This window comes from Acidovorax sp. SRI_002 (assembly GCF_057586455.1).
The window spans coordinates 56,188-110,736 of record NZ_JBYCZW010000003.1; the positions used below are offsets into that span (position 1 = coordinate 56,188).

The 54,549-nt window shown below is 66.9% G+C and carries 54 protein-coding genes (2 of these 54 cut by a window edge); 21 read left to right on the forward strand and 33 right to left on the reverse strand.

Annotated elements, in window-relative coordinates:
• On the reverse strand, positions 1 to 364 hold the 5' portion of the coding sequence (locus AC2YJX_RS08420; RefSeq protein WP_121507849.1) for a DUF4124 domain-containing protein. It extends 347 nt beyond the left edge of the window; only the first 364 of its 711 coding nucleotides appear in the window; the start codon lies at positions 362 to 364; its stop codon lies off the left edge, out of view.
• Positions 365 to 369: 5 nt separating this feature from the next.
• On the reverse strand, positions 370 to 1,068 hold the full coding sequence (gene pyrE / locus AC2YJX_RS08425; protein WP_055394401.1) for an orotate phosphoribosyltransferase: 699 nt from the start codon (positions 1,066 to 1,068) through the stop codon (positions 370 to 372).
• 10 nt (positions 1,069 to 1,078) lie between these two features.
• Between pyrE and AC2YJX_RS08430 the strand changes: the two genes are divergently transcribed.
• A complete protein-coding gene (locus AC2YJX_RS08430) occupies positions 1,079 to 1,882 on the forward strand; it encodes an exodeoxyribonuclease III (RefSeq protein WP_487255782.1) in 804 nt (267 codons plus the stop codon).
• Between the two features lie 22 nt (positions 1,883 to 1,904).
• Positions 1,905 to 3,809, forward strand: coding sequence for a GspE/PulE family protein (locus tag AC2YJX_RS08435; RefSeq protein ID WP_487255783.1), 1,905 nt, complete (start codon positions 1,905 to 1,907; stop codon positions 3,807 to 3,809).
• A gap of 144 nt (positions 3,810 to 3,953) precedes the next feature.
• Here AC2YJX_RS08435 and AC2YJX_RS08440 read toward each other — a convergent pair whose 3' ends face one another.
• From AC2YJX_RS08440 to gstA, 3 genes are read right to left on the reverse strand one after another with little or no spacing between them, the layout of a single operon-like run.
• Positions 3,954 to 4,331 carry a nuclear transport factor 2 family protein gene (locus AC2YJX_RS08440; protein ID WP_057271025.1) on the reverse strand — a complete coding sequence of 126 codons (378 nt, stop codon included), beginning with the start codon at positions 4,329 to 4,331 and terminating at the stop codon, positions 3,954 to 3,956.
• Positions 4,328 to 4,555 (reverse strand): tautomerase family protein, encoded by a 228-nt coding sequence (locus AC2YJX_RS08445; RefSeq protein WP_121421962.1) that lies wholly within the window; start codon positions 4,553 to 4,555, stop codon positions 4,328 to 4,330. The genes AC2YJX_RS08440 and AC2YJX_RS08445 overlap by 4 nt, the downstream gene beginning before the upstream one ends.
• Before the next feature lie 32 nt (positions 4,556 to 4,587).
• Positions 4,588 to 5,196, reverse strand: coding sequence for a glutathione transferase GstA (gene gstA, locus AC2YJX_RS08450; protein WP_487255784.1), 609 nt, complete (start codon positions 5,194 to 5,196; stop codon positions 4,588 to 4,590).
• 111 nt (positions 5,197 to 5,307) lie between these two features.
• Between gstA and AC2YJX_RS08455 the strand changes: the two genes are divergently transcribed.
• The 3 genes from AC2YJX_RS08455 to AC2YJX_RS08465 all read left to right on the forward strand — a co-directional run bounded on the left by AC2YJX_RS08455 (position 5,308) and on the right by AC2YJX_RS08465 (position 8,287).
• Positions 5,308 to 6,225: a LysR substrate-binding domain-containing protein gene (locus AC2YJX_RS08455; RefSeq protein ID WP_487255785.1), complete on the forward strand. Its 918-nt coding sequence runs from the start codon at positions 5,308 to 5,310 to the stop codon at positions 6,223 to 6,225.
• Positions 6,226 to 6,284: 59 nt separating this feature from the next.
• Positions 6,285 to 6,923, forward strand: coding sequence for an MBL fold metallo-hydrolase (locus AC2YJX_RS08460; RefSeq protein ID WP_487255786.1), 639 nt, complete (start codon positions 6,285 to 6,287; stop codon positions 6,921 to 6,923).
• Positions 6,924 to 7,222: 299 nt separating this feature from the next.
• Positions 7,223 to 8,287 carry a GGDEF domain-containing protein gene (locus AC2YJX_RS08465; RefSeq protein WP_487255787.1) on the forward strand — a complete coding sequence of 355 codons (1,065 nt, stop codon included), beginning with the start codon at positions 7,223 to 7,225 and terminating at the stop codon, positions 8,285 to 8,287.
• 138 nt (positions 8,288 to 8,425) lie between these two features.
• Here AC2YJX_RS08465 and AC2YJX_RS08470 read toward each other — a convergent pair whose 3' ends face one another.
• Positions 8,426 to 9,277 (reverse strand): M48 family metallopeptidase, encoded by an 852-nt coding sequence (locus AC2YJX_RS08470; protein WP_055401567.1) that lies wholly within the window; start codon positions 9,275 to 9,277, stop codon positions 8,426 to 8,428.
• 130 nt (positions 9,278 to 9,407) lie between these two features.
• Between AC2YJX_RS08470 and AC2YJX_RS08475 the strand changes: the two genes are divergently transcribed.
• Positions 9,408 to 10,826, forward strand: coding sequence for an AmpG family muropeptide MFS transporter (locus AC2YJX_RS08475; protein WP_436131531.1), 1,419 nt, complete (start codon positions 9,408 to 9,410; stop codon positions 10,824 to 10,826).
• Here AC2YJX_RS08475 and AC2YJX_RS08480 read toward each other — a convergent pair.
• Positions 10,708 to 12,339 carry a sensor histidine kinase gene (locus tag AC2YJX_RS08480; protein ID WP_487255788.1) on the reverse strand — a complete coding sequence of 544 codons (1,632 nt, stop codon included), beginning with the start codon at positions 12,337 to 12,339 and terminating at the stop codon, positions 10,708 to 10,710. The genes AC2YJX_RS08475 and AC2YJX_RS08480 overlap by 119 nt on opposite strands.
• Before the next feature lie 298 nt (positions 12,340 to 12,637).
• Entirely contained in the window at positions 12,638 to 13,318 is a 681-nt protein-coding gene (locus AC2YJX_RS08485; RefSeq protein ID WP_487255789.1) for a response regulator, read from the reverse strand.
• Between the two features lie 280 nt (positions 13,319 to 13,598).
• Here AC2YJX_RS08485 and AC2YJX_RS08490 point away from each other — a divergent pair, with 280 nt between their 5' ends.
• Entirely contained in the window at positions 13,599 to 14,321 is a 723-nt protein-coding gene (locus tag AC2YJX_RS08490) for a response regulator (RefSeq protein WP_487255790.1), read from the forward strand.
• Positions 14,322 to 14,368: 47 nt separating this feature from the next.
• Positions 14,369 to 15,607, forward strand: coding sequence for a HAMP domain-containing sensor histidine kinase (locus AC2YJX_RS08495; protein ID WP_176887909.1), 1,239 nt, complete (start codon positions 14,369 to 14,371; stop codon positions 15,605 to 15,607).
• Positions 15,608 to 15,669: 62 nt separating this feature from the next.
• Here AC2YJX_RS08495 and AC2YJX_RS08500 read toward each other — a convergent pair whose 3' ends face one another.
• Entirely contained in the window at positions 15,670 to 16,848 is a 1,179-nt protein-coding gene (locus AC2YJX_RS08500; RefSeq protein WP_487256094.1) for a YbfB/YjiJ family MFS transporter, read from the reverse strand.
• A 198-nt stretch (positions 16,849 to 17,046) separates the two neighbouring features.
• On the opposite strand from AC2YJX_RS08500, the gene AC2YJX_RS08505 reads away from it, so the two are divergent.
• Together AC2YJX_RS08505 and AC2YJX_RS08510 are read left to right on the forward strand one after the other, a co-directional pair.
• The gene (locus tag AC2YJX_RS08505) at positions 17,047 to 17,916 is read left to right on the forward strand and encodes a LysR substrate-binding domain-containing protein (protein WP_431151553.1); all 870 of its coding nucleotides are present in this window, start codon (positions 17,047 to 17,049) and stop codon (positions 17,914 to 17,916) included.
• Positions 17,917 to 17,959: 43 nt separating this feature from the next.
• Positions 17,960 to 19,117 carry an NAD(P)H-dependent flavin oxidoreductase gene (locus AC2YJX_RS08510; RefSeq protein WP_487255791.1) on the forward strand — a complete coding sequence of 386 codons (1,158 nt, stop codon included), beginning with the start codon at positions 17,960 to 17,962 and terminating at the stop codon, positions 19,115 to 19,117.
• Between the two features lie 341 nt (positions 19,118 to 19,458).
• On the opposite strand, the gene AC2YJX_RS08515 is transcribed toward AC2YJX_RS08510, so the two are convergent.
• The 7 genes from AC2YJX_RS08515 to radA form a co-directional block, all read right to left on the reverse strand.
• Positions 19,459 to 20,433 carry a glycosyltransferase gene (locus AC2YJX_RS08515; RefSeq protein ID WP_487255792.1) on the reverse strand — a complete coding sequence of 325 codons (975 nt, stop codon included), beginning with the start codon at positions 20,431 to 20,433 and terminating at the stop codon, positions 19,459 to 19,461.
• A 176-nt stretch (positions 20,434 to 20,609) separates the two neighbouring features.
• The gene (locus AC2YJX_RS08520; protein ID WP_055399862.1) at positions 20,610 to 21,875 is read right to left on the reverse strand and encodes an O-antigen ligase family protein; all 1,266 of its coding nucleotides are present in this window, start codon (positions 21,873 to 21,875) and stop codon (positions 20,610 to 20,612) included.
• On the reverse strand, positions 21,875 to 22,690 hold the full coding sequence (locus tag AC2YJX_RS08525) for a glycosyltransferase family 2 protein (protein WP_121423001.1): 816 nt from the start codon (positions 22,688 to 22,690) through the stop codon (positions 21,875 to 21,877). Before AC2YJX_RS08525 ends, AC2YJX_RS08520 begins: the two co-directional genes overlap by 1 nt.
• 3 nt (positions 22,691 to 22,693) lie before the next feature.
• Positions 22,694 to 22,900 carry a zinc-finger domain-containing protein gene (locus AC2YJX_RS08530; RefSeq protein ID WP_487255793.1) on the reverse strand — a complete coding sequence of 69 codons (207 nt, stop codon included), beginning with the start codon at positions 22,898 to 22,900 and terminating at the stop codon, positions 22,694 to 22,696.
• A gap of 5 nt (positions 22,901 to 22,905) precedes the next feature.
• Positions 22,906 to 23,844, reverse strand: coding sequence for a branched-chain amino acid transaminase (locus AC2YJX_RS08535; RefSeq protein WP_121421947.1), 939 nt, complete (start codon positions 23,842 to 23,844; stop codon positions 22,906 to 22,908).
• Positions 23,845 to 23,971: 127 nt separating this feature from the next.
• A complete protein-coding gene (locus AC2YJX_RS08540) occupies positions 23,972 to 24,391 on the reverse strand; it encodes a glycerate kinase (protein ID WP_487255794.1) in 420 nt (139 codons plus the stop codon).
• Between the two features lie 49 nt (positions 24,392 to 24,440).
• The gene (radA, locus tag AC2YJX_RS08545) at positions 24,441 to 25,817 is read right to left on the reverse strand and encodes a DNA repair protein RadA (RefSeq protein WP_121421946.1); all 1,377 of its coding nucleotides are present in this window, start codon (positions 25,815 to 25,817) and stop codon (positions 24,441 to 24,443) included.
• Between the two features lie 115 nt (positions 25,818 to 25,932).
• Between radA and hpaI the strand changes: the two genes are divergently transcribed.
• The 3 genes from hpaI to AC2YJX_RS08560 all read left to right on the forward strand — a co-directional run bounded on the left by hpaI (position 25,933) and on the right by AC2YJX_RS08560 (position 28,505).
• Positions 25,933 to 26,763 (forward strand): 4-hydroxy-2-oxoheptanedioate aldolase, encoded by an 831-nt coding sequence (gene hpaI / locus AC2YJX_RS08550; protein ID WP_436131569.1) that lies wholly within the window; start codon positions 25,933 to 25,935, stop codon positions 26,761 to 26,763.
• A 64-nt stretch (positions 26,764 to 26,827) separates the two neighbouring features.
• A complete protein-coding gene (locus AC2YJX_RS08555; RefSeq protein ID WP_487255795.1) occupies positions 26,828 to 27,805 on the forward strand; it encodes a 2-dehydropantoate 2-reductase in 978 nt (325 codons plus the stop codon).
• A 76-nt stretch (positions 27,806 to 27,881) separates the two neighbouring features.
• Positions 27,882 to 28,505 carry a glutathione S-transferase family protein gene (locus AC2YJX_RS08560; protein ID WP_121507867.1) on the forward strand — a complete coding sequence of 208 codons (624 nt, stop codon included), beginning with the start codon at positions 27,882 to 27,884 and terminating at the stop codon, positions 28,503 to 28,505.
• Positions 28,506 to 28,684: 179 nt separating this feature from the next.
• Here AC2YJX_RS08560 and AC2YJX_RS08565 read toward each other — a convergent pair whose 3' ends face one another.
• Complete coding sequence (locus AC2YJX_RS08565) at positions 28,685 to 30,265, reverse strand: ABC transporter substrate-binding protein (protein ID WP_487255796.1); 1,581 nt, start codon at positions 30,263 to 30,265, stop codon at positions 28,685 to 28,687.
• Positions 30,266 to 30,339: 74 nt separating this feature from the next.
• On the reverse strand, positions 30,340 to 30,948 hold the full coding sequence (locus tag AC2YJX_RS08570; protein ID WP_176887897.1) for a LysE/ArgO family amino acid transporter: 609 nt from the start codon (positions 30,946 to 30,948) through the stop codon (positions 30,340 to 30,342).
• A 77-nt stretch (positions 30,949 to 31,025) separates the two neighbouring features.
• Between AC2YJX_RS08570 and AC2YJX_RS08575 the strand changes: the two genes are divergently transcribed.
• Positions 31,026 to 31,913 (forward strand): LysR family transcriptional regulator ArgP, encoded by an 888-nt coding sequence (locus AC2YJX_RS08575; RefSeq protein WP_121507870.1) that lies wholly within the window; start codon positions 31,026 to 31,028, stop codon positions 31,911 to 31,913.
• Positions 31,914 to 32,172: 259 nt separating this feature from the next.
• Here AC2YJX_RS08575 and AC2YJX_RS08580 read toward each other — a convergent pair whose 3' ends face one another.
• On the reverse strand, positions 32,173 to 32,985 hold the full coding sequence (locus AC2YJX_RS08580; RefSeq protein WP_487255797.1) for a siderophore-interacting protein: 813 nt from the start codon (positions 32,983 to 32,985) through the stop codon (positions 32,173 to 32,175).
• Positions 32,986 to 33,053: 68 nt separating this feature from the next.
• Between AC2YJX_RS08580 and AC2YJX_RS08585 the strand changes: the two genes are divergently transcribed.
• Positions 33,054 to 33,527: a MarR family winged helix-turn-helix transcriptional regulator gene (locus AC2YJX_RS08585; protein WP_055399835.1), complete on the forward strand. Its 474-nt coding sequence runs from the start codon at positions 33,054 to 33,056 to the stop codon at positions 33,525 to 33,527.
• A 125-nt stretch (positions 33,528 to 33,652) separates the two neighbouring features.
• Here AC2YJX_RS08585 and AC2YJX_RS08590 read toward each other — a convergent pair whose 3' ends face one another.
• Positions 33,653 to 34,525, reverse strand: coding sequence for a hypothetical protein (locus AC2YJX_RS08590; protein ID WP_487255798.1), 873 nt, complete (start codon positions 34,523 to 34,525; stop codon positions 33,653 to 33,655).
• 128 nt (positions 34,526 to 34,653) lie between these two features.
• The gene (gene alr, locus AC2YJX_RS08595) at positions 34,654 to 35,769 is read right to left on the reverse strand and encodes an alanine racemase (RefSeq protein WP_218301259.1); all 1,116 of its coding nucleotides are present in this window, start codon (positions 35,767 to 35,769) and stop codon (positions 34,654 to 34,656) included.
• 135 nt (positions 35,770 to 35,904) lie between these two features.
• Between alr and lplT the strand changes: the two genes are divergently transcribed.
• The 3 genes from lplT to AC2YJX_RS08610 all read left to right on the forward strand — a co-directional run bounded on the left by lplT (position 35,905) and on the right by AC2YJX_RS08610 (position 38,860).
• Positions 35,905 to 37,209: a lysophospholipid transporter LplT gene (gene lplT, locus AC2YJX_RS08600; protein ID WP_055399829.1), complete on the forward strand. Its 1,305-nt coding sequence runs from the start codon at positions 35,905 to 35,907 to the stop codon at positions 37,207 to 37,209.
• Between the two features lie 192 nt (positions 37,210 to 37,401).
• Positions 37,402 to 38,298: a DMT family transporter gene (locus AC2YJX_RS08605; RefSeq protein ID WP_487255799.1), complete on the forward strand. Its 897-nt coding sequence runs from the start codon at positions 37,402 to 37,404 to the stop codon at positions 38,296 to 38,298.
• 73 nt (positions 38,299 to 38,371) lie between these two features.
• A complete protein-coding gene (locus tag AC2YJX_RS08610) occupies positions 38,372 to 38,860 on the forward strand; it encodes a glutathione peroxidase (protein WP_055399822.1) in 489 nt (162 codons plus the stop codon).
• Positions 38,861 to 38,918: 58 nt separating this feature from the next.
• On the opposite strand, the gene AC2YJX_RS08615 is transcribed toward AC2YJX_RS08610, so the two are convergent.
• Positions 38,919 to 40,124, reverse strand: coding sequence for an acyltransferase family protein (locus tag AC2YJX_RS08615; RefSeq protein WP_487255800.1), 1,206 nt, complete (start codon positions 40,122 to 40,124; stop codon positions 38,919 to 38,921).
• 180 nt (positions 40,125 to 40,304) lie between these two features.
• Here AC2YJX_RS08615 and AC2YJX_RS08620 point away from each other — a divergent pair, with 180 nt between their 5' ends.
• Entirely contained in the window at positions 40,305 to 41,249 is a 945-nt protein-coding gene (locus AC2YJX_RS08620) for a LytTR family DNA-binding domain-containing protein (RefSeq protein ID WP_218301262.1), read from the forward strand.
• A 271-nt stretch (positions 41,250 to 41,520) separates the two neighbouring features.
• Here the strand turns inward: AC2YJX_RS08620 and AC2YJX_RS08625 are convergent, their stop codons facing one another.
• The 10 genes from AC2YJX_RS08625 to AC2YJX_RS08670 form a co-directional block, all read right to left on the reverse strand.
• Positions 41,521 to 42,255 (reverse strand): helix-turn-helix transcriptional regulator, encoded by a 735-nt coding sequence (locus AC2YJX_RS08625; protein WP_055399814.1) that lies wholly within the window; start codon positions 42,253 to 42,255, stop codon positions 41,521 to 41,523.
• A gap of 61 nt (positions 42,256 to 42,316) precedes the next feature.
• Positions 42,317 to 42,805: a GyrI-like domain-containing protein gene (locus AC2YJX_RS08630; RefSeq protein ID WP_431151541.1), complete on the reverse strand. Its 489-nt coding sequence runs from the start codon at positions 42,803 to 42,805 to the stop codon at positions 42,317 to 42,319.
• Positions 42,806 to 42,991: 186 nt separating this feature from the next.
• The gene (locus AC2YJX_RS08635) at positions 42,992 to 43,279 is read right to left on the reverse strand and encodes a DUF2798 domain-containing protein (RefSeq protein WP_487255801.1); all 288 of its coding nucleotides are present in this window, start codon (positions 43,277 to 43,279) and stop codon (positions 42,992 to 42,994) included.
• Between the two features lie 457 nt (positions 43,280 to 43,736).
• Positions 43,737 to 44,603 (reverse strand): ProQ/FINO family protein, encoded by an 867-nt coding sequence (locus tag AC2YJX_RS08640; protein WP_487255802.1) that lies wholly within the window; start codon positions 44,601 to 44,603, stop codon positions 43,737 to 43,739.
• A gap of 132 nt (positions 44,604 to 44,735) precedes the next feature.
• On the reverse strand, positions 44,736 to 45,986 hold the full coding sequence (gene glcF / locus AC2YJX_RS08645) for a glycolate oxidase subunit GlcF (protein ID WP_487255803.1): 1,251 nt from the start codon (positions 45,984 to 45,986) through the stop codon (positions 44,736 to 44,738).
• Between the two features lie 41 nt (positions 45,987 to 46,027).
• On the reverse strand, positions 46,028 to 46,828 hold the full coding sequence (locus tag AC2YJX_RS08650; protein WP_055399803.1) for a YoaK family protein: 801 nt from the start codon (positions 46,826 to 46,828) through the stop codon (positions 46,028 to 46,030).
• Positions 46,829 to 46,875: 47 nt separating this feature from the next.
• Positions 46,876 to 48,012, reverse strand: coding sequence for a glycolate oxidase subunit GlcE (glcE, locus tag AC2YJX_RS08655; protein WP_487256095.1), 1,137 nt, complete (start codon positions 48,010 to 48,012; stop codon positions 46,876 to 46,878).
• 261 nt (positions 48,013 to 48,273) lie between these two features.
• Positions 48,274 to 49,818, reverse strand: a complete 1,545-nt coding sequence (gene amt, locus AC2YJX_RS08660) for an ammonium transporter (RefSeq protein ID WP_176887882.1) — start codon at positions 49,816 to 49,818, stop codon at positions 48,274 to 48,276.
• Positions 49,819 to 49,854: 36 nt separating this feature from the next.
• On the reverse strand, positions 49,855 to 50,193 hold the full coding sequence (gene glnK, locus AC2YJX_RS08665; protein ID WP_010466918.1) for a P-II family nitrogen regulator: 339 nt from the start codon (positions 50,191 to 50,193) through the stop codon (positions 49,855 to 49,857).
• A 46-nt stretch (positions 50,194 to 50,239) separates the two neighbouring features.
• Positions 50,240 to 50,971, reverse strand: a complete 732-nt coding sequence (locus tag AC2YJX_RS08670) for a TorF family putative porin (RefSeq protein WP_121421928.1) — start codon at positions 50,969 to 50,971, stop codon at positions 50,240 to 50,242.
• Between the two features lie 224 nt (positions 50,972 to 51,195).
• Here AC2YJX_RS08670 and AC2YJX_RS08675 point away from each other — a divergent pair, with 224 nt between their 5' ends.
• Together AC2YJX_RS08675 and AC2YJX_RS08680 are read left to right on the forward strand one after the other, a co-directional pair.
• Positions 51,196 to 52,740 (forward strand): YifB family Mg chelatase-like AAA ATPase, encoded by a 1,545-nt coding sequence (locus AC2YJX_RS08675; RefSeq protein ID WP_487255804.1) that lies wholly within the window; start codon positions 51,196 to 51,198, stop codon positions 52,738 to 52,740.
• A 166-nt stretch (positions 52,741 to 52,906) separates the two neighbouring features.
• A complete protein-coding gene (locus AC2YJX_RS08680; protein WP_487255805.1) occupies positions 52,907 to 53,413 on the forward strand; it encodes a MarR family winged helix-turn-helix transcriptional regulator in 507 nt (168 codons plus the stop codon).
• 78 nt (positions 53,414 to 53,491) lie between these two features.
• Here AC2YJX_RS08680 and AC2YJX_RS08685 read toward each other — a convergent pair whose 3' ends face one another.
• A protein-coding gene (locus tag AC2YJX_RS08685) for an acyl CoA:acetate/3-ketoacid CoA transferase (RefSeq protein WP_431151535.1) crosses the window boundary here: on the reverse strand, positions 53,492 to 54,549 show its 3' portion. The gene runs 535 nt beyond the window's last position; only the last 1,058 of its 1,593 coding nucleotides appear in the window; the start codon falls outside the window, past its right edge — the gene reads right to left on this strand; it ends in the stop codon at positions 53,492 to 53,494.

The window sequence follows — 54,549 nt, forward strand, 5'->3', positions numbered from 1 at the left end:
CAGCGCGCTCCACATCGTGGGCGGCCTTGTCAGGGTAGCGGGCCACCAGCACGCGTTCGCGGCGGCGCTCTTCCACCACACGGGCGCGCTCTTCGGCATCCTTGCGGTTCTGGGCGTCCTGGGCTGCGCGCTCCAGCTCGGTGAGCGAGGGGCCAATCTGGCGGCGCGTGATGCCCGAAGGGCTGAGTTCGCGCTGCTCCCGGTCCAGGCATTCCGGGATGGGCCGGTCGGCCGTCAGCCGACGGCCGTTGCGGTCCACGCACGTGTAAATACCGCCCGTCGCACCCTGGGACTGTGCCGAGGCCAGCTCTGCGCCCAGGGTGAGCAGCATCACCCCGCCCATGATCCACGCCGACTTGCTCAAATGGTCTACCCTTCGTTAACACCGTACCGCTGGCGATAGGCCAGCACCTTTTCGTGATGCGAGCGCATCCCCTCTTCCCCGTTTTGGGAGAGATACAGCAATAAGTCTGCCAACCGGGCAATGGCACACACCTGCATGCCCAGTTGCTCGCGCACGTACTGCACGGCGCTGTGGTCCACGTCCTGGCCATTCTCCGTGGCTTTTTCCTGGCGGTCCAGCGCAATTGCAACCGCATGCGGCGTGGCACCCGCAGCGCGGATGATGGCGATGGACTCGCGGGCGGCGGTGCCAGCCGACATCACGTCGTCCACGATCAGCACCCGGCCTTTGAGGGGTGCGCCCACCAGCGTGCCGCCCTCGCCATGGTCCTTGGCCTCCTTGCGGTTGTAGGCAAAGGGCACGTTGCGGCCCAGGCGCGCCAGTTCCACGGCCACGGTAGCGGCCAGCGGAATGCCCTTGTAGGCAGGGCCGAACACCATGTCGAATTCGATGCCGCTGGCCAGCAGGGCTTTTGCATAGAATTCCGCGAGCCGCCCGATCTTGCGGCCATCGTCGAACAGCCCTGCGTTGAAGAAATACGGGCTCAGGCGCCCCGCCTTGGTCTTGAATTCGCCAAACCGCAGCACGCCCGATTCGACGGCAAAACGTACAAAATCCTGCGCCAGCTGGCCCTGTTCAGAGGTTTGCGCGCCAACATCCACCATGGGGAATTCCTTGTTCAAGTTAACCAGCCTCAATCTCAATGGCATCCGCTCGGCCACCAGCAAAGGCGTGGAAAGCTGGATGGCAGCCACGCGGCCGGATTGTATTTGTGTGCAGGAAGTGAAGGCCCAGGCGGCCGACATGGCCAACCGGTTCGAGCGCATGGCGGGCCTGCAGGGCCACTTCCACTATGCCCAAAAAAAGGGCTATTCCGGCGTGGGCATCTATACCCGGCACGAACCCTCTGATGTAGTCATTGGCTATGGGTCAGCAGAATTCGATACAGAAGGCCGATATGTGGAGCTGCGTTTTGACACACCGGCCCGCAAGCTGTCGATCATCAGCGCTTACTTTCCGAGTGGTTCCTCGGGCGAAGAACGCCAGCAGGCCAAGTTCCGGTTCCTGGCTGAGATCCATCCCCACCTGATGAAAGTCAAGCGCGAACGTGACTTCATTCTGTGCGGCGACATCAACATTGCGCACCAGCAAATCGACCTCAAAAACTGGCGCGGCAACCAGAAAAACAGTGGTTTTTTACCCGAAGAACGGGCCTGGATGACAAAACTGTTGCACACAACTGATGAGGGCGGCGGCATCATAGACGTTTACCGTCAGTTACAACCTACCGCCACAGACACCGCCTACACATGGTGGAGCAACCGGGGGCAGGCGTATGCCAACAACGTGGGTTGGCGGCTGGACTACCACCTGGCCACCCCCGCGCTCGCGGCGCTGGCACGTGCTGAATCCATCTACAAAGGTGAAAAGTTCTCAGATCACGCTCCCATCACGGTGGACTATGACTTCAGCCTTTGACGATGCCCGCTCCTGACCCTTGATGACCGACACCGCTGTTCCCCCCTCCCTCCCCGCCCACGGATTCCGCCCGCCCAATGCGGAATCCTTGTGGAAACAGCTCTCCGCCCCCCATCCCACCGTCGGCAAGGCGCGGCACCTGGGTGAGGCGCTGATCCACGCCGGCATGTTGTCCCCGTCGGCCCTGCAAGACGGCCTGCAGGCCCAGCAGCAGGAGCGCAGCGCCGGGCAGAACCGGCTGATCGGGCAGATCCTGGTGGATGACGGTGTCTTGACCCAGGAGCAGTTGCGCCAGGTCATTGCCGCGTGGCTGGGCGACTACACCGTGCACCCCGGCGACATCACCCCCGATCCGGCGGCCCTGGCCATGGTGCCCCGGGCGATGGCAGAGCGTGAATCGGTGCTGCCGCTGATTGCCCGCGATGACGCGCTGGTGCTGCTGATGGCCGACCCGCTCGATCGCGTGCTGCTGGACGAACTGCGGTTTCTCACGCAGCGGCGGCTCATTCCGCTGCAGGCCGCGCCAGGCACGCTGATGCCCGCCATCCACCGCGCCTACCGCACCCAGTCTGGCGGCGCCGAAGCCACCACCGCTGCCCGAGCCACCTCGCGCGAGCTGGCCGCCAACCTGGGCAGCACCGTCCCGGACGCGGACTCCGAGCAGGCCGACGTGATCAGCGAGTCGGACAACACCCTGGTGCGGCTCATCAACTCGGTGATCGACGAAGCCATCCACCACCGCGCGTCCGACATCCACATCGAGACCGAGCCCGCGCCGCAGAACGTGCGCATCCGCCTGCGCATCGACGGCGACCTCACGCCCTACCTGGAGCTGCCCGCGCGCTACCGCTTTGCGATGGTGGCGCGCATCAAGATCATGGCGGGCATGGACATCTCCGAGCACCGCAAGCCCCAGGACGGCAAGATCGACTTCGCGCGCTTCGGAGGCCCACCGGTGGAGCTGCGTGTGGTTACCGTGCCCACCTCGCGCGGACTGGAAGACGTGGTGCTGCGCCTGCTGGCGGGTGCCAAGCCCCTGCCGCTGGAGAACATCGGCCTGAGCCAGCCCAACCTGCTGGCGCTGCGCTCCGTGGTGCAAAAAAGTTATGGCCTGGTGCTGGTGTGCGGCCCTACGGGCTGCGGCAAGACGACCACGCTGCACTCGGTGGTGCGCGACATCAACACCGCAGGCCGCAAGATCTGGACGGCCGAAGACCCCATCGAGATCACGCAGGAGGGCCTGCGCCAGGTGCAGGTGAACCCGCGCATCGGCTGGACCTTTGCCGCCGCCATGCGCACTTTTTTGCGGGCCGACCCCGACGTGATCATGATCGGCGAGATGCGCGACGAGGAAACCGCGCGCATCGCCATCGAGGCCTCGCTGACGGGGCACCTGGTACTGTCCACCCTGCACACCAACTCGGCGCCCGAGAGCATTGCGCGGCTGCTGGAGATTGGCCTGGACCCGTTCAACTTCTCCGATTCGCTGCTCGCCATCCTGGCCCAGCGCCTGGTGCGCCGCCTGTGCACAGCCTGCCGCGAGCCGCGTGTGGCCGACCACGACACGTTGCTGGGCTTGGCATCGCAGTACCTGGACAGCGGCACCAACAACTCCCCCGAGGCCCGCGAGGCACAGGTGGCGCGCTGGCGCCAGCAGCACGGCGGCGCACAGGGCGAGCTGCGCCTGTGGCGCCATGTGGGCTGCACGAAGTGCGAAGGCCATGGCTACCACGGCCGGCTGGGCATCCATGAGCTGATGATGAGCGACGAGACCATTCGCCAGCACATCCGCCACCGCGCCCCCGCCTCGGACATCCGCCACTCGGCACTGGCCGCCGGCATGCTGACCCTGCGCCAGGACGGCATCGAGAAGGTGCTGCAGGGGTTGACCGACATGTCGGAAGTGGTCGCGGCGACCAACCTGTGAGGCGGGCCCACCGCAGGTGATGCCTGCCGCCGGTTTTTTAGCCAAATTGGGCTCTAGCGCTTATCTGGCAAGCGTTAGCAGCTATCAATCAATGAGTCCTTCCGAAAGGAGGAACTCGCCCACCGGCTTGCGCGCACCGCCGCCTCAGCGATCCAGTTCGTAGTGAAACACCTTGGCAATGATCTGCCAGCGCCCGTCCACGTGGATCAGGGTCAGCAGGTCGGTGAAGTGCTTGGGCAGGATGGCGCATTCCACCTTGGCCAAAGCCGTCACCGGCCCGGCAAACTCGATGGACAGGATGCGCTCCTGCACCGTCTCGCCCCGGCTGGCGGGCGAGGGGCGCTGGTCCACGATGGGGAAATATTCCTCCATGCGCAGGATCACCGCAGGCTCGGCCGTGGCGCAGGCATAGACCGCCTGCGGGTGGAACACGCGGCGCAGGCGCTGTGTATCGCTGTGGCACAGGCCGTCGAAATATTCCTGCAGCACGGCGGCGACTGCGTCAAAGCGCGGGTCACTCATGGCGCGCTCCCGTCGGCGGCGGCGCGAGCGCGCTGGCGGCGCACGGTCACCGTTTCACCGGCCACGCCCCAGTTGTCGGTCTCGACCTCGTCGATCACGACAAAGGTGGTGGCGGGCTCCTTGTTCAGCACGCGCACCAGCAAATCGGTGGCGCCTTGGATCAGCGCCGCTTTTTGCGCACTGCTGACGCCTTCACGGGTCACTTTGATGTTGATGTAAGGCATGGCTATTTTCCTTGGGATGAAGCAATGGCCTCTCAGCCCAGCAACCCTTCGGCCTGCATCGCGGCCTGCACGGCGGGGCGCGCGGCCACACGGCGCAGGAAAGCCTGCAGATGGGCCAGGTCGCTGATATCCAGCTTCACGAACTTGGCCCAGCCCAGCACCACAAAAAGGTAGGCATCGGCCGCCGTGAAGTGCTCGCCCGTCAGGTAGGGGCCGTGCTGCAGCTGCGCGTCCAGCCAGTCCATCTTCTTGCGCAGCAGAGCGGCCAGCGTGGCCTTGGCGTTGTCGTCCAGCCCGGCGTGGAACAAGGGCGTGAAGGACTTGTGCAGCTCGGTGCTCACGTAGTTCTGCCACTCCATCACCCGGTAGCGCGCCAGCGTACCAGCTGCGGGCATGAGCTGCGTGGCCTGGGCCTGGTCGGCGATGTATTGCGCAATGACCGGGCCTTCGGTGAGGCGGGAGCCTTCCGCCAGCTCCAGCACAGGCACCTGGCCTTTGGGGTTGATGGCATAAAAATCGCGCCCGTCTGCCGTGCGGTGGCGCTCGGTATCGACCTTCTCCAGTTCGAAAGTGAGGCCACATTCGCGCAGCAGGATGTGGGGCGACAGGGAGCAGGCGGCGGGAGAAAAGTACAGCTTCATGGGGTTGCCTTTGGAGCGTGGTGGAAAGATGAAGCGATGGTATTGAGGATGCAAACAGCAATAAACTAGGCTTCAGGAATTTCACTGATTACATGAAGTAATAAACAGAACATGGCGCGCCAATTTGACGACCTGAAGCTGGGCAGCATCGAACTGTTCTGCCTGACCGCGCAGTGGCAAAGCTTCACGGCCGCCGCCCAGGCGGCCGGGCTGACGGCGGCGGCCGTGAGCCGATCGGTGGCGCGCATGGAGGCGCGCCTGGGCGTGCGGCTGTTCCAGCGCACCACGCGCCAGGTGCGGCTGACCGACGCAGGCAAGCGCTACTACGAGCAATGCCGCCAGGCGCTGGGCCAGCTGGCCGAGGCAGAACGCGAGCTGTCGGGCCAACAGCAAAGCCCGGCAGGCCTCGTGCGCTTCAGCCTGCCCACCTCCTACGGGCACTGCCGCATCCTGCCCCTGCTGCCCGCATTTGCGCAGGCCTACCCCGACGTGGAGCTGGAGCTGCAATTGAGCAACCGCAACGTGGACTTCACCGAAGAAGGCTTTGACCTGGCCGTGCGCGGTCGAGCCCCCATCGACTCGGGGCTGGTGGCGCGCAAGCTGGAGGACGCCGCCCTGGTGGTGGTCGCTGCCCCGGCGTACCTGGCGCGTTGCGGCACGCCGCATGCCATCGCCGACCTGGCGGCGCACGAATGCATCCAGTTTGTGCTGCCCAGCAGCGGCCAGGCGGTGCCATGGATACTGCGCGACGCCGCCGGGCGCGATGTGGAGGTGCCCACCCAAGGCCACCTGCGCTGCGCCGACGACATCCTGGGCCCCGTGACCCTGGCGCGTGCAGGCGCAGGGCTGCTACAGACCTACCGGTTCATTGTGGAGGCCGATCTGCACAGCGGCGCCTTGCGGGAGGTGCTGCCCGCCCATGCCGGTGCCTCCCGCCCGTTTTCGCTGCTGTACCCCGCCAACCGGCACATGCCGCTGCGCGTGCGCGTGCTGGTGGATTTCCTCGTCGATCGGCTGGCACGGGCTTGAGCCTCTCCCGGCTGCCGTGCGCCAGGCCTGCAAAAATACACACCACCACCTCACCCACCATGCTCCACTACCTCACCATCCCCGTCACCGCGTTCCAGCAAAACTGCTCCCTCGTCTGGTGCGACGCCACCCACAAAGCCGCCGTGATCGACCCCGGCGGCGACCTGGAGGTGCTGCTCGCTGAAATAAAACGTCTTAACCTCACGCTCGAACAGATCTGGCTCACCCACGCCCACATCGACCACGCGGGCGGCACGGGCGAGCTGGCAGAGCGGCTTTCGCTGCCCATCGTTGGCCCCCACCCGGGCGACCAGTTCTGGATTGACGGCCTGCCGCAGCAAAGTGCGATGTTTGGGTTTCCGCCCGCGCAGCACTTCACGCCCACGCGCTGGTTGCACGATGGCGACACGGTGCAGATCGGCAACGAGACCCTGAACGTGCGCCACTGCCCCGGCCACACCCCCGGGCATGTGGTGTTCCACGCGCCGCAGATCGACCGGGCGTTTGTGGGCGATGTGCTGTTTGCGGGCAGCATGGGCCGCACGGATTTCCCGCAGGGCAACCACCAGCAGCTCATCGACAGCATCACCCAGCGCTTGTGGCCCATGGGCAACCAGACAGTGTTCATCCCGGGGCACGGTCCGGAGAGCACTTTCGGGCGTGAGCGCCAGAGCAATCCCTACGTGGGCGGGACCTGAGACGTGCCAGAAGAGCCTCAGTAACGTCCCGCAGCGCTTCGCTGCACATCGCCTCATTAGTATCTTTTTGATAGCTGTCAGCGCTTGATGGACAAGCGCTAGTGACCAATTTGACTACTACTTTCTCCTTTTAGGAGGTAGCCCCGCCCCACCCAGGCGCCCGCCCGGGGCGGATATGCGCGGCAAAAGCGGCCAGTTCTGCGGACCGCCGATGGTCTGCATGCTTACGATGTATCGTGTTGTAAGCAGCTTGTGGCACCCTTGCCCAGGCTCCATCCGCCCCGCCCCGCTTTCGCGCCATGAACCCCACCTTCAAGCCACGCCCTCCCCTAGCACCGCAGCGCGGCTCCAGCCTGGCGGGCAAGGCTTACTGGGCCATGGTGCAGCGGGTGGCGCTGACCGCAGCGGCCATTGATGTCGGCTACATCGTGCTGTTTTTGTGGCTGGGCTCGCTGCCCCTGGCGGCCATCAACGTGATCAGCATCGGCATGTACCTGGGCGCATACCGGCTCATACAGAAACGCTACAACGTGGCCGGGCTGGTGCTGATCTGGCTGGAGGTGGTGGGGCATTCGGCATTGGGATCGCTGCTCATCGGCTGGGACAGCGGGTTTCACTACTACCTGCTGATGTTCATTCCTGCCATCGTGATTGCCAATACGCGGGGGTATGCCGCACCGATGGTGCTGGCGTTGCTAGCGTACTACCTGGGCCTGCATGCACTGAGCAGCCACCTGGGCCCGCTCGACCCCCTGCCCGCCCGCAGCGTCAACATCGTGAACTGGGTACACATCTGCCTGGTGTTCGCCATGTCGGCCGCGCTGTCGGCCTTTTACCGCCGCACGATCCTGATCGCGGAGGCCCGCTTGCGCAAGCAGGCCACGCTCGACCCGCTGACTGGCCTGGCCAACCGCAGCCACTTCGAAGCCCTGTCCACCAACGCGCTGGCGCGCAGCCAGCGCGACGGTGCGCCAGTCACCCTGCTGCTGTGTGATGTGGACTTGTTCAAACGCATCAACGACCAATACGGCCACGCCGTGGGTGACGAGGTACTGGTGGCCATGGCCAAAGTGCTGGCCGCCAACCTGCGCGAAGGGGACGTGCTGGCGCGTTGGGGCGGTGAGGAGTTTTTGGCGCTGATGCCCGCCAGCCCGCTGGACGCCGCCTGCGCCACCGCCGAACGCATCCGCACCGCCATCGAGCAAACGCCACTGGACGTGGGCCAGGCGCCCATCGCGCTGACCATGTCGTTTGGCGTGGCCCAGGTGCACAGCGCCGAAGACCTGCAAGCTGCCATTGCACGCGCCGACAAGGCGCTGTACCAAAGCAAGAACGCGGGCCGCAACCGGGTGAGCGTGGCATAGCTCCACGGCAGCCAAATTCTTAGTTAAATTGGCCGCTATCGCTTGCTCATCAAGCGCTAAAAGCTATTAAAACAGTAGCATCAGGATTCCCAGGCACCTTTCGATGGCGCGCCTCTGCCACCGACCCGCCGTCCACGACTACCCGTTGCGCCGCGCCGCCTCGTACAGGCCCTGCACTTTGGGCACATTCACCTCCAGCTCACGGATGCGCGCGGGGCCTGAAGGGTGTGTGGACAAAAACGCCAGCCCGCCCTGCTTGCTGCCGCTGGCGTTGCCCATCTTCTGCCACAGGCTTACGGCGGCCGAGGGCTGGTAGCCTGCGCGGGCGGCCAGCTCCAGTCCCACCAGGTCGGCATCGGTCTCGTCCGAGCGGCTGAACTGCAGCGTGAGCAGCTGCCCACCCAGCCCCGCCGCCGCCTGGCCCAGGTCGCCAAGCCCCAGCAGCTGCGAGCCCAGGCGCAGTGCCAGGTTGGTGCCCTGCGTCTTGGCGATGCGCTCGCGCGCGTGTTCACGCAGGGCGTGGGCCATTTCGTGGCCCATGATCATGGCGGTCTCATCGTCGGTGAGCTTGAGCTGGTCCAGGATGCCGGTGTAGAACGCAATCTTGCCGCCGGGCATGCAGAAGGCGTTGATCTGCGAACTGCCGATGAGGTTGACCTCCCAGCGCCATTGTTTGGCGCGGTCGTTCCACGGCATGGTGTGCGGAATCAGCCGCTTGGCGATGGCGTGCAGGCGCTGCAGCTGCGGGTGGTCGCTGGGTGCCAGCGCGCGCTTGGCCTTGGCCTGCTGCAGCATCTGCTGGTACTGCTGGGCGGCGGAGTTTTCCAGCGTTTCAGCGGGCACCAGCTTGCGCAGGCTGGATGCCGAGCCCACCTCGACCTGCGCGAGCACTGGCGCCGCAGCGCTGGCGCCTGCCGCCAGCAGGAAGGCGCGGCGCGCCGACCACGGGGACGAGGGCGCAACAGAGGGAGCGGGGCAGAAAAGACACATACAAGGCAATCCCAGAAGGAATAATGAGCGGCGCTGGCACACAACACACCAAAGCCTGCCGCGTAGATGGAGGCCGACAGGCTGGCTACAAGGGTGTGTCGGCGATGATAGACAAAACCTCCACGCGCCCATGTCAGACACCTCCACTTCATCCGCCCCCAACCTCACCCCGGAAAAGCCGCACCGCACGCCCTGGCTGCAGACCCTGCGCGTGTACCTGGAGCCCGCCAGCCTGCGCATGCTCACGCTCGGGTTCTCGGCCGGGCTGCCACTGCTGCTGGTGCTGGGCACGCTGAGCTTTCGCCTGCGCGAGGCGGGCATTGACCGCAGCACCATCGGCTACCTGAGCTGGGTGGGCCTGGCCTACGGCTTCAAGTGGGTGTGGGCACCACTGGTAGACCGGCTACCGATTCCGCTGCTCACACACGCGCTGGGGCGCAGGCGCAGTTGGTTGCTGCTGTCGCAGGCGCTGATCGTGGCCGGGCTCATCGGCATGGCGCTGGCCGACCCGCGCCAGACCCTGGGGCCCATCGTGTGGTGCGCGTTGGCCGTGGCATTTGGCTCGGCCACGCAGGACATCGCGCTCGATGCGTTTCGCATCGAATCCGCCGACGCCAACCACCAGGCGGCGCTGGCAGCGTCGTACCAGACGGGCTACCGCCTGGCCATGATCTGGGCCGGCGCGGGCGTGTTGTGGATTGCAGCGCGCTCCGAGGTGGCGCCCGCCGTGGGCCAGGCCATCGCACAAGGCGCTGCGGCCTACCAGAACAGCGCGTGGCAGGTGGCGTACCTGGTGATGGCGGCCTCGATGGCCGTGGGCGTGGTCACCGTGCTGTTCTCGCGCGAGCCCGCGCCGGTGCAACTGCCCCCTGCGCGCAACGCGGCGGAGTGGATTCAGAGCGCCATGGTGGAGCCGTTTGCCGACTTTCTGCGCCGCTATGGCTGGCACGCGGCGCTCATCCTCGCGCTGATCGCCGTGTACCGCATCAGCGATGTGGTGATGGGCATCATGGCCAACCCGTTCTATGTGGACATGGGCTTCACCAAGGACGAAGTAGCCGCCGTGACCAAGATCTACGGCGTGATCATGACGCTGGCCGGCGCCTTTGTGGGCGGCGTGTTGTCGATGCGGTTTGGCGTGATGCGCATCCTGATGCTGGGCGCCATCCTGAGCGCGGCCAGCAACCTGCTGTTCGCCTGGCTGGCGGGCCACGGACACGACGTGACGGCGCTGATTGCCGTGGTGTCGGCCGACAACCTGGCCAGTGGCATTGCGTCGGCCGCATTCATTGCCTATCTGTCGAGCCTGACGAACGTGAGTTACTCGGCCACGCAGTACGCACTGTTCAGCTCGATGATGTTGCTGCTGCCGAAATTCGTGGCGGGTTTCTCGGGCGATTACGTGAATGCGTTTGGCTATGCGCAGTTCTTCACATCGACGGCGCTGCTGGGGCTGCCGGTGCTGGTGCTGGTGTGGCTGGCATCGCGGGTGCAGGCTCCCCCAGCAACGCAATCCGCACACACGTCCCCTGGCCCGGCACAGACGTGACATCCAACTGCGCGCCGATAGCCTGCGCGCGTGCGCGCATGTTGGCCAGGCCCTGGCCCCCGGCTGCAGCCGGGCCGGGCATGCCGATGCCGTTGTCGGCGATCTCCAGTACCAGACACGGCGACTCATCATCGGGCTGGCGTGCTGGCCCCGGCTGCTGGCGCGCGCTGACCCGTACGCGGGTGGCCTGCGCATGCCGCAGCACGTTGGTGAATGCCTCCAGCAGGATGCGCTGGATCTGAAGCACCCTGTGCGGCGTGAGGCTGTCCAGCGTGGGCAGTTCTTCGTCCACCTGCCAATCGACCGAGATGCCCGAGGCGGCCAGCCGCGGTTGTAGCCGGTAGCGGAGCGTGGCCAGCACGGTGGCCAGGTCACCGTCCACCGGCTGCATGGCGTCCACGGCCATGCGCAGTTCATCGAGCGCTGCGTGGGCATGCTCACGCAGCGCGGCCCGGCTGGACCGGCCTTTGCCAATGAGGCTGAGCAGCCCCACCAGTTGCGATCCCACGCCGTCGTGGATGTCGCGCATGATGCGCTGGCGCTCCTGCAGGGCCGCGTGCTGCTCATGCTCCTGCTGCAGGAGCGCGTAGCTGACCTCCAGCTCACGCTCGCGCTGGCGCACCTTCTCGTCCAGGGAATTGCTCAGGGCTTGGTATGCACGCACCTGGCGGGCATAACGACTCAGGATCAGCCAGCCCATGAGCAGCACGAACAGCATGGTGGCCAGGGGAAGATAGGAAGATCGGCCCACGCTTTCGGTGGACACCCGAATTTCCAGGAAGTCATACAGGCCTGCGCCTATGGGGATGAAGCTGGCAAGACACAACGCTACGGCCTCTGGTTGCCTCACCACCAAGGCTTCGCGGGCCGCCACGGCATATGCCCAGAAAGACGGCACGAACAGCAGCGCCAAGCCAGCAGTCCAACACCAAGGCTTTCCCATACCATAGCCCCCCCAAACCAGCGCGGCCTCGGCCACCACCAAGGCCCAGAAGCACCGCCGGACGCCGATGCCGTCGCGACCCAGCAACGCAAGCGAGAAGCGCACCAGCAGCAGCATGTGCACTGTCAATGAGAAGGCCACGATCCCTCCCCACAGTGGCCAGCCCAGCGGAGGCACTTCCCACAGCCGGTCGCCGTATCGCAGCATTCCAAAAGGTGCACACAGCGCAAAGTAGCCATACACGGGTTCACGGGTCAGATGCCAGAGCCCCCCGGCAATCACACCCGTGAGTGCAAGCGCAAACACCACAGCGACAGCCCCCCACTGCCGCCAGACATAGCGCTCGCGGTACTGCGGCAGCAAGTTGACCTCTGGTCCGAAGCGTGGCGCGGCCAACCCACCCCAACGCACCGGTTGCACCGCCACGCGCACCTCCAGCACCGTGGGAGCGGTGGTGGACAGGAGGCTCGCTGGCACCGGCACCCACAGCGGCGCTTTGGTCGCATCGTGGCGGCTATCGCCCAGAACGCCGCGATGCGCAATCAAGTCGCCCCCAACAAAGATCTCCACCTGATTTCCTACACGAGGAAAAAAGAGCCCCCGAAGAACCCCATCCGACGCAACTGGCGGCAACTCCAGCTGATAACGAGCACGCCCCGCACGACCCGGGTATACCTTGTCCCAAAGGTGGGGAAGTGTCACCGGACCTGACCATGCCGCGGCACCTTCAGGCTCCAGGTAGGCACGCGCGAACTCAAGGGTGAGAGGCTCCTCCTGCGCGAAGGCCCCGCCACACAGCAGCAGGGACAACACTCCGCTTCCGAAAAACCGGAGAAGCACCGCCAGCGCCCTTTGGAGCAGACCGCCCCTACAAGAGCCCCAGTTGCCGCGCCTCATAGATCGCTTCAGTCTTGGAATGAACCGCCAACTTGCTGTAGATATTCTTGACATGCGACTGGACAGTAGACGCGGCGATACCAAGGATCTCGGCAGTTTCCGAATAGGTATATCCCCGCGCAAGCTTGGCCAGGATATCCCGCTCCCGGGTGGTCAGCGCCTCGACAGCAACCGGTGCGCCCTGCCGCAACGGCACAGGAGACAGTCGTGCCAGCAACTGCCGCGCGATGATGGGGGTCATGGGCGATCCGCCGGCGTTCAGGCTCAGGACATGGTCGGCGAGATCGTCTTCGGTCCCGTCCTTGAGGAGGTAGCCGCGTGCGCCCGCTTCGAAGGCGCGCATCATGTTGGCTTCGTCGCCGAACATGCTGATGACCATGATCTCGGTTCCGGGCGAAAGCTTGCGGCAATGGCTGATGACCTGAAGGCCGGAGCCGTCGGGCAACCCGAGGTCCACGAGGAGCACGTCCACACGGTTGTCGCGCAGCCAAGCCACCATCTCGCCCACCGTGCCCGCAGAGTAGGCCAGCCACAGGCGGTCGGCCCGCGCCAGCGCGTGCTCGAACCGCCGCCGCGTGCGCGGATCGTCCTCCACGATCGCCACGGAGACGTCGCGCCCGGACGGGGCAAGGCGAGGCTCCGGGAGCGTCATGCGGACGGCGGGCTGGCGCCGTGGCATCCCGGCGTAAGGAAGGGCGAATTCATGCTCCGAGCGTAGGGGCAAAGCAGTGCCCACACAAGAAGAAGCTGCGCCTCCTGCGCATGGCATGCGTGCAACACAAGCGGCCCGGGCGGGACCGCGCGGCAGGGCAAGTTTGGCCGCGGTCGTACGGCTGCACGGGCTTGGTGGCTTTACGGGAGGTTTACATGGCCGACAACGCACCGAGACAGCCCTTGGCGACCATGAAGCCACCCGCTACTACACTGCCCCCATGAGTTCCCAACTGCTGATGATCGAAGACGACGCCCGCCTCGCACAGATGGTGGGCGAGTACCTGGGCCAGTCGGGCCTGCAGGTCACGCACCGCGCGGACGGCAAGAGTGGCCTGGCGCAGCTGCAGGGGCCCGACGCCGGGCCGCTGCCCGACCTCGTGATCCTGGACCTCATGCTGCCCGACATGGACGGCCTAGAAGTGTGCCGGCGCATCCGCTCGTTGCAAGGCCATGCGGCCCAGGTGCCGGTGCTCATGCTCACCGCCAAGGGCGACCCTATGGACCGCATCATCGGCCTGGAGCTGGGTGCCGACGATTACCTGCCCAAGCCGTTTGAGCCGCGCGAGCTGCTGGCCCGCATACGCGCCATCCTGCGCCGCCGCACCGACGGCGGCAATGCAACGGCGGCCACGCAGGTCCTGCGTTTTGGCACGCTGGAGATCGACCGCGACGCCCGCACCGTGACCGTGGCAGGCGAGCCGGCCGACCTCACCTCCTACCAATTCGATTTGCTCGTGGCGCTCGCCGAGCGCGCGGGTCGCGTGCTCACGCGCGACCAGATCATGGAGGCCGTGCGCGGCCGCGAGCTGGAGGCGTTTGACCGTTCCATCGACGTGCACATGGGTCGCATCCGTGCCGCCATCGAGGCCGACGCCAAGAACCCGCGCCGCATCCTCACGGTGCGTGGCGTGGGCTACGTTTTTGCGAAACAACAAGACTGACCGGTAGGGCGCGGCCCCGCTGCGGCGCGCACCTCCACTTTTGCTGAATGTCCCTTTCCACCCCCTTCTCCCGCCGTCTGTACCTGCGCATCTGGCTGGCCGTGGTCGGCGGCATCGCGGTGCTGACGCTGACCGTGGGCTGGGCCTGGCGCATGGCCGAGGAACAAAAGGCGCAGAACGCCCAGCCGTTCGTGCCGCCCTCGCGCGAGATGGTGCTGCGCGATCCCAACGGCACGCAGGTGCTCAAGGGCCTGGCCACGCGCCAGCCCAGCGAGCCGGGCGAAGGCATTGAATTCCAGATCCAATCGGACACCGGGCAGGTCTTTCTGCTGCAGATGGCGCCTCGCCAGCCACGCGGCGATCGGGGCGGCCGACCCGGAGGTCCGAACCAGGGCGACGCCGCGTTCTGGACCCGGCCACCGTTCGGCTTTTTGTGGCTGCTGGGCATCGTGGGCCTGGCCGTGGCCGTGGGTGTGTACCCCATCATCCGGCGCCTCACGCTGCGGCTCGAAGCCCTGCAACGCAGCGTGCAAAAGTTTGGCGAGGGTGACCTGTCGGTGCGTGTGCCCGAGCAAGGGCAGGACGAAGTGGCCGACCTCGCGCGCCAGTTCAACGCCGCCGCTGCGCGCGTGGAAACGCTGGTCAAGTCGCACAAATCGCTGCTGGCCAACGCCTCGCACGAACTGCGCTCACCGCTCACCCGCATCCGCATGGGGCTGGAGCTGATGGGCGGACAGCAGCCCTCGCCCGCGTTCCGTGAGGAAATCCTGCGCAACATTGCCGAGCTGGACCAGCTGGTGGACGAGATCCTGCTGGCCAGTCGCCTGGATGCACGCGAAGCCGATGTGGGTACCGTGGAGCTGGTGGATCTGATCGGTCTGGCCGCCGAAGAGTGTGCACGCGTGGACGCCGATCTGGACGTGAGTTCGGACTCCGTGGATGTGCGCGGCATCCCAAAGCTTCTGCGCCGCGCCATCCGCAACCTGTTGGAAAACGCCCGGCGCTACAGCACCGGCGAGATCACCCTGGTGGTCGAACGCCGCCAGGGTCACGCCGAGGTGCGCGTGTGCGACCGGGGTCCGGGCGTGCCCGTGACCCACCGTGAACGCATCTTCGAGCCCTTCTACCGCTTGCCCGGCGCCAGCGAGCGCGCCGGGGGCGTGGGCCTGGGGCTGGCGCTGGTGCGCTCGATTGCAGGGCGCCACAACGGCACGGTGCACTGCGAGGACCGGCCGGATGGCGCGAGTGGCGCGTGCTTTGTGCTACGGTTGCCCCTCCCCCAATAGCTATCACATCGGTAGCTGCATGCGCTCATTGGAAAAGCGCTACAAGCCATTTTTAGCTTAGCTCACGTTCTCCAGCGCCAGGCCATCAGCGCATACAGCGCCGCCCCCAACCCCAGCGCAGCCCCCGCCACACCCAGCGCCCAGTCAAACCCCTGCGCCTGCGAGCCCGCGCGCGCCAAGAGTGCAGCCGCCATGGGCGGCCCCGCGATCTGGCCGATGCCGTACAGCGCGGTCATCAGGCCGGTGAAGCCTGCGCCCGCCTGGGGCCACTGGTGTCGCGCCTCCTGCAACGCAAAGAACGTGATGGCCGTGAACGGCAGGCCCAGCAGCAGGCTGCCGAATGCAAAGCCCGCCGCGCCGGGCCAGAGCAGGCCCAGGCCGATGGCCGCCGCCTGCAGCAGGTAGGCCCCCGCCAGCAGCAGGCGCCGGTCCCGCGCAGGGTGAATGCGCGTGGACAGCAACGCCCCCAGCGCCACACCCGCGCCGAAGATGGGCCAGAACAGGTCGGGCCAGACCGAGCCCGCAGGCAGCGCGGCTCGCGCGATCACGGGCAGGAAGGTGGCCGTGACGATGTAGCCCAGGCCGGCCAGGCCATAGGCCAGCGCCAGCAGGGCGCGCTCGGCTGCCGGGTGCGGCGCGGGCGGAGGTGGCGCCGTGGCCGCCGTGCTTGCGGCGCTTGGCACCACCGAGGAGGCTTCGCTGCCCCGCACCACCGGCCACACCAGCGCGCACAGCAAGGCGGCGAGCACGGCGAACACGGCCCAGCCCGTGGCGGCGCTCCAGCCCGCTGCCACCATGGCACTGGTGGGCAGACCGGTGGCGACGATGCCCAGGCCCGGGCCGCAAAAGATCAACCCGCCCAGGGCGGGATGCCCCAGGTGGGCCAACCGGCCCATGCACCAGTTGGCCGTGCCCAGGAACACCATGGCGCTGGCCACACCGGCCAGCAACCGCATCAGCGGCCACAGCACGGGCCATGGCAGGGCCAGCGCGGCCGTGAGCAGCACCGTGGCCACCAGCCCGCTGCGCACCAGGGCTGCATTGCCAGGCACCGCGTCCAGGCGCCGGCCCAGCCAGGGCAAGGCCATGTACAGCAGCGCACCCCCCAGGTAGCCCGCGTAGTTGGCCGTGGCCAGCCAGCTGCCGGTGGCGATGTCCACCACGCCGTCGTGCAGCATCATGGGCAACAGCGGTGTGAAGGCGAAGCGGCCGATGCCCATGGCGGCCGCCAGCGCGGCCATGCCCGCCAGTGCGACCTGGAGCGCGGAGGAGCCGGTGTCGCCACGGCGGGTGGCTGCAAGCGTGGAAGAAGAAGTGGCCTGGGTCACGGCATGGGGGCGGTTGCGCGGTGGGACGGTGGGAGGGGAGTTGCGGCGTCGGATGCGGGGTCTTATGATCTTAGCAAGAGATTGAATTTTTGACATTCATACTTTTTCAAGATGGATAAAGCATCCCCCCCACTCGATCTGGCCGCCCTCGACATCTTCCGCACCGTGGCGGCAGAGGGTAGCGTCACGCGCGCGGCCGAGCGGCTGCAGCGCGTGCAGTCCAATGTGACCACGCGGGTGCGCCAGCTGGAGGCCGACCTGGGCACCCCGCTGTTCCTGCGCGAGGGCAAGCGCATGGCGCTCACGCCCGAGGGCGAGGTGCTGCGGGGCTACGCTGACCGGCTGCTGGCGCTGGCCGAGGAGGCTCGGCAGGCCGTGCGGCCAGGCCAGCCCACGGGACGCCTGCGCCTGGGCTCGATGGAAAGCACCGCCGCCAGCCGCCTGCCCGCCCCGCTGGCGCAACTGCACCGCCAGTGGCCCGGGGTGGCGCTGGAGCTGTCGACCGCCCCCACGCGCGAACTGCTGGAGCGGCTGCGCGCCCATGCGCTCGACGCCGTGCTGGTGGCCTGGCCGCCAGGGCAGTCGCCCGACCCTGCGCTGGAAGCCAGCCCCGTGTTCGCCGAGGAACTGATCCTGGTGCTGCCCACGGGGCATCCGCCCGTGTCCGGCCCGCAGGATGTGGTGCCCGGCACGCTGGCGGTGTTCGAGCCCGGCTGCACCTACCGGGGGGTGGCGCAGGACTGGTTCGCAACCCGCACCCCGCCCATGCAGACACTGGAACTGGGCTCGTACCACGCCATCCTGGCCAGCGTGGCGGGGGGTGGCAGCGTGGGCATCGTGCCGCGCTCGGTGCTCCAGCTCTCGCCCCACGCCGCGCTGCTGGCCCAGCACCCCCTGACCACCCTGCAGACGCTGCTGGTGTGGCGCCACGGCTACCGGTCCGCGGCGCTGGATGCGCTGCAGCAAGTGCTGCGCGACTGACAACGCTTCTCTTCCTCTCACTCTTAGCGAACGGAACGCCACCATGCCCCACCGCAGCCTGCGCACCGCCCTCTCCCTGCGTCTGCCCATCATCCAGGGGCCCATGACGGGTTCCGACACCCCGGCGCTGGCTGCCGCCGTATCTGCGGCGGGCGGGCTGGGCACCCTGGGCTGCGGCATGCGTTCGCCCGCCGCCATGGCCGAGGCAGCGGCCGAGGTGCGGCGGCGCACCGACCGGCCCTTCGGGCTCAATCTCTTCGTGCAGGACACGCCCGCGCCCGATGCGGCCACGGTGGAAAAGGCCGTGGCCCATCTGGCGCCGCTGTATGCAGAGTTCGGCCTCACGCCCGCCGTGCCCGCGCGCTGGTGCGAGGACTTTGCGGCCCAGTTCGACGCCCTGGTCGAAGCGCGCCCGGCCGTGGCGAGTTTTACCTTCGGCATCCTGAACGCCGCGCAGGTCGAGCGGCTGCACAGCGCGGGCTGCACCGTCATCGGCACGGCCACCACCGTGGCCGAGGCCGTGGCCTGGGCCGATGTGGGCGCGGACGCGGTGGTCGCATCGGGCATGGAGGCGGGCGGCCACCGCGGCACTTTTTTGCCCACGGGCCGTCTGCAGGCCGAGGGCCTTGCGCCAGCAGAAAAGGCCCCTGCCGCCAAGGGCCCCTCGCAGGCCGACTTTGCGGCGTCCATGGTGGGCACCATGGCCCTCATCCCGCAGTGCGTGGATGCGCTGCGCCCCCGGGGCGTGGCGGTGATCGCGGCCGGCGGGATCATGGACGGCCGCGGTATCGCCGCGGCCCAGGCCCTGGGCGCCGAGGCGGTGCAGATGGGCACGGCCTTCCTGGCCTGCGACGAGTCGGGCATCGGCCCGGCCTACCGTGATGCGCTGGCCCACGCCACCGGCACGGACACGCGCACCACCCGCGTCTTCTCGGGCCGCCCGGCGCGCGGCATCGTCAACACGATGCTGCAGCGGCTGCACGCGCACGAGGCCGATGTGCCAGCCTACCCGGTGCAGAACGCCCTCACCGGCACGCTGCGCCGGGCGTCTGCCGAGGCAGGGCGGGCGGACTACCTCTCCCTGTGGGCCGGCCAGGGCGTGGCGGCGGTGCGCCCCATGCCAGCGGCGGCGCTCGTGGCCGTGCTGGAAGCGGAGTGGCGGGCTGCGCTGGCAGCTGCGGGAGCGCAGGGCGCGGGGTAGAGGTGACTCTTGCTATTAATTAAATAGCAATTTACGCTTGATGAATAAGCGCCAGCGGCCAATTTGACCAGTTTTTTCACACGCCTCCACCGCGCGGAACGCGCCCTGGCTTCGACCGGCCCAGTCCGAGCGGGCACGGGTAGGACGATATGTGCACGCTGGTAGACGGTCCTGCACCGCCAAGCAACCAGCCCGCGATGCTCACGCCCTTCGGTACCGGCGCGCCGCAAAAGCCAGTGCCACCGTGGAACCGGCTTCGCCGGGCCACCGGTGGCGTCCCCCTCCCATAGCGCGAAGCGCGTAGAGAGAGGGGGAAGGCGCGCAGCGTCTCAGGGGGTGATTCACTGCCTCCAGGGCAGTTCGCGCGCAGGCCCCTGGATGACAGGCGGCTGGGCGTTGATCTTCTCACCCGCCAGCACGCGCTCGTACATGCGCAGGTAGTTGCGGGCCATGCGCTCGGCGCCGAAGTGATCGACCACATGCTGGTGACAGGCGCGGGCGTCAAAGCGGTTGTTGCGCACCGCCTCGGCCAGCACGGAGGCTTCGGCCGACAGCACGCCGCAGTGCACCGGCACCAGCTCGGGCAATGCGCCGTAGGGCGTGGAAAACACCGGGCAGCCGAAGTACAGGCTTTCGATCACGGCCAGGCCAAAGGGCTCGTGCCAGCGCACCGGAAAGATCAGCCCGCGCGAGGCATTGAGCAGGCTGGTCTTCTGCGCGCCGCCCACCATGCCGTGAAAGTGGATCTTGCGCGACAGCGTCCAGCGAAAGCCGCGCTTGAAGTTGATGCGGTCGCCGCCCAGCACGTCCAGCTCCACGCCAGCCATCTTGGCCACCTTGATCGCGCCGCGCACGTTCTTCACGCCCCAGGCCGCCTTGCCCAGGAAGTGGTAGTGGGGGCGTGGGCGGTCAAAGTCCACAGGGCCATAGCCGCTCCAATCGAGTCCGTTGTAGACAAACTCGGTGGAACCGTAACGCGCGGCGTGGTCACGCGAGAGGAACACGGTGTTCAGCGGCAGCGGCTTGGGCTTGCGCGCGTTGCCGTGCTCGGTGACCAGATAGGGCCGGCTCAGCTCGGTGCGGGGGTTGAACTGGAAATGCGCAATGTCCACATCGGCCGGGATCTGGCCCTCCCAAGGTGCGTCGGGGCGGATGGGCAGCACATGGCCGAAGTCGCAGCTGGACCCGTCGGGCACCAGATAGCTCACGCGGTGACCGAGCTGCACCAGCGTCTTGCCCAGATCCCAGATCACACGCTCGGTGCCGCCGTAGCCGTAGACGGGGATGGGGGAGTTGTTGATGAGCAGGATGTGCATAGGGAAATCTTTCGTCTCAGTTTTCCATGGCGCTACGCGACACCCGCAGACCATGAAACTGGCGCGGCCCAAGCCAGTGCCACCAGTGGAACTGGCTTTGCCAGGCCACGGGTGGCGCCACCCTCCCGCGCAGCGAGAGAGGGGGAAGGCGCGAAGCGACTCAGGGGGTGCTTCATCTAAAGCGGTCTTGGGCAGCCCATGCGCGTGCGCCGCTCGTGCAGGGCCGCCAGCACCAGGGGGCACATGAAGAGGTAGAACATGTTGCCGCTGTTGTGAGCCAGAAACACTTGCGTGAGCCCAAAACCGATGTACGACAGGGGCACCATCACACCCACCAGGCACAGCGAGAGCGACTCCTTGTCCATCTTGCCGGCACCGTCGCGAATGCGCCGCGCCGTGGGCCAGAACATCGCGAGCGGAATGCCGTAGAACGCCATGAGCAACAGCACGCCAGGCAGCCCGCGTTTGGCAAACAGGTCCAGGATTTCGTTGTGCGCGTGCCCAAATTCGAGCACCACGGGATGCGCCAGCCCGGCGGCCACGCGCCGGGCCTTCTCGTCGGTGTACCCGGCCCGGCCCCAGCCGGTGAAGGGCCGGTCCCAGCCCATCTGCCACGCCAGGCGCCAATGCGCCAGCCGCTGGCCAACCGAGCTGCGGCCGTCACCGTGGTCCTTGTAGACCTGCACTTCCTGGCGCGCCTCGTCCACCCGCTGCTCCACCGCAGGCACCTGCGACAGCGCAGCCGCCGCCAGCGCCAGCGCACACAGGCCCCAGTACACGCGCCGCTGCCCGGTGGTGCGCACCAGCAGCCAGGCACACACGGGCAGCAACAGCACCAGCGCCAGCCAGCCGCCGCGCGACTGGGAGAGCACCGAGCCGGCGGCACCCAGCCCGATGGCGCTGGCCAGCAGCAACCGCTGCCACAGGCACCAGCGCTTCCATTGCACAACGAGCAGCAGGCCGCTCATCACGGCCAGCAGCATGCTCAGATTGCCGTACTGGATGGCGTTGGTAAATCCATTGGCACGCGGCAGCTCCATCACGAAGGTCTGGTACAGCGCAACCAGCCCGCTGCCCACCGCGCCGACCGCCACCCCCATCCACAGCCAGGCGGCGCGGGGCTCGAACGTCATCAGGAAAAAGATGCAAGGCAAGGCCAGGAGGTATTTGACCGGCCGATCCATGCTGCCCCAGCCCCAGGTGGCGCCCACATCCAGCATCCACAGCGCAGCCATGCACGAAAAAGCCGCCGTCAGCCACCAGGCGGCACGCGGCGCAGGGCGGCGCCACCACAGCGGCGCGCTGGCCAGCGTGGCCAGCAGCAGCAGCACGGCGCCGTAGGAATAGCCCGAGGGCAGCCACAGCGCCAGCCCCGGGACCATGAACGCGCCAATGCTGGCGCAACGGGAAAACCAGCGGTGGGTATCCTGCGGAGACGTCATCAGCGAATCACCCGCCCCGTCAGGCTGTCGCGGTCGTAATGCAGGGCGGCGTACCGGAAAAAGCCCTCCAGCGCCACAAACAGGCAGTACAGAAAGCCCGCGCCGCCACACAAAAAGCCCAGCCGGAACACATACAGACGCAAGAACATCGACCCGCCCGACGCCAGGCCCCGCAAGACCCCGCCGCGTTTGCCTGCCTCCGCCCGCTTGGCGGCACCGAGCATCACGTACTGGGTAAGCTTCTCCAGGCTGCCGCGCACCGTGGTGCGTGAGTAGTGCAGCAGCCGCGCCTTGATGAGGCGACGCGGCACCGCTGCGCCACCGGGCAGGGCATGGAGCTGGGCCTGCTCGTGCACCACCCCGGTGTATTCCTTCACCAGCGCACGCACAAACAGGCGCTCGATCTGCGACTGCGACCGGAAATACTTGAGCTCGTGCCCATAGGCCACCATGCGCCAGCGGATGGTCCACACTGCCTGCTCGCCCGAACGGACGATGGCCTGCAGTTCCTGCGCAAACGCGGGCGTCATCACCTCGTCAGCGTCGAGGAAAAACACATAGTCGCCGCACGAATGCGCCAGCAGCCGGTTGCGCTGCACGGCAAAGCCCTGCCAGTCGGGATAGCTGTGGACTTCGGCACCCAGGCTTTGGGCGATGGCCACGGTGTTGTCCGTGCTGCCGCTGTCCACCACCAGCAGCTGGTCGGCGAACGCGGCGCTTTTCAGGCAGGCCTCAATACGGTGCGCCTCGTTGTGGGTCAGCACCGCCACGGTCAACGTGGGCGGCGCCGATGCGCCGCCGGTTCCCACGGGCATCAATCAGTGGCCAGCGTGTACGTGCTCGCCCGCCTTCAGGCGGTACACCGTGCCACAGTACGGGCACTTGGCCTCGCCGGTGCGGGTCACATCCAGGTACACCTTGGGGTGGCTGTTCCAGATTTTCATATCGGCCTTGGGGCTGGGGCAGAAAACCCCACCCTGGGCATTGAGGTCCTTGGCCAGGAGTTCGATGGCGGCTTGGGACATGGTGTTCAGACTTTCGCGAGCCAGTGGGCGTAGTTGGAGTTGCGGCCGTTGACGATGTCAAAGAAGGCGCTCTGGATTTTTTCGGTGATGGGGCCGCGTGATCCGCTGCCCAGCTCGATCCGGTCGAGTTCGCGGATGGGGGTCACTTCAGCCGCCGTGCCGGTGAAGAACGCTTCGTCGGCGATGTACACCTCGTCGCGCGTGATGCGCTTTTGCACGATCTCCAGGCCCAGGTCCTTGGCGATGTGGAACACGGTGTTGCGGGTGATGCCGTTGAGGGCACCGGCCGACAGGTCGGGCGTGTAGATCACGCCGTTCTTGATGACAAAGATGTTTTCGCCCGCACCTTCGGACACGAAGCCAGAGCTGTCGAGCAGCAGTGCTTCGTCGTAGCCGTCGTCCAGCGCTTCCATGTTGGCGAGGATGGAATTGGTGTAGTTGCTCACCGCCTTGGCCTGCGTCATGGTGATGTTGACGTGGTGGCGGGTGTAGCTGCTGGTCTTGACGCGGATGCCGCGCTTCATGCCTTCTTCGCCCAGGTAGGCGCCCCAGGCCCAGGCGGCCACCATGAGGTGGATCTGGTTGCCCTTGGGCGAAACACCCAGCTTTTGCGAGCCGATCCAGGTCAATGGACGCAGATAGCAGGATTCGAGCTTGTTTTCACGCACCACAGCCTTCTGGGCTTCGTTCACTTCTTCCTTGGTGAACGGGATCTTCATGCGCAGGATCTTGGCGCTGTTGAAGAGGCGGTCGGTGTGCTCTTCCAGTCGGAAGATCGCCGTGCCGTTGGCCGTGTTGTACGCGCGCACGCCTTCGAAGGCGCCGCAGCCGTAGTGCAGGGTGTGGGTCAGCACATGGATCTTGGCGTCGCGCCAATCGACCATCTGGCCGTCCATCCAGATCTTGCCGTCACGGTCGGCCATCGAGGGAACTACGGGGCTCATGGGAATCCTTTGGTTGCTGTGGGTCGCAAAACCGGGATTTTACGGGGCCGCAGCGGGCCAGGAACCGAGGCACCAGGGTGCAGTGCAGCAAATGGTGCCCCGCCAAGGGCAAGGGCCTGTGCAGCGGTCAGCCTTGGGGGGGAGTGGCGGCCGCTTCGCCCTCCGGCCGCACCAGCGTCCATTTCACCAATTTGCCATGGCGAAACTCGCAGGTCACATGCGACTGTGTGCCGTCTGTCCAGCGGTACACCTCGGGGTCAGCGCCCTCGGGCGACAGCAGTTCCCCCAGCGCCTGCGTCATGGCCACCACATGCATCAGGTTCACGCCCTCAGCCAGCCGGGCATTGAGCATGACCGCACTGCCCACATAGCCGATGGGGCGCTTGGCGGCCTTCTTCATCACATTCACCAGCCGCGTGAAATGCAGCAGGGCCCACATGACCAGCCCGCCCACCACGGCCGCCACACCGGCCCAGCCGCAGGCTGTAAAACCAAACCCGACCAGGGCCACCGCCCCCAGGGGCACCAGGATATTGCGCAGATTCATAGGCTGGGATTGTCTTACGGCCTCAACCGTGTGTGGCTGTGGGCATTGCTTACAAGCCCCGCACGACGTTCATGGCCTCTTCCACCCGCTCCACCGCGTGGATGGTCAGCCCCTCAATGGGTTTCTTGGGCGCATTGGCCTTGGGCACCACGGCCACACTGAAACCGAGCTTGGCAGCCTCCTTCAGGCGCTCCTGGCCGCGGGGCGCGGGCCGCACCTCGCCCGCCAGCCCCACCTCGCCGAACGCCAGAAAGCCGCGCGGCAGCGCCTTGCCGCGCAGGCTGGAGGTGATGGACAGCATCACCGCCAGGTCGGCCGCTGGCTCGCTGATGCGCACGCCGCCCACGGCGTTCACGAACACGTCCTGGTCCATGCAGGCCACGCCCGCGTGGCGGTGCAGCACGGCCAGCAGCATGGCCAGGCGGTCCTTGTCCAGGCCCACGGACAGACGCCGCGGGCTGGGGCCACCGCTGTCCACCAGGGCCTGGATCTCCACCAGCAGCGGGCGTGTGCCCTCCAGCGTCACCATCACGCAGCTGCCGGGCACGGGCTCGGAATGCTGGCTCAAAAAGATGGCGCTGGGGTTGCTCACGCCCTTGAGGCCTTTCTCGGTCATCGCAAACACGCCGATTTCGTTGACCGCGCCGAAGCGGTTCTTGATGGCCCGCACCAGGCGGAACTGGCTGTGCGTGTCGCCTTCGAAGTACAGCACCGTGTCCACCATGTGCTCCAGCACGCGCGGCCCAGCCAGCGCACCTTCCTTGGTCACATGGCCCACCAGCACGATGGCCACGCCCGAGGCCTTGGCACAACGCGTGAGGTGCGCCGCACATTCGCGCACCTGCGCCACGGAGCCGGGCGCGGACGTGAGCTGGTCGGAGTACACGGTCTGGATCGAGTCGATCACGGCCACCGCAGGCTGCATGGACTCAATAGTCGCCAGGATCTTTTCGAGCTGAATCTCGGCCAGCACGTTGACCTGGCTATGGTCCAGCCCCAGGCGGCGCGAGCGCAGGGCCACCTGGGCACCGCTTTCCTCACCCGTCACATACAAGGTGGGCAGCCCTGCGCGCTGAAGCGCATCCAGCGCCTGCAGCAGCAGGGTGGACTTGCCAATGCCCGGGTCGCCACCGATCAGTACCACGCCGCCTTCGACAATGCCGCCGCCCAGCACCCGGTCCAGCTCGTCGATGCCGCTCGGTGTGCGCTCCACATCGCTGGCCTCGATGGCCGACAGCGGCATCACGGCCTGCGCCTGTGCCAGGCCCGCAAACTGCGATCCGCTGTAGCGGTTCTTGCCCGGCCCGGCCTCGGCCACCGATTCGATCAGCGTGTTCCAGGCGCCGCAGGCCGGGCATTTGCCCAGCCAGCGCGGGCTGGTGCCGCCGCATTCGGTGCAGGTGAACGTGGTTTTTTCTTTGGCCATGGTGGGTGGGTGTGGGCAGACTCAAAAGCGGGGCAGCCGACTATAGCGGCCATGCCCACTGGAATAGCAACAGCCCGTACGATGGCGGGCTTGGCACTGCCGCATGGAGTTCAGATTGCAGACACCCGTCAACCCTTTCAAACAGGCCATGGCCCAGGGCCAAGCGCAGATCGGCCTGTGGCTGGCCCTGGCCGATGCTTACAGCGCAGAAATCATCGCGGGCACCGGCTACGACTGGCTGCTGGTCGATGGCGAACATGCGCCCAATGACCTGCGCTCCATCCTGCATCAGCTGCAGGCCATTGCCAGCGCCAGCAGCGCCCTGCCGCCCGGCGCGCAGGCGCCCCACCCCATTGCGCGCGTGCCCGTGGGCGACACCGCACTGATCAAACAGTACCTGGATATCGGCGCCCAAACCCTGCTGGTGCCCATGGTGGACACCGCCGAGCAGGCACAGCAAATGGTGCGCGCCACGCGCTACGCGCCCGAGGGCGTGCGCGGCATGGGCAGCGCCCTCGCCCGCACGTCGCGCTGGCAGGCCTACCCCCAGTATGTGCACGAGGCCAACCAGCAGATCTGCTTGCTGGTGCAGGCCGAGACGGTGGAAGCCATGACCCACCTCGATGCGATTGCCGCCACCCCCGGCGTGGACGGCGTGTTTATCGGCCCGGCCGACCTGTCGGCTTCCATGGGCCACCCCGGCAACCCAGGGCACCCTGACGTGCAGGCCGCCATCCACGACGGCATCACCCGCATCCTGCGTGCGGGCAAGGCGCCAGGCATTCTGGCCACCACCGAATCCCAGGCGCGCCAGTGGCTGGCAGCGGGCGCACTGTTTGTGGCCGTGGGCGTGGACACCATGCTGCTGGCCAGCGCTGCGCAGAATCTGCTGGCGCGCTTTCGCGCCGACGCTGGGGGCACACCAGCGCGCCCCGCGGGCTACTGAAGCCCACAAGACACCACACACCGATTCACCACGACACTCACCGGAAGACAAAGGCACGACCACCATGAAAGTTTGTATTTACGGCGCAGGCGCCATCGGAGGTTGGCTGGGCGTGGCCCTGGCGCAAGCGGGCCACCCGGTCAGCATGGTGGCGCGCGGCGACACGCTGCGCGCCCTGCAGGCCGACGGGCTGCGCATGCGGCGCGCGGACGGCACGCTGGCGCAGGTGCCCGTCACGGCCCACAGCGACCCGACAGCGCTGGGCGTGCAAGACCTGGTCGTGGTCGCCGTCAAGGCCCCGGGCCTGCCCGACGTGGCGCGTGCCATGGCGCCGCTGATCGGGCCGGACACCATCGTGCTCACCGCCATGAACGGCGTGCCGTGGTGGTTTCTCGACGGCTTCGGCGGCGCCGCGCAGGGGCGTGCCCTCGAATCCGTGGACGCGGGCGGCGTGATTGCCCAGGCCATCCCGGCGCGCAACGTGGTGGGCAGCGTGGTGCACACCAGCTGCTCGCTGGAGGCTCCGGGCTTCGTCAAACAACACTTTGGCAACCGCCTCATCGTGGGCGAGCCGGACGGCAGCCAGAGCGCGCGCCTGCAAGCGCTGGCCGACACGCTGCAGCGCGGTGGCATCGATGTGGAGGTGAGCAGCTGCATCCAGAAGGACATCTGGTTCAAGCTGTGGGGCAACCTCACCATGAACCCCATCAGCGCGCTCACCGGCGCCACTACCGACCGCATCCTGGACGACGAGCTGGTGCGCGGTTTTGTGAGCGCCGTGATGCTGGAAGCCAAGGCCATCGGCGACCAACTGGGCCTGCCGATTGACCAGCAGCCCGAGGACCGCCACGCCGTCACCCGCAAGCTGGGCGCGTTCAAGACCTCGATGCTGCAGGACGTGGAAGCGAACAAGCCGATGGAGATCGACGCCCTGGTGGGCGCGGTGCGCGAGCTGGGCCAGATCACCGGCACGCCCACGCCCCACACCGACGCACTGCTGGGCCTCACGCGGCTGATGGCTCGCACGCGGGGACTGTACTGAGAAATTTCAAAACCAAGTAGCCTCCAGCGCTTATCTGCAAAGCTCCAACAGCTATCACATATATAGCAAACTACCTATGACCACTCTCACGCTCTATTACACCCCCGGCACCTGCGCACAGGCCGTTCGCATTGCCTTGGAAGAGGCCAGCGCCCCGCACCAGCTGGTGCGGGTGGACTTTGCCGCTGCCCAGCAACGCACGCCCGAGTACCTGGCCGTCAACCCCAAGGGCCGTGTGCCTGCGCTGGTCACGCCGCACGGCACCTTGACCGAAACAGCCGCACTGCTGGCCTACGTGGCGCAGAGCTTTCCCGAGGCACGCCTGGCCCCCACCGATGCCCATGGCTTTGCACGCATGCAGGAGTTCCACAGCTACCTCGCCTCCACCGTGCATATCGCCCACGCCCACCGCCCCCGCGCCAGCCGCTGGGCCGATGAGCCCGAAGCCCAGGCGGCGATGCAGCGCAAGGTGCCGCAGAACATGACCGAGTGCTTCAACCTTATCGAAAGCCACTATCTGCCCAAAGCGGATCAGGGCCCCTGGGTCATGGGCGAGCAGTACACCGTGGCAGACGGTTACCTGTTCACCATTGGCACCTGGCTAAAAAGCGACGGCGTGGACATCGCCTCGTTCCCGAAGGTGTTTGCACACACCCAGCGCATGCTGGAGCGCCCGGCAGTGCAGCGCGCGCTGGCCTGAATTTCCCAGGCACCAAACATCACCGCCGCTAGGGTGCGCGGCTTTTGAGACTGGCGCGGCCCAGGCCAGGGCCGCCGCGCAAGGGCCCCCCCGCCGCGCTGGCGGCGTCCCCCTTCCCGAATTGTTCAGCAATTCGAGAGAAGGGGGAAGGCGCGAAGCGCCTCAGGGGGTTGTCACTCTCAATTCACCTTCAAATACCGCCAATCAATCCGGTTGTCCGCCCGATGGATGATCTCCACCTTCTTCGTCCCCGCCCACGGGATCACCTGGTTGTACAGCGGGATGTGCGACACCAGCTCGTGCTCCTTGATCAGTGCCTGCTCGATCAGGCTGTTACGCGTGGCGGTGTCCGTTTCCTTCTTCACACGCTCGATCAGCGCATCCATCTGCGGGTCCGAAAAGCGGCCCAGGTTGAAGTTGCCATCCCCACCAGCACCGGGCGAGCGCACCAGCGACTGCAGGCTGTAGAACGCGTCAAACGTGGGCACGCCCCATCCCAGCAGGTAGATGCTCGCTTCGTTGCGCTGGATCATCGGGAAGTAGGTGGCAAACGGCAACGAGCGCAGCTTGGCTTTAACGCCCACCTTGGCCCAATGTGACGTGATGGCCTGGCACAGCTGCTCGTCGTTGATGTAGCGGCCCGCGCTGCAGGCAAAGTCCACCTCAAACCCGTTGGGGTAGCCCGCATCGGCCAGCAGCTTTTGCGCGGCTTTGGGGTCGAAGGGGTAGCGCACATCGGCCTTCCTGGTCCAGCCGTTGACCTGGTTGGCAATCAGCGTGCCCGTGGGCTGGGCCAGGCCGCGCAGCACCACGCGCTGGATGGACTGGATGTCGATCGCCTGGTACAGCGCCTTGCGCACGCGCAGGTCTTTCAGCGGGTTCTTGCCCTTCACATCCGAGCCGGGCAGCTCGTCGCGGAACTGGTCCAGACCCAGGAAGATGGTGCGGTACTCCGGCCCTTCGAGCACCTGCAGGGTGGGCGTCTGCTTGATGCGCGCCAAGTCTTGCAGGCTGGGGTCGATCACAAAGTCAATCTCACCAGACAGCAGCGCCGCCGTTCGCGTGGCGTCGGCCTTGATGGGGGTGTAGACGATCTCGGTCAGGTTGGTGGGGTACTTGCCCTTGCCCCACCAGTGCGGGTTGGGCTCCAGCACCACGCGCTGGTCGGGTGCCCACTGCCTGAGCTGGTACGGGCCGGTGCCCAGCGCATTGCGGTGGGCGTACGTTTCGTCCTTGGTCTTGATGTCCTTGGGCTCGACCGACTTGTTCTTTTCGGCCCAGGCGCGGCTCATGATGCGCAGCTCGGTCAGCTGGTTCACCAGCACCGGGTTGGGCAGGTCGGAGTGGATGTCGATGGTGTAGGCATCGACCTTTTCCACGCGGTCAATGCCCTGGGTGTAGACGGCGAAGTTGGAGGTCTTGGCCTTGGCCCGCTCCAGCGAGAACTTGGCGTCGTCGGCCGTGAACTCGCTGCCGTCGCTGAACTTCACGCCCTTGCGCAACGTCAGGCGCAGCTGCGTGGGCTTGACCAGCTTCCACTCGGTGGCCAGCGACGGCTCGGGCTTAAAGGTCTTGCTGTTGTATTCGACCAGCGTGTCGTACACAGCGCCGTGCATGGTGTTGTTCACGCCCACGTTCTGGGTGTGGATGTCCCAGGTGGAAATATCCACCGAGCGGGACCAGCGGAAGGTCTTGGCCTGCACAGCCATCGGAAGCGCCGTGGCCAGCGCGGCCGCGAGCAAGAGGGTCTTGAAACGCATGGGGGAATCACTCCAGATCAGTCAGTCCCCCACTATGGCGCAAGTCGCTTCTCCGTGTAACGAACTTGTATTTGTTAGCTTAGAACCATCACCATGGCCAAACCCATCATCGTGACGGCCGTGCCAGCGTCCAGCACCCGCCACGCACCGGGCGATGCGAACAAAGGCGCCAGCCAGCGCGAGCCAAACCCGAGGGTCAGGAACCACAAGGCGCTGGCCAGCGAGCCCCCTGCGGCAAAGGTGGCACGGCCCCAGGTAGGGTACGGGGTGGCCATGGTGCCCAGCAGCAGCACGGTGTCCAGGTACACATGCGGGTTCAGCCAGGTCAGCGCCAGCACCGTGAGCACGGTAGTGCGCAGGCTGGCGCCCGGCCCGTTGGCGGACACCAGCAGCTGGGCAGGCTTGAAGGCCCGGCTGGCGGCCTGCACGGCGTAGGCGGCCAGAAAGAGCGCGCCCGCCCAGCGCATGAACTGCGCCCACTCGGGCCGCGCCAGCAGCACCCCGCCCATGCCCCACACGCCCGCCTGCAACAGCACCGCATCGGACAGCGCGCACACCAGCACCACCGGCATCACATGCTCGCGCCGCAGGCCCTGGCGCAGCACAAAGGCGTTTTGTGCGCCAATGGCCATGATCAGAAGGGCCGTCGAAGTGAATCCGTGAAGAAAGGCAGTGGTGCTCATGGGCGTGGATTGTGGGGATCGCATTCTCGTCACGCCAGCTATACTTTTTAACGATCCGTCAAAATGGCTAACGCACCATGCGCCTCGACTCTGCCCAGCTCAACGCCTTTGCCACCGTGATCGACGAGGGCAGCTTCGAGCGGGCCGCCGCCGTGCTGCACGTCACCCGCTCGGCGGTTTCACAGCGCGTGAAACTGCTGGAAGAGCGCGTGGGCCAGGTGCTGGTGCGCCGCGCCACGCCCTGCACACCCACCGAAGCCGGGCAGGCGCTGTACCGGCATGCACGCGAAGTGGCACTGAGCGAGACCGACGCGCTGGCCACCATTGGCGGTGGGCAGCACACGTCCACGCGCCTGGCCATTGGCGTCAATGCCGACTCGCTGGCCACCTGGTTCCCGCACGCCATGGCCCAGGCAGCCGAGGGCCAGAGCATCACCTTCGACATCCATGTGGAGGACCAGGACCATTCAGCCAACCTGCTGCGCGAAGGCCGCGTGATGGCCGCCGTGACGGCCGACCCGCAACCCGTGCAGGGCTGCAAGGTGCTCCCGCTGGGCACGCTGCGCTACCGGGCGCTGGCCAGCCCCGCGTTCATGCAGCGCTACTTTTCCCAGGGGGTGACCGCTGCTGCGCTGGCTACGGCGCCCATGCTGGTGTTCAACCGCAAGGATGCGCTGCAGGCCCGGTTTGTGGGGCGCATCACGCGCCGCAAACTCACGCCGCCCGTGCACTGGCTGCCCGAGGCAAACGCGTTTGTCATGGCCACCCGGGCCGGGCTGGGTTGGGGCATGACGCCCGACCCGATGGTGCAGCACGACCTGGAGGCCGGCACGCTGGTCGAGTTGCTTCCGGGCAAGCCGGTGGACGTGCCGCTGTACTGGCAATCCTGGCGCCTGAACGTGCAGGCGCTGCATCACATGACCGAAGCAGTGCAGCGGGCGGCAGGGCTTACCCTGCTGCGCTGAGTAGTCCAGTGAACCTGAAAAATCGACGGTACGCCGGTGCTCCAAGGGGTGCGGGGCTGGGCGCAGGCCGCAGTCAAGGCTGGCCGCCTTGACAAGGACTGCAACGCTGCACTGCGACTCGAGGGGCCCCGGCCCTTTGGGTGAGTGCCTCGCCGCCCCGCATGCGTCGTTGCCGTGCTCGCCGGGTATTCAACCCGGCTGCGCCCGCCGCCTAGCATGCGGGGCGGCTAGGTACTCACGTACCGCCGATTTTTCAGGCTCACTGGACTAAGTCTTCGTGGTGGTCGGCGGCGCCACGTTTCCAGTAGGCAGAGATGCGCATGCGCTTGGCATCCACACCCGGCTTGGCGAGCATGGCGCGGCGCACGGCGGCCATCTCGCTGTGTTCGCCGGCTGCCCAGACAAACCCAGCGCCGGTTGGCAGCGCCAGCGCTTCCACGGCGGCGGGCAGCGCGCTCACCCATTGCAGGTCGAGCTGTGCCGCACTGGCCAGCACGCGCTGGTCGGCTGGGTTGCGCACCTGGATGCGCACCGTGGCCTGGGTGTGGGCGGGCAGCTCGGCCAGGCGGCGGGCGATGGCGGGCAGCGCGGTTTCGTCGCCCAGCAGCCAGTGCCAGTCAAACCCGGTGGGCACCACCATGCTGCCGCGCGGCCCGGCAATGCCCACCCACTGGCCGACGGCGGCACTGGCGGCCCAGTCGGTGGCGGGGCCTGCGTCGTGCAGGGCGACTTCGATGTCCAGCTCGCCCGTGGCGGCGTCATAACGTGCAGGGGTGTAGTCGCGCAGCACGGGGCGCGGATCGGGGAAAACCGGGCGGCCATCGTGCAGAGACGGCAGCGAGGGGCGCTCCTGGCCCGGCTGGGGCAGGATGAGCTTGAGATGGTCGTCAAACCCCGCGCTCACAAACCCGGCCAGCTCGGGCCCGGCCAGGGTGAGCCGCACGAAACCGGGGCTGACGGCGGTGCGCCGCACCACCTGGAGGTGGCGGGCTTGCAAGGGATGGCGGACGCGTTCGACGGCAAGGTGTGCAGCGTCAACCGGGGGAGTGGCGGTAGGCAGAGGTGCGTTCATGGCTTAAAATGTTGATTTAGTCAACCAATGATCTGCGAATTGGTTGATTTTGTCAACCACATGTCGCCATGACCACCCACGCACCCGCCGATGTCTTTGAAGCCATGCACGACCTGCTGCATGCCTACCGGGCGCACATGGTGCGCACGATGGCCGCCATCCACCCCGACCTGACGCACAACGAAGTGCGGGCGCTGATGTTCGTGGGGCGCCACCCTGGCACCACGCAGCGCGAACTGGTGGCGCACAGCGGTGCCGACAAGGCACAGGTGGCCCGCATGGTGGGGATGCTGCAGGACAAGGGTTGGCTGGAGAGCGCACCGAATGCCGAGGACAAGCGCAGCCGCTGCCTGCGCCTGAGCGCCCAGGGTGCGGCCCTGCACCAGGCGCTGCGCGACGCCCGCCGGGGGCTGGCGGCGTCGCTGCTCAAGGGGTGTGACGACGCCACGCAGGCCCAGCTGCTCGCCCTGCTGGCACAGGTACGCAGCAACCTGGACGCCATCGACACCGGCTGCCAGGGCGGCCGGGACTGCCGCAGCTAGCGACGGGAAGGGAGACGCAGGAGGCCCGCCCCCGCTCCAAGAGGGAAAAATGGTGAAAACCGGGGCCTAGCTCTTGATGGATCTACATTTATAGCTATTAATTTAGTAGCATTTCATCTTTTCCATCACTGCCCCTGGATCACCCGCACGGCCTGGGGCAGCGACTGCACGCCGGGCATGAAATGGTCGATGGTGGCGCCCAGCACCACGGCGCAGACCAGCGCGCCCAGCAGCGGCTTCCAGGTCAGGCGCACGGCAGCCGTGAGCCAGCCCTCGCGCTCCACGCCCACAGCGGCACGGGCGGTGGCCACCGAGAAGGCGATCTCTACCGCCACCGTGAGCAGCACGTCCCAGCCAAAGAACAGCATGGCCAGCGAGCCCGCGCCAAAGATGATCGCCGCGCCGATGAGAAAAATCGCCACCACGGGCACCACCACCACCGCGCCTTCGTCGGCACTGCCAATGGCGTCGGCGGCGCCGCTGGCCAGGTCGCCCAGCGCGCTGGAATCGCTGCCGGAGCCCCCGCTGGACAGGCCCTGCGTCCACGCACCGCCAAAGTCACCGGATGCGCCGCCGCCGCCAAAATCACCGCCGCCGGTGCGCGGCAGCGGCACCTGGCCACTGCCGCCGGACGAGGAGCCACTGGGCCAGGACACATCGGGCACGTCCAGGCTGCTGCCATCGCCCCCTGTGTCCCGGTCCGACCGTACCAGCCGCGCCGCCCAGGCCCGCAGCACCAGCAGGTAGCCCAGGTAGCCGACCGAGAGGGTCACGAAATACCGCAGCGCCAGCGACTCCACCCCGAGCAGCATCTGAACATGGGAGGTGCACCACATCAGCAGCAGCGTGAAGCTGCCGATCAGCAGCCCATGCCAGCGCAGGCTGTAGCGCTGCTGCAGGGTGCGCGCCACCGTGCCGTGGTGTGGCATGCGCACGGAGCGCCAGGTAGAGGTTTTCTTCTTGCTGTTGCTGCTGCGGTCGCTGCGGGATGTGGCCATGGAGGGAACGCCTGCGGTGAAAAGTGGGTGGTCGCCGGCCGCATGTTCGGCCAGAACCGCGCCATTTCACACCAGTTTTCCGCGCCGCTGCAGCCCTGCATACGGCCGTGCGTGAACTTGTCGATGAATCAGGCGTTGCCGTCCACCGACACCGGCACCCGCTGGGCCAGCGCCGTCAGCAGCTCCCAGCTCACGGTGCCCGCAGCGGCGGCCACCTCGTCCACACCCAGCACCGTGCCGTTGCTGGCCTGGCCCCACAGCGTGACTTCCGCGCCAAACCCTGCGGCCACGCCCGCCTGCTGCAGCGGCGTGAGATCCACCGTGATCATGTCCATGCTCACCCGCCCCACCAGCCGCGTGCGGATGCCGTTGACCAGCACGGGTGTGCCGGTGTCGCAGTGGCGCGGATAGCCGTCGGCATAGCCGCAGGCCGCCACGCCAATCAAGAGCGGCCCATCGGCCGTGAAGCGCGAGCCATAGCCCACGGTGTCGCCCGCCTGCAGCTGCTGCGTAGCGATGAGGCGGGTGGCGAGGGTCATGGTGGGGCGCATGCCCCAGTGGGTGGCGGTGTGCTCCGGGTAGTCGGGGGCGCTGCCATACAGCGCGATGCCGGCCCGCACCCAGTCGGCACGCACGCGTGCGTCCGCCGCATGGCGCAGGGTGGCGGCGCTGTTGCTCAGCGTGCGCTCACCCGGCAGGTCTTGCGCTGCGGTGTTGAACACGGCCAGCTGGTGCGCCACGCCCCGGGGGCCATCGGCGTCGCTGAAGTGGGTCATGAACGAAATTTCGTCCACCTGCGGCAGCGCATTGAGGCGCGCCCAGGCCGCGCGAAAGCGCTGGGGCGCAAAGCCCAGGCGGTTCATGCCCGAGTTCATCTTGAGGAACACACGGTGCGGCACCTGCGTCTTGTGGGCGGCCAGCATGTCGATCTGCTCGTCGCAATGCACTGCGTGCCACAGGCCCAGGCGCGAACACAGCTCCAGGTCGCGCGGCTCGAACACGCCTTCGAGCAGCAGGATGGGCCCGCGCCAGCCCAGATGGCGCACGCGCTCGGCCTCGGCCAGGTCCAGCAGCGCGAAACCGTCGGCGCCGCGCAGGCCTTCGTACGCGCGCTCGATGCCGTGCCCGTAGGCATTGGCCTTGACCACGGCCCAGACCTTGGCATCAGGGGCCGCCTGTCGAACACGCTCCAGGTTGTGGTGCAGGGCGGCGGTGTGGATGGTGGCGGCAATGGGACGGGGCATGGGGTTTGACCGGGTGGGAAGCACCGGATTCTGGCACCGTGGCCGTTTATCCGCGTGATATAACCGTCCGTCACTTGCCAGGGTCCCCACATTTAACAGGGCATCAGCCGAACTGATGCTGCCACCAGCCATTCGATGAAGCGCGGTTTTTACACCATCATGTCGGCGCAGTTTTTCAGCTCGCTGGCCGACAACGCACTTTTCGTGGCCGCCGTGGAGCTTCTGCGTACAGAAGGTGCCCCCGAGTGGCAGCGCGCCGCCCTGGTTCCCATGTTTGCGCTCTTCTATGTGGTGCTGGCGCCTTTTGTCGGCGCCTTTGCCGACGCCCTGCCCAAAGGCAAGGTCATGTTTGTCAGCAACGCCATCAAGGTGGTGGGCTGCCTCATGATGCTGTTTGGCTCGCACCCGCTCATGGCTTATGCGGTGGTGGGGCTGGGTGCGGCGGCTTACTCGCCCGCCAAATACGGCATCCTCACCGAGTTGCTACCAGCCTCGCAACTGGTCAAGGCCAATGGCTGGATCGAGGGGCTCACCATCGCGTCCATCATCCTCGGCGTGCTGTTTGGCGGCCAGCTGGTGGGGCAGCACCTGTCGCACATGCTGCTGGGCATCGACATCCCCATGATCGACACCGGCGTGGACACGCCCGCCGAATCCGCCATCGCCGCACTGATTGCGGTGTATGCGCTGGCGGCCTGGTTCAACACCCGCATCCCGCACACCGGGGTGGAGATGCGCCCCCTGCGCGCCGACCCTTCGCGCAGCGTGCTGGCCAACGCACTCAATCTGCTGCCCGACTTCTGGGCCTGCAACGGCCGCCTGTGGCGCGACAAGCTCGGCCAGATCTCGCTGGCCACCACCACCCTGTTCTGGGGCGCAGGCGGCAACCTCAAGTTCATCGTGCTGGCCTGGGCGGCTGTGGCACTGGGCTACAACACCACGCAGGCCTCGGCCCTCACCGGTGTGGTGGCCATCGGCACGGCCGTGGGCGCGGTGGTGGCGTCCATGCGCATGCGCCTGGACATGGCCACCAAGGTGATCCCGCTGGGTATTGGCATGGGACTGTTGCTGATCCTCATGGTGTTCATCAGCAACATCTGGCTGGCGATACCCTTCCTCATCCTGCTGGGCGGCCTGGGCGGCTACCTGGTGGTGCCCATGAACGCGCTGCTGCAGCACCGGGGCCACAACCTGATGGGCGCGGGTCGCTCGATTGCGGTGCAGAACTTCAACGAGCAGGCCTGCATCCTGGGCCTGGGGGCGTTCTACAGCCTGTCGCTCAAGCTGGGCCTGTCGGTGTTTGGCGCGATCATCACCTTCGGCCTTGTTGTGGCCGGGATCATGTGGATCATCCGCCGCTGGCACCAGCGCAACTGCATCAACTACCGCGACGAAGTGAACCACTTGCTGGACATTGCGCGGCACGATACGCACCACTGAATCCCCCTGAGTCGCCTTCGGCGCCTTCCCCCTGAGGGGGACGCACCCGCTGGCCTGGCAGAGCCAGTTCCACGGGTGCACTGGCCTTGGGGCGTGCCTGTTTTGAGCGCTGTGTGACTTGGCGCAAATTGCTACATAATTTATAGCTTCCAGCGCTTATCCATAAAGCGCTAGAGCCTATTTTTAATCTCAATGCAATCTCCCCTGCCCTTTGCCGCCCTGCTGTTCAACGCTTTCGTGTGGGGCCTGGCGTGGTGGCCGTTTCAGCGCATGCACCAGGCGGGGCTGCATCCGCTGTGGGCCACGGCGTCGATGTACGCCGTGGTGCTGGTGGCGCTGCTGGCCTGGCGGCCGGGGATCCTGGCGCAGGTGCGGGCGCACCCGCAGCTGTGGCTGCTGGCGCTGGCATCGGGGCTGAACAACGTGGCTTTCAACTGGGCCGTGACCATTGGCGACGTGGTGCGCGTGATCCTGCTGTTCTACCTGATGCCCGCCTGGGCCGTGCTGCTGGCCTGGCGCATTCTGGGCGAGCGCCCCACGCCCTCGGCGCTGCTGCGCCTGGCGCTGGCCTTTGCTGGCGTGGTGCTGGTGCTGCTGCCCGAGGGCGCGCCCGCCACGCGCCTGCTGCAAAACCTGTCGCTGGCCGACGGCCTGGCGCTGCTGGGCGGCTTCATGTTCGCGCTCACCAACGTCACGCTGCGCCGCCTGCACACCGTGCCGGGGCCTGCGCGCATGGTCACCATGTTCGGCGGCTGCATGCTCATGGCGCTGGGCGTGGCCTGCGTGGGGCTGCAAGTGGGTGTGGTGGAGCCTTTCCCTGCCCTCAACAGCACCTGGGTCGTCACCGGCCTGCTGCTGGCGGGGGTGCTCATGCTGGGCAACTGGGCGCTGCAGTTCGGCGCCGCGCGCCTGGCGGCGGGCACCACGGCGCTGGTGATGCTCTCGGAGGTGATGTTTGCCAGCGTGTCGTCGGCCCTGCTGGGCGCCTCCACCCTGAGCACGCGGACCGTGCTGGGTGGGGCGCTGATCCTGCTGGCATCCTTGCTCGCGGCGCTGCAGTTTCGCCGCCCCGGCGCCACGGCCCACTGAGCAGGCCACGCGCCGCACGCAGATGGGCGGCAGGGGCTACCATGGCCCGTCATCCCAACCCCGGAGGTTCCGCATGCCCACCAGCATCTACGACTTTGAAGCCCAGCAGATGAACGGCAAGACCGTGCCCTTGTCGCAATACAAGGACAAGGTGCTGCTCATCGTGAACACCGCCAGCGCCTGCGGCTTCACGCCCCAGTTCGGCGGGCTGGAAGAATTGCACAAGGAGTACGCAGACAAAGGCCTCGTCGTGCTGGGTTTTCCCTGCAACCAGTTCGGCAGCCAGGACCCCGGCAGCAACGACGAGATCGCCAGCTTCTGCCAGCTCAACTACGGCGTGAGCTTTCCGATGATGGCCAAGATCGACGTGAACGGCGCCAATGCCTCGCCCCTGTACCAGTGGCTGGCCGCCGAAGCCCCGGGCCTGCTGGGCAGCAAGGCGATCAAGTGGAATTTCACCAAGTTCCTGGTCGGCAAGGACGGCCGCGTGATCCGCCGCTATGCGCCGCAGGATGCGCCGAAGAAGCTGGCGGGGGATATCGAGGCAGCGCTGGCGGGTTGATCCCAACGCAGCCATCGATGCATGGTGTTCATCGCACCAGCGGTCGTGGTAGCGCTTCCTATCCCAGACTTGCTGGGGCCCGTTTGACCAACGGCTTTTCGCCCTGGCCCGGCAACCCGAACAGCGGCCGCAGCCACCGCACACGCCGTACCACCGCCGTCAGCCCCCAGCAAAGCCCCACCGTCCCGGCCACCAGGGCCAGCGGCTCCACCACCGGCCCCAGCTGCGCAGGCGCCAGCCACACCACCTGCACGATGATGGCCGTCTGGTGCAGCAGGTACCAGGGGTAGACCGACTCACTGGCCCAGCGCAGCCAGGGCCAGGGCCGATTGAGGCGGTGATGGGCCCAACCCAGGATAGTGAGCAGGGCCGCCCACAGGTACACGTCTGCCAGCACGCGCAGCGGCCAGCGCGCGGACCGCACGCCGTGCTGCTTCGCCAGGCCGAGCAGACCCAGGTACAGAACCAGCAGCACCAGCGCCAGGCCGAGGGTGCGCCAGCGCAGGCGCACCAGTTCGACCCACAGGCCGGTATCCAGCCCGATCCAGTAGCCGTAGACAAACACCGTGAAGTACACGGCGTGCAGCCACCCGTCATGGACCAGGTCGTGCGTGGGCGGCAAATGCGGCCACAGCAGCACCGAATACAGCACCAGCGGCAGCACGGGCACCACCATCAGTGCAGCGCCCCGCAGCCCGGTGAAGGCTCGGCGCAGGCGCTGCCCGGCGGCGGATTCGGCCAAGGGCAGCAACGCCGCCAGCACCATGGTGTAGACCCACAGGTAGGCCAGGTACCACAGGTGGTTCCAGGTGACGCCCGCGTGCCAGCCGTCAAATGCGCCCGGCGGCCAGGTGCTGCCGCTGTAGTAGCGCAGCAGAAAGGCGCCGAATCCTGGCGCGATGAGCCCGTTCGCCACCCCCTGCGCATAGGGCTGGTAGGGCACGATGACGGCCATGCCAAAGGCCAGCGGCACCAGCAGGCGCAGGCTGCGCAGCCGCACCAGCCCCGCCACCGACTGCCCCCGCCGGACCAGCCCGAAGGCCAGGCCCGAGACCAGGAACACCAGGTCCATGCGCCAGAGGTTGAGCGCGCGCATGGGCGCCTGCAGCCATTCCGCCACGTACGGGCTTTTGAGGTGCCAGTGCCAGTCGGCCACGTAATACATGGCCACGTGGTACAGGATGACCAGGGCAAAGGCCAGCGCCCGCAGCGCGTCGATGTCATGGCGGCGGACGGGGGTGGAGGCACAGGAAGGTGTAGACATGGCACAACGCAGACAGGGTGGGCACAGGGCCCGATGCTGCGGCCCCGCCCCTTCTCACGGCACCGCCGGGGGACGGGCTGGGGTGCCACTGGGACCAGCGGCGGGCAGGAGGGACGAAAAGAAACCGCCCCGGGGAAACTCCCGCCCGGCGGCGCATGGCCCTGCCTACACTTGCCACCCATGACCGCCCCCGCGCCCGCCTGGATCGACCGCTACCCCCACGACCGCGCCCTGCGGCGCCGTGCGGAAGTCAGCTTCTGGGCCGTGGTGCTGCTGGTGCAGGCGACCTTCAACACGGTGGTGACCCGGATCGAACTGCGCAGCGCCGGGCGGACCGTGGCCGCGTGGGAGCCGCTGCTGTGGGAGCTGACGAGCGCGCTGGTGGTGGCGGCGCTGATCCCGGCCGTGGTGGCGTTCGAGCGGCGCTTTGTGCTGCGCTGGGGCACGCTGCGGCGCCATCTGCCCTGGCACGTGCTGGCCAGCGTGGCCTACTGCACCGTGCACCTGGCGGGCATGTGGGCGCTGCGCCATGCGGGCTATGCGGCCCTGGGCGAGCGCTACCAGCCGCCAAGCTGGTGGGCGCAGTGGGGGTATGAATACCTGAAAGACGTGCGCAGCTACGCGCTCACGGTGTGCGCGCTGGTCAGCTACCGCTTCTTGCTGCTGCGCCTGCAGGGCGAGGCGCGCGTGCTGGATGCCCCCGAACCGCCCGCGCCACAAGTGCAGGACGTGCCCGAAACGCCCGCTGCGCAAGCCCCGGCATCAACGCCCGAAACCCCGCACGCCCCGCCCGCACAACGCCCCGAACGCTTCCTGGTGCGCAAGCTGCGCCGCGAGTTCCTGATCGCCGCAGGCGACATCGCTTGGCTGCAGGCCCAGGCCAACTACGTGGGCCTGCATGTGAATGGGCACGACTACCTGCTGCGCTCCACGCTCACCGACTTCCTCACCCAGCTGGACCCATCACGCTTCGTGCGCGTGCACCGCAGCTACGCGGTCAACCTGGACGCCATCGCCGTGATCGAGCCGCTGGACAGCGGCGACGCGCGCCTGGTGATGAAGGATGGGAGCAGCGTGCCCTGCAGCCGGCGCTACCGGGACGGGCTGGCACCCCGCGCGGGCTAAATACCTCGGGAGCTGTTCAAGCCCCATACCCGACTGCGTTCACAAAACACAACCCTTCACGCTGAGCGTGGACGGCTTGCGGCGATCAAACGCGAATCGATGTCAGTTATTCATTGTGCTGCGCGCCACCCTCCACGCATAAAACTGGCGCGGCCAAGGCCAGTGCCCCCGCGCAAGGGCCGCCCCGCCGCGCTGGGGGCGTCCCCCTCCCGACTCGCGCAGCGAGGAGAGAGAGGGGGAAGGCGCGAAGCGACTCAGGGGGTGCTTCACTTCACGCATTGAGCCCCGGCGTCTGCGCAGCCCCCCATTCGGGCGGGCAGGCGGCCATCTCCGCTTCCACCTTGCGCAGCATGTCGGCAAGGGTCTTGCCGGGCTCCTGGCGGAACTGTTCGTCGAGCACCACCAGATCCACGATGCGGTCGATGCGAAAACCCCGGAAGTCATTGCGCAGCTCGCACCAGGCCGACAGCGTCCAGACCTTGCCCCAGTAGAAGCAACCCAGTGGGCGCAGGCGGCGCAGGCTGGGGCGGCCGTGTACGTCGGCGTAGTTGATCTGCACCACGTGGCGACTGTGCACCGCCTCGCGCAGGGCCTGCAGGGTGGCCTGCACGCGCGGGTCCAGCCCCACCGATGGCGCATACAGCGCCTGCGCCTCGGCCGCTACGCGGGCAGCGGGGGGCAGCACCGACAGGATCTTGCCCAGCGCCCCTTCGACCTCGCGCGCCAGCCCAGCGTCGAGCCAGGCCTGGGCCAGGCGCGCGGCGGCCACCAGGGCGTTGGCCTCGCCCTGGCTGAACATCAGCGGCGGTAGTTCGAAACCCGCGCCCAGGCGGTAGCCCACACCGGCCTCGCCCTCAATGGGCACGCCCTGGTGCTGGAGGTCCGCCACGTCGCGGTAGATGGTGCGCTGCGAGACTTCGAGCCGCTCGGCCAGGAAGGCGGCCGTGGACAAGCGCCGACCCCGGATGAGCTGGACGATCTGAAACAGGCGGTCGGCGCGGCGCATGGTGGTTTATTTTTTCAGAGTTCTAAGGCCCTAGCGCTTATCCATCAAGCGCTACAAGCTATTAATTTTGAAGCATCACTCCGATATGGATGGCCACCTGGTCTGGGCCCTCATAGGCCTCGAAGTCGGTTCCAAAGCGGCGTTGCACCTGTGGGTTCTCGGCAAAGTAATGCCAGATGCGCACCCAGGTGTCGATCACCATTTGGGGCATATCGCCCTGGCCGGTAAAGACCAGGTAGTCGCCAGCCTGAATGTCAACGCGGCTGGCGCCGGGTACGGCCTGGGCCCCATCGGGGTCGGCCACGGCCACACCGGCGGTCACATCAAAGGCGCCGTGCTCGTTCGACTCGTAGCCGCTGTACACGCCGAAGATGCGTCCATCGTCGCCCCGGCTGGGCAGCTTGCGCTCCCAGCTCTGGCTGAAGAAACGGTTCCACAGGCCTCCGAGGCGCGCGATGGCGGGGTTCATCTCTTCGCTGTTGCGGGTGCGCACGGCGATGCCGGCCACGCTGAATGCTGGAATCTGGATGATTGCGGGGGTGTTTGTCATGGCGGGTCCTCTCTGGTCTTCAATGGATGGAATTGACGCGCGGGCCGCTGGGCGCCGTGCAGGAGAGGCATGGTGCGTGCACGCTACTGACAACCTGATGTCAGTAGCGTGCACGCACGCTGGTGACTCCGGGTGGGCTCAGCCCATGGGCGGCGTGAGGGTGCCCACCGCCCGCCACGCGATCGGTCAGCGCGGCTGCTCGACGATAGCCGCCGTGATGCGGCGCACCACAGGCAGCACCAGCAACAGCGTGGGGAAGGCCACTACCCAGGACAGCGCCCAGGCACTCAGCCACAGGCGCGGGAGGTCCAGCGAGAAGCCCGCCACGCGCACGGTGCTGCTCAGGGACACGATGAAGGTCATGAGCAGCGACAACAGCAGTGGCATGACCCAGGCCGCCGAGCGTGCGGGCAATCTGCGCAGCCCGAGGAAGGTCTGGCGGGACGACGGCGGGAGCGAGGAAGGTTGGTTCATTGAAATTCCAGAAAGCAGACCGGTCAAGCAAGGTGCCGCCCCCACCCTGCAGCAGATGCAGGCCAGGGACCACAACCCCGGCAGGGCCGGTGTTGGTTGGCACGTTGATGGACGCAAGAACGTGTTTGCGATCTTTTCGGGGCCGCGTTGGGGCGCAATCGGGATGATTGGCTGCTTCGGATGCGCAGCTTGGGCCCATGCCCATGCAAGCAGCCGGGGCATCCAATCGCCCGATTTCGCCCCAACCCTTCGGGCAAGTGCCTTGCCGGGCGGTCTGCGGCGTTGCGGCGCTTGTGGATAGCCGGGCTATCCACTGCGCACCGCGCCTGGCAACCCATCCCGGCAAGGCACTTGCGCGGCCCCGAAAAGACCGCAAACACGTTCTAGACGCTTACGGCAACCCATGAACCGGGTCGCGGGGAGATTCTAGGCCCAGTCGGCCCGGGCCGCGCTGGCCTTAGCTGCTTTGGCCCTCAGGCGCCGCAGCCACGGTGGCCTGGGCCCGCGCGGCGGCCAGGCGGCGCGCGCGTTCGACCTGCTGGGCCGCAGTGCGAGGCACCATGCCGTACATGTCGGCGAAGGCCTCCAGCGTCTGACCACTGGCTTCAAAGGCGCGCAGCAGGGCTTCGTCCTTGGCATTGCGGGCTGCCCATTCGGCAAAGGCTTCTTCGAGGATGGCGTTGGCGGCCTCGTCGCGGCTTTGCACCAGCTCGGTATACGCCTCGCGCGTGAGGCCCGAGGCCTCGAACGCGGCGATCATGCGGTTGCGCAGCTTGGGCAGCAGGTCTTCGGTGGCGCGGGCCTTCTTGCGGCGGTAGACCTCCAGCAGCGCGTGGTGCACATGCTCGGGCGCCATGTCTTCCACAGGCTGGCCTTGCAGGTCGTGGCGCTTGTCGCCCGCCGCCACGCTTTGCAGATACCGTGTGGAGCGGGTGTGGATGCCCAGAGCCACCTTGAGCGCCTCGCGCTCAAACAGCTCGGGGTGCGCAGCCAGCAGGTCCTGGAAGATGCCGCGCTTGAGCGGGCGGAACACGGCGCCAAACAGATGGGGATAGAGCCCCGCCAGTTGTTCCAGCGCGGGGTGAACACGCTGGGGCGCACGCGGGCCCGGGGCGCCAGCTGGCACGGTGGCGCCCTCGGCCCCCTCCGCGCCCCGGGGCGCCTGGCGCCCGTCAGCATTGCGGCGGTTGCGGCCACCACGGCGCGAGCCCCCTGTACGCTGGGGGGGAGCCCCAGCCTCCGTGGGCGCGGCTGCCACAGGCGCTGCCAAGGGTTCGACAGGGGCTGTGTGGGGTTGTTCTTGTGCGGACACGGAGTCGGTCATGGCGGTGCAGTTCCGGGGCAAAAATGGGGGCGACAAAACCCTCGATCATGCCAGCGTTGGGTCGGCGGGCGCAAAACAGCCTCTGACAGAGGCCTGAATTACCCTGTGCCTGTGCAGCAGGGCATGGGAGGGTCAGCCTGCGCGCAACGCCTCGTCCAGCACCTCCACCCAGTGCCGCACGGGCGTGCCCGTGCCACTTTGCAGGTGCGTGATGCAGCCGATGTTGGCCGACAGGATCATGTCCGGAAGCTGGTCGCCAAAGGCCTCGCCGAGCACGCCGAGCTTGCGGTCGCGCAGCTGGTACGACAGCTCGGGGTTGAGCACGGAATAGGTGCCCGCCGAGCCGCAGCACAGGTGGGCATCGTTGCGCGCCGCGCGCAACTTGAAGCCCAGCTGGTTCAGGTGCATCTCCACCCCGCCACGCAGCTTCTGGCCGTGCTGCAGCGTGCAGGGCGGGTGGTAGGCGAACAGCGTGTCGGGCTTTTGCAGGCGACCGGCGAGCTTATGCGCCAGCTCGGGCAACAGGTCAGGCAGCAGCTCCGACAGGTCGCGCGTGAGGGCGCTGATGCGCTCGGCCTTGGCCGCGTACATCGTGTCGTCTTTGAGGATGTGGCCGTATTCCTTGACCGTCACGCCACAGCCGGATGCGTTCATGACGATGGACTCCACCCCCTGCTCCACCAGCGGCCACCAGGCGTCGATGTTGGCGCGCATCTCGGCCTTGCCGCCTTCCTGGTCGTTGAGGTGGAACTTGACGGCGCCGCAGCAGCCGGCCTTGGGTGCGATCACGGTCTGGATGCCCACGGCGTCAAGCACGCGGGCGGTGGCGGTGTTGATGTTGGGCATCATGGCCGGTTGCACGCAGCCCGCCAGCATGAGCACCTTGCGGGCATGCTCGCGTGTGGGCCAGGCGCCGGCATTTTGGGGCGCGGGCACCTTGGCCTTGAGGGATGCGGGCAGCAGGCCGCGCACCAGTTGCCCGGCCTTCATGGCAGGGGCAAACAGGGGCGAGGGCAACCCCTCCTTCAGCGCCCATCGCAGGGCTTTTTCGCCCACGGGGCGAGGCACTTTTTCATCAACGATCTTGCGGCCGATGTCCACCAGGTGGCCGTATTGCACGCCGCTCGGGCAGGTGCTTTCGCAGTTGCGGCAGGTGAGACACCGGTCCAGGTGCATCTGGGTCTTGCGCGTGGGTGTCTCGCCTTCAAGCACCTGCTTGATGAGGTAGATGCGGCCGCGCGGGCCGTCCAGCTCGTCGCCCAGCAGCTGGTAGGTGGGGCAGGTGGCGGTGCAGAAGCCGCAGTGCACACACTTGCGCAGGATGGATTCGGCCTCCAGGCCATCGGCGCGGGCGCGGTATTCAGGAGAGAGCTGGGTTTGCATGGTGCATGCCTGGGCGAAGAGACAGAAAGATCAGGGCCGATTCAGCGCGGCGCGGTCGGTGGGTCCAAGGGCGCTTCCAGCGCCAGCGGCTTGCGCAAGGGGTGGCGCAGCCTTGCGCGGTCGGCCCACAGCGGGGGCAGCGACAGGGCCAGCAGCACCAGCGCCAGCGGCACCACAAACACAAAGCCCACATGCTTGAAGCCCGCCGCGCCCGCAATGCCGCCCACCAGGAACATGCCCACCAGCCCGGCAAACAGCCGCAGCCGGGCCTGGTTGGCGCGCACTTGTGATTCGGGCGCGGTGCCGGTGCGGTTCCAGTAGAGCATCTTGCCCATCTCGATGCCCAGGTCGGTCACCACGCCCGTCATGTGGGTGGTGCGGATCTGCGACGACGACATCTTGGTCACCGTGGCGTTCTGCAGGCCCATGATGAAGGAGAGCAGCAACACCGCCAGCGGCACGGCAAACGGTGTGGGCCAGGTGAGCGTGATGGCCCCCACCAGGCCGAACAGCAGCATGAGCACGGACTCCAGCACCAGCGGCAGCGCAAAGGTGCTGCGCAGCTTGCGCTGGCGCGCCCAGTTGATCATGATGGCCGTGGTGCCTGCGCCCGACATGAAGGCCCACAGCGCACCGATGGCACCCAGCACGATCTTCATCTGGCCCAGTACCAGGTTGTCGGCCAGCGAGGACAAAAAGCCGGTCATGTGCGAGGTGTACAGGTGCACCACCAGAAAGCCCCCTGCATTGACGGCCCCCGCGTTGAACGCCAGCAGCAGGCCCAGCACCCGGTTGCTGGCGACCGTGCGGCGGTTTCCGGTGAGGTGGCGAAGGCGTCGCATGGCCAAGGTGACGGTGAAAACGGTGGTGGTGATGGAACTGACCCCGCCTACCAGGCCCGCGCCATGCGGCCGGGGTTGAAGATGCCAGCCGGGTCAAAGCTGTGCTTGAGCCGGGCGTGGATGTGTTCCAGCGCCTTGGACTGAAGGTCAAATGTGCCGCCGGCGCTTGTCCCACCTGCGCCAGAAGCTACAAAAATAGAAGCATTTCCATCCACAGCCCGAGCGGCTTCGCGCAGGGCGTCGCCTGCGGATTCGGGCGCTTGCACCCAGCGCAGCGCGCCATGCCACTCGACCAGCGGCTGCGCGCCGCCCGGCAAGCTCAGCACCGGGGCCGTGGCGGGCACGGACAGGCGCCACAGGGCGTGGCCGGGCTGTGCAGCACGTGCGGTGAACCAGGGCAGGGTCTGCTCGCGGCAGGCCGTCCAGTCGGCGGCCACCGTGGCGTTGTCCATGCGCGTGCCACCCATCGTTTTGCAGGCGGCATCGACCGCCGCCACGGCGCCGCGCAGGCGCACATAGAGCGTGCCCACGCCACCGTCTTGCACCCAGCAGCTGGCGTTCAGGGGCAGCGGCTGGCCGCCCCAGGCGTGCAGCTTGCGCAAGGCGTCGGCCTGGTTGATGTCGTCAAACCGCAGCGTGGCCTCGCCGGGCGCCACGGGCAGCACCTTGAGGCTGACCTCGGTCAGCAAACCCAGCGTGCCCCAGGCACCGGCCATGAGGCGGGACACGTCATACCCCGCCACGTTTTTCATGACCTGTCCGCCAAAAGTCAGCAGCTCGGCTTTGCCGTTGATCAGGGTCACGCCCAGAAGATAGTCGCGCACAGCCCCTACGCTGGCGCGGGCGGGGCCTGAGAGGCCTGCCGCGACCATGCCGCCCACGGTGGCGGCATCCGAGGAGGCCTTGGCGAAATGCGGGGGCTCAAAAGGCAGGCATTGGCCTTGTTCGGCCAGCGCGGCCTCCAACTCGGCCAACGGGGTGCCCGCCCGCACGGTGACAACCAGCTCGCTCGGCTCGTAGCTCACGATGCCGCGCAGCACCCGCGTGTCGAGCACTTCACCATGCAGTGCCAGGCCATGAAAATCCTTGGTGCCCCCGCCACGGATGCGCAAGGGGGTCTGGTCGGCGGCGGCGGTGCGCACACGTTCGGTGATCTGGGCAAGGGCGAGGTCCATGCCTTGCATCGTAGCGGTAGCCATGTCCGGTGCTACACCCGGAGTGCGTGAATTTTTTGAACAGCGCGCGTGCAAAGGACTCGGGCCTGCGGGCAAGTTGTCTGGGGGAACATGCCTTGGCTACCCTGCCAAAGCCAGCAGCGAGCCCCCCACCGGTACGAAAAAAACCCGCCGTTGCCGGCGGGCTCAACAACCAGAGGAGTGACTCGCTTGTTCTTGTTGCGACGCTGCGGTGCCACCAGACACCGCAGCGCGTGGGGTGCAGGCGGATCAGCGGTTGTACGCTGTCTCGCCGTGCGAAGTGATGTCCAGGCCTTCGCGTTCGTCTTCTTCCGTGACACGCAGGCCCACCGTGAGGTCAACGATCTTGTAGGCGACGAAGGAGACCACACCCGACCACACGATGGTCAGCAGCACGGCCTTGGCCTGCGTCCACACCTGTGCGGCGATGGAGTAGTCGGCAGCAGTGACCATCGAAGCAGTCACCCAGTCGGCCACGTAGCCAGGGCCACCCAGGCCAGGGGCGTTGAACACGCCGGTCAGCAGGGCACCCACGATACCGCCGATGCCGTGCACGCCGAACACGTCGAGCGAGTCGTCCGCACCCAGCAGCTTCTTGAGACCGTTGACACCCCACAGGCAGGCAAAACCGCCCACCAGGCCGATCACCAGGGCGCCGCCGATACCGACGTTGCCAGCGGCAGGCGTGATGGCCACGAGGCCGGCCACGGCACCCGAAGCTGCACCCAGCATCGAAGCCTTGCCACGCATCAGCGCTTCGCCGATGCACCATGCCAGCACGGCAGCGGCGGTGGCCACCAGCGTGTTGATGAAGGCCAGGGCGGCAAAGCCGTTGGCTTCCAGGGCAGAGCCGGCGTTGAAACCGAACCAGCCCACCCACAGCAGCGAGGCACCGACCATGGTCAGCGTCAGGCTGTGAGGCGCCATGGCTTCCTTGCCGTAACCGATGCGCTTGCCCACCATGAACGCGCCCACCAGGCCCGCCACAGCGGCGTTGATGTGCACCACGGTACCGCCAGCGAAGTCCAGAGCACCCCACTGCCAGATCTGGCCAGCCTTGCCGGTCATGGCGTCGGCCACTTCCTTGGAGGCGTAGGCGTCAGGGCCCATCCAGAACCACACCATGTGGGCAATAGGCAGGTAGCTGAAGGTGAACCACAGCACCATGAACATCATGACGGCGCTGAACTTGATGCGCTCTGCGAACGCACCGACGATCAGGGCGCAGGTGATGCCGGCGAACGTGGCCTGGAAGGCGGCGAACACCACTTCTGGAATCACGACACCCTTGCTGAACGTGGCCGCGTTGGCAAACGTGCCTGCGGCGTTGTCCCAGATGCCTTTCATGAACAGGCGGTCAAAGCCACCGATGAACGCGCCGCCTTCGGTGAAGGCCAGGCTGTAGCCGTAGATGAACCACAGCACCACGATCATCGAGAACGTGACCATCACCTGCATCAGCACGGACAGCATGTTCTTGCTGCGCACCAAGCCACCGTAGAACAGCGCCAGGCCGGGCAGGACCATCAGGATCACGAGTATGGTGGAGGTCATCATCCAGGCGGTGTCACCCTTGTTGGGGACAGGAGCGGGTGCCTCGGCGGCAGCTGCGGGAGCGGCGGCCGCTGCCGCTGCGGGGGCTGCGGCAGCAGCAGGAGCCGGGGCTTCTGCGGCAGGAGCAGCAGCGGGCGCGGCAGCAGCCGGCTCGGAGGCGGCGGGCGCCTGTGCCAGGGACAAGTTGCCCATGGTCAGCAGACCCAGCCCCAGAATGAAGGAAGCAAGCAGTTTTTTCATGGCGTTTCTCTTCTTGGATGTAGTACGGCCGCGCCCTTACAGCGCTTCCTTGCCGGTTTCGCCAGTGCGGATGCGCACCACCTGCTCCAGGTGGGTCACGAAGATCTTGCCGTCGCCGATCTTGCCGGTGCGGGCTGCGCTCTCGATGGACTCGATCACGCGGTCCACGAGGTCGTCCGCCACAGCGGCTTCGATCTTGACCTTGGGCAGGAAGTCAACCACGTATTCCGCGCCGCGGTACAGCTCGGTGTGGCCCTTCTGGCGGCCAAAGCCCTTGACCTCAGTGACCGTGATGCCTTGCACGCCGATGTCCGAAAGCGCTTCACGCACCTCGTCCAGCTTGAAGGGCTTGATGATGGCTGTCACCATTTTCATTTTGGTTCCTCCGACATGGGCGCAGCAAGCGCCCATTGAGACTTGCTTACAGGGTTTTGGTGAGCGTGACGATCACGCGCGACTTGTTGACGTGGCCGAAGAAGGCCTTCTTGTTGGCACCCACCACGGCAGCGCCCAGCGACAGGCCACCGCCGAAGTCGTAGGCACCGCCCACGCTGTAGTCCATGTAGTTGGGCACGCCCAGGTCCTTGATGTCGCTGGCAAAGCGCGTGAAGCCGACCGAGGCCTTCACCGTCACGCTGGGGGCAACTTCCTGCGCAAACGCGAAGTTCAGGTAGCCGGTGTTGCGGCCCTTCAGGCCCGAGCCAGCCTTGGCGCCGGCAAAGCCGAAGTAGTCCTTGGAGATGGTGTGCGAATACTTGGCAGTGAAGGGGCCCATGGTGGCCGCGCCATACAGCTCGGTGGTGTTGCCGTTGCTGTTGCCAGGGTAGATGTAGGTCAGGGCGCCCACGTCCAGGTCAGCGCCGCCAGCCTTGAACTTGTAGCCGCCGTACAGGTCGGATTCGAGCGAGTTGTTGGCAAGCCAGTCCACGCTGGAGTTCCAGTTACCCACGTACCAGCCGGTGTCGCCGAAGGCGTAGTCAAAACCGCCTTGCAGTGCAGGCTTGACCGCTTTGGACTTGGAAACGTCCTGGTCCTGGCCACGGAACTTGTAGTTGGTGGTCAGGCTGACATTGCCGGTGAGCTGGGCACTGGCCAGCATGGGAAGGGTTGCAACAAGGGCAACGCCCAGGGTCTTGATGATGGCGCGGGTCATGTTTCCTCCGGTTGGACAAAGTAGGGACAAGCGTTTTAAGCACGGACCGTGCCACGCCAGTGCAACCATTGCATCGCCTTCACATCGCCGTTGCGTTGCGTTACACCGATCCCCAAGTACAGTGACGGTGTGCGCGCGGACCATGTTGCACCTTGTTGGTGCACTACACAACAGGGCCGCGCTAAAAAACCATAAAACGCACCCATCTGGGGAGAAACCGCTTCATGAGTCTTGCTTTGGTGCAAAGCCGCGCCCTTCTGGGGCTGCAGGCGCCTTCTGTCACCGTCGAAGTGCATCTGGCCAATGGTTTGCCCAGCTTCACGCTGGTGGGCCTGGCCGAGGTGGAGGTCAAGGAGGCCCGCGAACGGGTGCGCTCCGCGCTGCAGAACGCGGGGTTGGAGTTCCCGCATAACAAGCGCATCACGGTAAACCTGGCACCAGCCGATCTGCCCAAGGACTCAGGGCGCTTCGATCTGCCGATTGCGCTGGGCATCCTCGCCGCCAGCGGGCAGGTGGACGCAAGCCGTCTGGCGGGCTATGAGTTTGCGGGCGAGCTGTCGCTGTCGGGCGAACTGCGCCCCGTGCGCGGCGCGCTGGCCACCAGCCTGGCGCTGCAGACCCAGCAGATCACCGCGCAACTGGTGCTGCCCCCCGGCAGCGCTGAAGAGGCCGCCCTGGTGCCCGCCGCGCGGGTGGTGCGCGCACGGCATCTTCTGGATGTGGTGCGCGCCTTCCTGCCGCCGGGCAGCGTGGCTGCGGGCGATGCCGACGTGGCCAACGATGGCTGGACCCGCCTGCAGGCCACCCCCATGGCGGCGAGCACAGCAGGCCCCGACATGTGCGACGTGAAAGGCCAGGCCAGCGCCAAACGCGCGCTCGAGATTGCTGCCGCTGGCGGGCAGAGCGTGCTCATGGCCGGGCCGCCGGGATCGGGCAAGTCGATGCTGGCGCTGCGGTTTGCGGGGCTGCTGCCCGCGATGACCGTGGACGAGGCGCTGGAGAGCGCCGCCATTGCCAGCCTGGCCGGGCGCTTTCGCACCGACCAGTGGGGCCACAGGCCCACAGCCGCGCCACACCACACCGCCAGCGCAGTGGCCCTGGTGGGCGGCGGATCACCCCCCAGGCCCGGCGAAATTTCGTTGGCGCACAACGGAATCTTGTTTCTGGACGAACTGCCCGAGTTTCCGCGTGCTGCCCTGGAGGCCCTGCGCGAACCGCTGGAGACAGGACATATCACCATCTCCCGAGCGGCGCAGCGTGCGGATTTCCCCGCCCGGTTCCAGATGATTGCGGCCATGAACCCCTGCCCGTGCGGCTACCTGGGCTCCACCCAGCGCGCGTGCCGCTGCACGCCCGACCAGGTGAACCGCTACCAGGCCAAGCTCAGCGGCCCGCTGCTGGACCGCATTGACCTGCATGTGGAGGTGCCCGCCCTGCCCGCCGACCAGCTGGTGCAGGCACCCGCGGGCGAAGCCAGCGAGGCGATCCGCGAACGCGTGGCGCAGGCCCGCGCCGTGGCACTGGCGCGGCAAGGCAAGACCAACCAGGCGCTGCAGGGCCAGGAGATCGACACCCACCTGCACCTGCAGGATGCCGCCGCCAAATTCCTCAACACCGCCGCCGCCCGCCTGGGCTGGTCGGCCCGCAGCACGCACCGTGCGCTGAAGGTGGCGCGCACCATTGCCGACCTGGCGGGTGCACCCTCGACCGAAGTGGGCCATGTGGCCGAGGCCGTGCAATACCGGCGCGTGTTGCGCAGCCCCGTCTGAGAGCCACAGGCGCCGATGCTGCACCGTGTGTGTCGCCTGCCACACATCAATTACTATAATTTTTATAGCAACATATATCCGTCAAATAAGCGCTAGCGGCTGATTTGAATCAAATTTCCGCGCAACCTGCTGCCAACCCGCGCCCACCCCCCGCCACAATCACCCCATGTCCAGCGTTCGCCCCACCAAAAAGACCACAGCCTCCATGGCTCCAGCCAACCCGGCGCCCGCACCCGAATCGGTGGATACCGGCTTTCTGCGCACCCTGGTGGGCTACAACGCGCGGCGCGCGTCGCTGGCCGTGATCGAGGTGTTCATGGAGCGCATGGCGGTGTACCGCCTCAAGGTGGTGGATTTTTCGGTGCTGTCGCTGGTGGCGCACAACCCGGGCGTGACCTCGCGCCAGCTGTGCGTGACGCTGGGCGTGTTGCCACCCAATCTGGTGGGCCTGGTGGCTGCGCTGGAGCGGCGCGGCCTGATCGAGCGCCGCCCCCACCCCAGCGACGGCCGCGCCATGGGCCTGCACCTGACGCCCGCCGGTGTGGAGCTGACGGCCCAGGCCGAGCAGACCGCCGCACAGCTGGAGGTGGACGCCACCGCCGGCCTCACGGCCGCCGAACGCAAGACGCTGATCCGCCTGCTGCAAAAGGTCTACGCCCGCGACGGGGCCTGACAAAGAAAAGGGGCGCTGCAGCCAGCGCCCCTTGGTCTTTGGTTTTGTGCCCGGCTTCGGGCAGCTTCTGCGCCCCGGTTACAGGCCTGCGGCCGCCGGTGCCACGGTCTCAGACTTCGCCGCCATGGCCGCCGCCAGCCCGCCCCACTTTTCGTGGAACAGGCCCGCGTCCATGGTCTTCACATTGCGCATGATCGGTTTGAAGCCCATGTGCGCCAGCACGTCGCGCTCCAGGTCGATGCCGGGCGCGATCTCGGTCAGCTCCAGGCCTTCGGTGGTCAGGTGGAACACGGCGCGTTCGGTCACGAAGAGCACGTTCTGCTCGCGCTGGGCAGCATCCAGCCCATTGAAGGTGATCTGCTCGACCTTCTCGATGAATTTGCGCGAGCGGCCCTCCTTCACGATGGTGAGCTGGCCGTCGGCCACCTTCACCTCCAGGCCACCCGCCGTGAAAGTGCCGCAGAACACCAGGTTCTTGGTCGAGCGCGTGATGTTCACAAAGCCGCCACAGCCCACGGGCCGACCGTTGAACTTGCTCACGTTCACGTTGCCGTGGTTGTCGGCCTGCGCCAGGCCCAGGAAGCTCGCGTCCAGCCCGCCGCCGTCGTAGAAGTCGAACTGCAACGACTGCTCAATGATCGCGTCGGCGTTGTAGGCCGTGCCAAAGTCGCCCAGCTGCGCCGGGATGCCGCCGGTGATGCCGCTTTCCACGCTCAGCGTGAACTGGTCCGCCACACCCTCTTCCGCCGCCACCGACGGCACACCGGCCGGAATACCGATGCCCAGGTTGGTGATGGCGCCAGGTTTCAGCTCCAGCGCGGTGCGGCGTGCGATGACCTTGCGTTCGTCCAGTGCCATGGGCGCCAGCGAGTTCACCGGCACGCGCACGTCGCCACACAGCGCGGCGTTGAACTGCGTGGTGATGGTCTGCATGTGGTTCTCGGGCTGGCTGACCACCACGTAGTCCACCGACACGCCGGGCACCTTGACCGACTTGGGGTGCAGGCTGCCCGCCTTGACGATGCGCTCCACCTGCGCGATCACGATGCCGCCGCAGGCCTTGGCCGCGTGGGCGATGTTGATCTGCTCCAGCAGCACGCCTTCCTTGTCGAGCGTGAGGTTGCCGTTCTCGTCGG

What these genes read in the sequence shown, in the direction of transcription:
- pyrE (WP_055394401.1), bottom strand. Translation starts at nt 1,068, where the DNA reads ATGGTGGATGTTGGCGCGCAAACCTCTGAACAGGGCCAGCTGGCGCAG.
- AC2YJX_RS08435 (WP_487255783.1), top strand. Translation starts at nt 1,905, where the DNA reads ATGACCGACACCGCTGTTCCCCCCTCCCTCCCCGCCCACGGATTCCGC.
- AC2YJX_RS08440 (WP_057271025.1), bottom strand. Translation starts at nt 4,331, where the DNA reads ATGAGTGACCCGCGCTTTGACGCAGTCGCCGCCGTGCTGCAGGAATAT.
- AC2YJX_RS08445 (WP_121421962.1), bottom strand. Translation starts at nt 4,555, where the DNA reads ATGCCTTACATCAACATCAAAGTGACCCGTGAAGGCGTCAGCAGTGCG.
- gstA (WP_487255784.1), bottom strand. Translation starts at nt 5,196, where the DNA reads ATGAAGCTGTACTTTTCTCCCGCCGCCTGCTCCCTGTCGCCCCACATC.
- AC2YJX_RS08455 (WP_487255785.1), top strand. Translation starts at nt 5,308, where the DNA reads ATGGCGCGCCAATTTGACGACCTGAAGCTGGGCAGCATCGAACTGTTC.
- AC2YJX_RS08460 (WP_487255786.1), top strand. Translation starts at nt 6,285, where the DNA reads ATGCTCCACTACCTCACCATCCCCGTCACCGCGTTCCAGCAAAACTGC.
- AC2YJX_RS08465 (WP_487255787.1), top strand. Translation starts at nt 7,223, where the DNA reads ATGAACCCCACCTTCAAGCCACGCCCTCCCCTAGCACCGCAGCGCGGC.
- AC2YJX_RS08470 (WP_055401567.1), bottom strand. Translation starts at nt 9,277, where the DNA reads ATGTGTCTTTTCTGCCCCGCTCCCTCTGTTGCGCCCTCGTCCCCGTGG.
- AC2YJX_RS08475 (WP_436131531.1), top strand. Translation starts at nt 9,408, where the DNA reads ATGTCAGACACCTCCACTTCATCCGCCCCCAACCTCACCCCGGAAAAG.
- AC2YJX_RS08485 (WP_487255789.1), bottom strand. Translation starts at nt 13,318, where the DNA reads ATGACGCTCCCGGAGCCTCGCCTTGCCCCGTCCGGGCGCGACGTCTCC.
- AC2YJX_RS08490 (WP_487255790.1), top strand. Translation starts at nt 13,599, where the DNA reads ATGAGTTCCCAACTGCTGATGATCGAAGACGACGCCCGCCTCGCACAG.
- AC2YJX_RS08495 (WP_176887909.1), top strand. Translation starts at nt 14,369, where the DNA reads ATGTCCCTTTCCACCCCCTTCTCCCGCCGTCTGTACCTGCGCATCTGG.
- AC2YJX_RS08500 (WP_487256094.1), bottom strand. Translation starts at nt 16,848, where the DNA reads ATGGCCGCGCTGGCGGCCGCCATGGGCATCGGCCGCTTCGCCTTCACA.
- AC2YJX_RS08505 (WP_431151553.1), top strand. Translation starts at nt 17,047, where the DNA reads ATGGATAAAGCATCCCCCCCACTCGATCTGGCCGCCCTCGACATCTTC.
- AC2YJX_RS08510 (WP_487255791.1), top strand. Translation starts at nt 17,960, where the DNA reads ATGCCCCACCGCAGCCTGCGCACCGCCCTCTCCCTGCGTCTGCCCATC.
- AC2YJX_RS08515 (WP_487255792.1), bottom strand. Translation starts at nt 20,433, where the DNA reads ATGCACATCCTGCTCATCAACAACTCCCCCATCCCCGTCTACGGCTAC.
- AC2YJX_RS08520 (WP_055399862.1), bottom strand. Translation starts at nt 21,875, where the DNA reads ATGACGTCTCCGCAGGATACCCACCGCTGGTTTTCCCGTTGCGCCAGC.
- AC2YJX_RS08525 (WP_121423001.1), bottom strand. Translation starts at nt 22,690, where the DNA reads ATGCCCGTGGGAACCGGCGGCGCATCGGCGCCGCCCACGTTGACCGTG.
- AC2YJX_RS08530 (WP_487255793.1), bottom strand. Translation starts at nt 22,900, where the DNA reads ATGTCCCAAGCCGCCATCGAACTCCTGGCCAAGGACCTCAATGCCCAG.
- AC2YJX_RS08535 (WP_121421947.1), bottom strand. Translation starts at nt 23,844, where the DNA reads ATGAGCCCCGTAGTTCCCTCGATGGCCGACCGTGACGGCAAGATCTGG.
- AC2YJX_RS08540 (WP_487255794.1), bottom strand. Translation starts at nt 24,391, where the DNA reads ATGAATCTGCGCAATATCCTGGTGCCCCTGGGGGCGGTGGCCCTGGTC.
- radA (WP_121421946.1), bottom strand. Translation starts at nt 25,817, where the DNA reads ATGGCCAAAGAAAAAACCACGTTCACCTGCACCGAATGCGGCGGCACC.
- AC2YJX_RS08555 (WP_487255795.1), top strand. Translation starts at nt 26,828, where the DNA reads ATGAAAGTTTGTATTTACGGCGCAGGCGCCATCGGAGGTTGGCTGGGC.
- AC2YJX_RS08560 (WP_121507867.1), top strand. Translation starts at nt 27,882, where the DNA reads ATGACCACTCTCACGCTCTATTACACCCCCGGCACCTGCGCACAGGCC.
- AC2YJX_RS08565 (WP_487255796.1), bottom strand. Translation starts at nt 30,265, where the DNA reads ATGCGTTTCAAGACCCTCTTGCTCGCGGCCGCGCTGGCCACGGCGCTT.
- AC2YJX_RS08570 (WP_176887897.1), bottom strand. Translation starts at nt 30,948, where the DNA reads ATGAGCACCACTGCCTTTCTTCACGGATTCACTTCGACGGCCCTTCTG.
- AC2YJX_RS08575 (WP_121507870.1), top strand. Translation starts at nt 31,026, where the DNA reads ATGCGCCTCGACTCTGCCCAGCTCAACGCCTTTGCCACCGTGATCGAC.
- AC2YJX_RS08580 (WP_487255797.1), bottom strand. Translation starts at nt 32,985, where the DNA reads ATGAACGCACCTCTGCCTACCGCCACTCCCCCGGTTGACGCTGCACAC.
- AC2YJX_RS08585 (WP_055399835.1), top strand. Translation starts at nt 33,054, where the DNA reads ATGACCACCCACGCACCCGCCGATGTCTTTGAAGCCATGCACGACCTG.
- AC2YJX_RS08590 (WP_487255798.1), bottom strand. Translation starts at nt 34,525, where the DNA reads ATGGCCACATCCCGCAGCGACCGCAGCAGCAACAGCAAGAAGAAAACC.
- alr (WP_218301259.1), bottom strand. Translation starts at nt 35,769, where the DNA reads ATGCCCCGTCCCATTGCCGCCACCATCCACACCGCCGCCCTGCACCAC.
- lplT (WP_055399829.1), top strand. Translation starts at nt 35,905, where the DNA reads ATGAAGCGCGGTTTTTACACCATCATGTCGGCGCAGTTTTTCAGCTCG.
- AC2YJX_RS08605 (WP_487255799.1), top strand. Translation starts at nt 37,402, where the DNA reads ATGCAATCTCCCCTGCCCTTTGCCGCCCTGCTGTTCAACGCTTTCGTG.
- AC2YJX_RS08610 (WP_055399822.1), top strand. Translation starts at nt 38,372, where the DNA reads ATGCCCACCAGCATCTACGACTTTGAAGCCCAGCAGATGAACGGCAAG.
- AC2YJX_RS08615 (WP_487255800.1), bottom strand. Translation starts at nt 40,124, where the DNA reads ATGTCTACACCTTCCTGTGCCTCCACCCCCGTCCGCCGCCATGACATC.
- AC2YJX_RS08620 (WP_218301262.1), top strand. Translation starts at nt 40,305, where the DNA reads ATGACCGCCCCCGCGCCCGCCTGGATCGACCGCTACCCCCACGACCGC.
- AC2YJX_RS08625 (WP_055399814.1), bottom strand. Translation starts at nt 42,255, where the DNA reads ATGCGCCGCGCCGACCGCCTGTTTCAGATCGTCCAGCTCATCCGGGGT.
- AC2YJX_RS08630 (WP_431151541.1), bottom strand. Translation starts at nt 42,805, where the DNA reads ATGACAAACACCCCCGCAATCATCCAGATTCCAGCATTCAGCGTGGCC.
- AC2YJX_RS08635 (WP_487255801.1), bottom strand. Translation starts at nt 43,279, where the DNA reads ATGAACCAACCTTCCTCGCTCCCGCCGTCGTCCCGCCAGACCTTCCTC.
- AC2YJX_RS08640 (WP_487255802.1), bottom strand. Translation starts at nt 44,603, where the DNA reads ATGACCGACTCCGTGTCCGCACAAGAACAACCCCACACAGCCCCTGTC.
- glcF (WP_487255803.1), bottom strand. Translation starts at nt 45,986, where the DNA reads ATGCAAACCCAGCTCTCTCCTGAATACCGCGCCCGCGCCGATGGCCTG.
- AC2YJX_RS08650 (WP_055399803.1), bottom strand. Translation starts at nt 46,828, where the DNA reads ATGCGACGCCTTCGCCACCTCACCGGAAACCGCCGCACGGTCGCCAGC.
- glcE (WP_487256095.1), bottom strand. Translation starts at nt 48,012, where the DNA reads ATGCAAGGCATGGACCTCGCCCTTGCCCAGATCACCGAACGTGTGCGC.
- amt (WP_176887882.1), bottom strand. Translation starts at nt 49,818, where the DNA reads ATGAAAAAACTGCTTGCTTCCTTCATTCTGGGGCTGGGTCTGCTGACC.
- glnK (WP_010466918.1), bottom strand. Translation starts at nt 50,193, where the DNA reads ATGAAAATGGTGACAGCCATCATCAAGCCCTTCAAGCTGGACGAGGTG.
- AC2YJX_RS08670 (WP_121421928.1), bottom strand. Translation starts at nt 50,971, where the DNA reads ATGACCCGCGCCATCATCAAGACCCTGGGCGTTGCCCTTGTTGCAACC.
- AC2YJX_RS08675 (WP_487255804.1), top strand. Translation starts at nt 51,196, where the DNA reads ATGAGTCTTGCTTTGGTGCAAAGCCGCGCCCTTCTGGGGCTGCAGGCG.
- AC2YJX_RS08680 (WP_487255805.1), top strand. Translation starts at nt 52,907, where the DNA reads ATGTCCAGCGTTCGCCCCACCAAAAAGACCACAGCCTCCATGGCTCCA.